This window comes from Pseudomonas sp. OV226, from assembly GCF_003148705.1.
Classification (GTDB): Bacteria; Pseudomonadota; Gammaproteobacteria; order Pseudomonadales; family Pseudomonadaceae; genus Aquipseudomonas.
This window is the reverse complement of record NZ_QGGS01000005.1, coordinates 279,680-337,350: the sequence shown is the minus strand read 5'-3', so window position 1 is coordinate 337,350 and position 57,671 is coordinate 279,680. Positions and strand designations below refer to the sequence as shown.

At 59.8% G+C, this 57,671-nt stretch carries 40 protein-coding genes and 1 other RNA gene (1 of these 41 cut by a window edge); 24 read left to right on the top strand and 17 right to left on the bottom strand.

Annotated features, from left to right (window positions below; all coding sequences use genetic code 11):
• From prpC to prpD, 4 genes are all read left to right on the top strand, one after another.
• Positions 1-513, top strand: the 3' portion of a protein-coding gene (prpC, locus tag C7534_RS12775; protein ID WP_109785977.1) for a bifunctional 2-methylcitrate synthase/citrate synthase. Its footprint begins 615 nt before the window's first position; the window shows 513 of its 1,128 coding nt (coding positions 616-1,128); its start codon lies beyond the left edge, outside the window; its stop codon occupies positions 511-513.
• Positions 514-697: 184 nt separating this feature from the next.
• Positions 698-3,292, top strand: coding sequence for a Fe/S-dependent 2-methylisocitrate dehydratase AcnD (acnD, locus tag C7534_RS12770; protein WP_046027062.1), 2,595 nt, complete (start codon positions 698-700; stop codon positions 3,290-3,292).
• Between the two features lie 66 nt (positions 3,293-3,358).
• Positions 3,359-4,549, top strand: coding sequence for a 2-methylaconitate cis-trans isomerase PrpF (prpF, locus tag C7534_RS12765; RefSeq protein ID WP_046027061.1), 1,191 nt, complete (start codon positions 3,359-3,361; stop codon positions 4,547-4,549).
• A 202-nt stretch (positions 4,550-4,751) separates the two neighbouring features.
• Positions 4,752-6,236, top strand: coding sequence for a 2-methylcitrate dehydratase (prpD, locus tag C7534_RS12755; RefSeq protein WP_109785976.1), 1,485 nt, complete (start codon positions 4,752-4,754; stop codon positions 6,234-6,236).
• Here prpD and C7534_RS12750 read toward each other — a convergent pair.
• A complete protein-coding gene (locus C7534_RS12750; RefSeq protein WP_175649010.1) occupies positions 6,229-7,113 on the bottom strand; it encodes a DMT family transporter in 885 nt (294 codons plus the stop codon). The genes prpD and C7534_RS12750 overlap by 8 nt on opposite strands.
• A gap of 137 nt (positions 7,114-7,250) precedes the next feature.
• Between C7534_RS12750 and C7534_RS12745 the strand changes: the two genes are divergently transcribed.
• Complete coding sequence (locus C7534_RS12745; RefSeq protein ID WP_109785975.1) at positions 7,251-8,660, top strand: aminotransferase-like domain-containing protein; 1,410 nt, start codon at positions 7,251-7,253, stop codon at positions 8,658-8,660.
• Positions 8,661-8,770: 110 nt separating this feature from the next.
• On the opposite strand, the gene ppsR is transcribed toward C7534_RS12745, so the two are convergent.
• Positions 8,771-9,589 carry a posphoenolpyruvate synthetase regulatory kinase/phosphorylase PpsR gene (gene ppsR, locus C7534_RS12740; RefSeq protein ID WP_046027057.1) on the bottom strand — a complete coding sequence of 273 codons (819 nt, stop codon included), beginning with the start codon at positions 9,587-9,589 and terminating at the stop codon, positions 8,771-8,773.
• A 174-nt stretch (positions 9,590-9,763) separates the two neighbouring features.
• On the opposite strand from ppsR, the gene ppsA reads away from it, so the two are divergent.
• From ppsA to C7534_RS12700, 8 genes are all read left to right on the top strand, one after another.
• A complete protein-coding gene (ppsA, locus tag C7534_RS12735; RefSeq protein WP_109785974.1) occupies positions 9,764-12,139 on the top strand; it encodes a phosphoenolpyruvate synthase in 2,376 nt (791 codons plus the stop codon).
• 91 nt (positions 12,140-12,230) lie between these two features.
• Positions 12,231-13,220 carry an alpha/beta fold hydrolase gene (locus tag C7534_RS12730; RefSeq protein ID WP_109785973.1) on the top strand — a complete coding sequence of 330 codons (990 nt, stop codon included), beginning with the start codon at positions 12,231-12,233 and terminating at the stop codon, positions 13,218-13,220.
• Positions 13,221-13,369: 149 nt separating this feature from the next.
• A complete protein-coding gene (gene rraA / locus C7534_RS12725) occupies positions 13,370-13,861 on the top strand; it encodes a ribonuclease E activity regulator RraA (protein WP_027922555.1) in 492 nt (163 codons plus the stop codon).
• Between the two features lie 24 nt (positions 13,862-13,885).
• Entirely contained in the window at positions 13,886-14,881 is a 996-nt protein-coding gene (locus C7534_RS12720; RefSeq protein WP_046027053.1) for a zinc transporter ZntB, read from the top strand.
• A gap of 63 nt (positions 14,882-14,944) precedes the next feature.
• A complete protein-coding gene (locus C7534_RS12715; protein WP_046027052.1) occupies positions 14,945-15,193 on the top strand; it encodes a hypothetical protein in 249 nt (82 codons plus the stop codon).
• A 2-nt stretch (positions 15,194-15,195) separates the two neighbouring features.
• Positions 15,196-16,020 carry a mechanosensitive ion channel family protein gene (locus C7534_RS12710; RefSeq protein ID WP_008048604.1) on the top strand — a complete coding sequence of 275 codons (825 nt, stop codon included), beginning with the start codon at positions 15,196-15,198 and terminating at the stop codon, positions 16,018-16,020.
• An 86-nt stretch (positions 16,021-16,106) separates the two neighbouring features.
• Positions 16,107-16,697, top strand: coding sequence for an RNA polymerase sigma factor SigX (gene sigX / locus C7534_RS12705; RefSeq protein ID WP_010456518.1), 591 nt, complete (start codon positions 16,107-16,109; stop codon positions 16,695-16,697).
• Between the two features lie 107 nt (positions 16,698-16,804).
• The gene (locus tag C7534_RS12700; protein ID WP_109785972.1) at positions 16,805-17,848 is read left to right on the top strand and encodes an OmpA family protein; all 1,044 of its coding nucleotides are present in this window, start codon (positions 16,805-16,807) and stop codon (positions 17,846-17,848) included.
• A gap of 76 nt (positions 17,849-17,924) precedes the next feature.
• Here C7534_RS12700 and cobA read toward each other — a convergent pair whose 3' ends face one another.
• The 8 genes from cobA to C7534_RS12660 all read right to left on the bottom strand — a co-directional run bounded on the left by cobA (position 17,925) and on the right by C7534_RS12660 (position 29,698).
• Positions 17,925-18,689, bottom strand: coding sequence for a uroporphyrinogen-III C-methyltransferase (gene cobA, locus C7534_RS12695; RefSeq protein ID WP_109785971.1), 765 nt, complete (start codon positions 18,687-18,689; stop codon positions 17,925-17,927).
• A gap of 10 nt (positions 18,690-18,699) precedes the next feature.
• On the bottom strand, positions 18,700-21,417 hold the full coding sequence (locus C7534_RS12690) for a nitrate reductase (protein ID WP_109785970.1): 2,718 nt from the start codon (positions 21,415-21,417) through the stop codon (positions 18,700-18,702).
• A complete protein-coding gene (nirD, locus tag C7534_RS12685) occupies positions 21,417-21,734 on the bottom strand; it encodes a nitrite reductase small subunit NirD (RefSeq protein ID WP_046027048.1) in 318 nt (105 codons plus the stop codon). Before nirD ends, C7534_RS12690 begins: the two co-directional genes overlap by 1 nt.
• Positions 21,731-24,184, bottom strand: coding sequence for a nitrite reductase large subunit NirB (gene nirB / locus C7534_RS12680; RefSeq protein ID WP_109785969.1), 2,454 nt, complete (start codon positions 24,182-24,184; stop codon positions 21,731-21,733). The genes nirD and nirB overlap by 4 nt, the downstream gene beginning before the upstream one ends.
• Positions 24,185-24,636: 452 nt before the next feature.
• Positions 24,637-26,307 carry a bifunctional protein-serine/threonine kinase/phosphatase gene (locus C7534_RS12675; protein ID WP_109785968.1) on the bottom strand — a complete coding sequence of 557 codons (1,671 nt, stop codon included), beginning with the start codon at positions 26,305-26,307 and terminating at the stop codon, positions 24,637-24,639.
• Positions 26,308-26,314: 7 nt separating this feature from the next.
• Entirely contained in the window at positions 26,315-27,526 is a 1,212-nt protein-coding gene (locus C7534_RS12670) for a nitrate/nitrite transporter (protein WP_046027045.1), read from the bottom strand.
• A gap of 369 nt (positions 27,527-27,895) precedes the next feature.
• On the bottom strand, positions 27,896-28,471 hold the full coding sequence (locus C7534_RS12665) for an ANTAR domain-containing response regulator (RefSeq protein WP_046027044.1): 576 nt from the start codon (positions 28,469-28,471) through the stop codon (positions 27,896-27,898).
• A gap of 15 nt (positions 28,472-28,486) precedes the next feature.
• Positions 28,487-29,698 carry a CmpA/NrtA family ABC transporter substrate-binding protein gene (locus C7534_RS12660; RefSeq protein WP_109785967.1) on the bottom strand — a complete coding sequence of 404 codons (1,212 nt, stop codon included), beginning with the start codon at positions 29,696-29,698 and terminating at the stop codon, positions 28,487-28,489.
• Positions 29,699-29,928: 230 nt separating this feature from the next.
• Between C7534_RS12660 and C7534_RS12655 the strand changes: the two genes are divergently transcribed.
• Complete coding sequence (locus C7534_RS12655; RefSeq protein ID WP_046027042.1) at positions 29,929-30,948, top strand: quinone-dependent dihydroorotate dehydrogenase; 1,020 nt, start codon at positions 29,929-29,931, stop codon at positions 30,946-30,948.
• Positions 30,949-31,240: 292 nt separating this feature from the next.
• Here the strand turns inward: C7534_RS12655 and rmf are convergent, their stop codons facing one another.
• On the bottom strand, positions 31,241-31,456 hold the full coding sequence (gene rmf / locus C7534_RS12650; protein WP_003223300.1) for a ribosome modulation factor: 216 nt from the start codon (positions 31,454-31,456) through the stop codon (positions 31,241-31,243).
• Between the two features lie 529 nt (positions 31,457-31,985).
• Between rmf and rlmKL the strand changes: the two genes are divergently transcribed.
• Positions 31,986-34,256 (top strand): bifunctional 23S rRNA (guanine(2069)-N(7))-methyltransferase RlmK/23S rRNA (guanine(2445)-N(2))-methyltransferase RlmL, encoded by a 2,271-nt coding sequence (rlmKL, locus tag C7534_RS12645; protein WP_046027041.1) that lies wholly within the window; start codon positions 31,986-31,988, stop codon positions 34,254-34,256.
• 142 nt (positions 34,257-34,398) lie between these two features.
• Complete coding sequence (locus C7534_RS12640) at positions 34,399-36,798, top strand: sensor domain-containing diguanylate cyclase (protein WP_109785966.1); 2,400 nt, start codon at positions 34,399-34,401, stop codon at positions 36,796-36,798.
• Positions 36,799-36,941: 143 nt separating this feature from the next.
• Here C7534_RS12640 and dacB read toward each other — a convergent pair whose 3' ends face one another.
• Entirely contained in the window at positions 36,942-38,402 is a 1,461-nt protein-coding gene (gene dacB, locus C7534_RS12630) for a D-alanyl-D-alanine carboxypeptidase/D-alanyl-D-alanine endopeptidase (protein ID WP_046027039.1), read from the bottom strand.
• A 235-nt stretch (positions 38,403-38,637) separates the two neighbouring features.
• Here dacB and C7534_RS12625 point away from each other — a divergent pair, with 235 nt between their 5' ends.
• Positions 38,638-38,982 carry a YggL family protein gene (locus C7534_RS12625; RefSeq protein WP_007971486.1) on the top strand — a complete coding sequence of 115 codons (345 nt, stop codon included), beginning with the start codon at positions 38,638-38,640 and terminating at the stop codon, positions 38,980-38,982.
• A gap of 154 nt (positions 38,983-39,136) precedes the next feature.
• Here the strand turns inward: C7534_RS12625 and C7534_RS12620 are convergent, their stop codons facing one another.
• Entirely contained in the window at positions 39,137-40,327 is a 1,191-nt protein-coding gene (locus tag C7534_RS12620; protein ID WP_046027038.1) for a benzoate/H(+) symporter BenE family transporter, read from the bottom strand.
• 391 nt (positions 40,328-40,718) lie between these two features.
• Here C7534_RS12620 and C7534_RS12615 point away from each other — a divergent pair, with 391 nt between their 5' ends.
• Positions 40,719-41,483 (top strand): GntR family transcriptional regulator, encoded by a 765-nt coding sequence (locus C7534_RS12615; RefSeq protein WP_046027037.1) that lies wholly within the window; start codon positions 40,719-40,721, stop codon positions 41,481-41,483.
• A 177-nt stretch (positions 41,484-41,660) separates the two neighbouring features.
• On the opposite strand, the gene guaD is transcribed toward C7534_RS12615, so the two are convergent.
• From guaD to xdhA, 4 genes are all read right to left on the bottom strand, one after another.
• A complete protein-coding gene (guaD, locus tag C7534_RS12610; protein WP_109785964.1) occupies positions 41,661-42,965 on the bottom strand; it encodes a guanine deaminase in 1,305 nt (434 codons plus the stop codon).
• Positions 42,966-42,989: 24 nt separating this feature from the next.
• Complete coding sequence (gene xdhC, locus C7534_RS12605; protein WP_046027035.1) at positions 42,990-43,835, bottom strand: xanthine dehydrogenase accessory protein XdhC; 846 nt, start codon at positions 43,833-43,835, stop codon at positions 42,990-42,992.
• A gap of 118 nt (positions 43,836-43,953) precedes the next feature.
• Positions 43,954-46,353 (bottom strand): xanthine dehydrogenase molybdopterin binding subunit, encoded by a 2,400-nt coding sequence (xdhB, locus tag C7534_RS12600; protein ID WP_046027034.1) that lies wholly within the window; start codon positions 46,351-46,353, stop codon positions 43,954-43,956.
• Entirely contained in the window at positions 46,346-47,800 is a 1,455-nt protein-coding gene (xdhA, locus tag C7534_RS12595) for a xanthine dehydrogenase small subunit (RefSeq protein WP_109785963.1), read from the bottom strand. The genes xdhB and xdhA overlap by 8 nt, the downstream gene beginning before the upstream one ends.
• Before the next feature lie 265 nt (positions 47,801-48,065).
• Here xdhA and C7534_RS12590 point away from each other — a divergent pair, with 265 nt between their 5' ends.
• The 6 genes from C7534_RS12590 to ffs all read left to right on the top strand — a co-directional run bounded on the left by C7534_RS12590 (position 48,066) and on the right by ffs (position 57,577).
• Positions 48,066-48,725, top strand: coding sequence for a GntR family transcriptional regulator (locus C7534_RS12590; RefSeq protein WP_046027032.1), 660 nt, complete (start codon positions 48,066-48,068; stop codon positions 48,723-48,725).
• 2 nt (positions 48,726-48,727) lie between these two features.
• A complete protein-coding gene (smc, locus tag C7534_RS12585; protein ID WP_109785962.1) occupies positions 48,728-52,216 on the top strand; it encodes a chromosome segregation protein SMC in 3,489 nt (1,162 codons plus the stop codon).
• A 258-nt stretch (positions 52,217-52,474) separates the two neighbouring features.
• Complete coding sequence (zipA, locus tag C7534_RS12580) at positions 52,475-53,329, top strand: cell division protein ZipA (RefSeq protein ID WP_077430580.1); 855 nt, start codon at positions 52,475-52,477, stop codon at positions 53,327-53,329.
• A gap of 166 nt (positions 53,330-53,495) precedes the next feature.
• Positions 53,496-55,853, top strand: coding sequence for an NAD-dependent DNA ligase LigA (gene ligA, locus C7534_RS12575; protein WP_109785961.1), 2,358 nt, complete (start codon positions 53,496-53,498; stop codon positions 55,851-55,853).
• Positions 55,854-56,007: 154 nt separating this feature from the next.
• On the top strand, positions 56,008-57,174 hold the full coding sequence (locus tag C7534_RS12570; RefSeq protein WP_109785960.1) for a zinc-binding metallopeptidase family protein: 1,167 nt from the start codon (positions 56,008-56,010) through the stop codon (positions 57,172-57,174).
• A gap of 306 nt (positions 57,175-57,480) precedes the next feature.
• An RNA gene (gene ffs / locus C7534_RS12565) (signal recognition particle sRNA small type) lies at positions 57,481-57,577 on the top strand.
• Positions 57,578-57,671: the final 94 nt, after the last annotated feature.

The following is a 57,671-nucleotide window of genomic DNA, read 5'->3' as shown; positions in this document are numbered from 1 at the left end:
CTGTTTTCCTGCATCACTGCTGCAATCGGTTCGCTGCGCGGTCCACTGCACGGCGGCGCCAACGAAGCGGCGATGGAAATGATCGAGCGCTTCAGCTCGCCGGAAGCGGCGATCGAAGGCACCCTCGGCATGCTCGAGCGCAAGGACAAGATCATGGGCTTCGGTCACGCGATCTATAAGGACAACGATCCGCGCAACGAGGTGATCAAGGGCTGGTCGAAAAAACTCGCGGACGAAGTGGGCGACAAGGTGTTGTTCCCGGTTTCCGAAGCCATCGACAAGACCATGTGGGAGCAAAAGAAACTGTTCCCGAACGCCGACTTCTACCATGCCTCGGCGTACCACTTCATGGGCATTCCGACCAAGTTGTTCACCCCGATTTTCGTCTGCTCGCGCCTGACAGGCTGGGCTGCACACGTGTACGAACAGCGCGCCAACAACCGCATCATCCGCCCAAGCGCCGAGTACACCGGCGTTGAGCAGCGCAAGTTCGTGCCAATCGAACAACGCTGAATGGTGGAGGCCGGCTAACCGCAAACCTGTAGGAGCCGAGCTTGCTCGCGATGACGGACTGACATTCAACATTGATGTCGTCTGATACACCGCCATCGCGAGCAAGCTCGGCTCCTACAGGGGATCGGTTTCAATGCAATGCCAGGCCCCACCCTTTGTAACTACCGTGACCCGAGTCCTGACGATGAACACACAATTCCGTAAAACGCTTCCCGGCAGCCATCTGGATTATTTCGACGTCCGCGCGGCGGTCGAGGCCATCCAGCCCGGCGCCTACGACACCCTGCCGTACACCTCCCGCGTGCTGGCGGAAAACCTGGTGCGTCGCTGCGACCCGGCCACGCTCACCGATTCCCTGAAGCAATTCATCGAACGCAAGCGCGACCTCGATTTCCCGTGGTTCCCGGCCCGTGTGGTGTGCCACGACATTCTCGGCCAGACCGCACTGGTCGACCTCGCCGGCCTGCGTGACGCCATCGCCCTGCAAGGCGGCGATCCTGCGCAAGTAAACCCGGTGGTGCCGACTCAATTGATCGTCGACCACTCCCTGGCCGTCGAGCGCGGTGGCTTCGATCCGGAGGCGTTCGAGAAGAACCGCGCCATCGAAGACCGTCGCAACGAAGACCGTTTCCACTTCATCAACTGGACCAAAAAGGCGTTCAAGAACGTCGACGTGATCCCGCCAGGCAACGGCATCATGCACCAGATCAACCTGGAGAAAATGTCTCCGGTGATCCAGGTACGTGACGGCGTGGCGTTCCCCGACACGTGCGTCGGCACCGACAGCCACACCCCGCACGTCGATGCGCTGGGTGTGATCGCCATCGGTGTGGGTGGCCTGGAAGCCGAGAGCGTCATGCTCGGTCGTGCTTCCTGGATGCGTCTGCCGGAAAGCGTCGGCGTTGAATTGACCGGCAAGCTGCAACCGGGCATCACCGCCACCGACATGGTGCTGGCGTTGACCGAGTTCCTGCGCAAGCAAAAAGTCGTTGGCGCATGGCTGGAGTTCTTCGGTGAAGGCGCCGCCGCGCTGACCCTCGGCGACCGCGCAACCATTTCCAACATGGCCCCGGAATACGGCGCCACGGCTGCGATGTTCTACATCGACCAGCAAACCATCGACTACCTCAAACTCACCGGCCGTGAAGACGATCAGGTGCAGTTGGTCGAGCATTACGCCAAGACCACTGGCTTGTGGGCCGACAGCCTGAAAGGCGCGCAATACGAGCGCGGCTTGACCTTCGATCTGTCCACGGTCGTGCGCAACATGGCTGGCCCGAGCAACCCGCACGCCCGTGTGGCGGTTTCGGATCTTGCCGCCAAAGGCATCTCCGGCCAATGGGACGATGTACCGGGTCAAATGCCCGATGGCGCCGTCATCATCGCCGCCATCACCAGCTGCACCAACACCAGTAACCCGCGCAACGTGATCGCTGCCGGCCTGCTGGCGCGCAACGCCAACAAGCTCGGTCTGACCCGCAAGCCATGGGTCAAGTCGTCCCTGGCCCCGGGTTCGAAAACCGTCGCCCTGTATCTGGATGAAGCCGGCCTGACCGATGAGTTGGACAAGCTCGGTTTCGGTGTCGTCGCCTTCGCTTGCACCACCTGCAACGGCATGTCCGGCGCACTCGATCCGGTGATCCAGCAAGAAATCATCGACCGCGATCTGTACGCCACGGCGGTGCTCTCCGGTAACCGTAACTTCGACGGCCGGATTCACCCGTACGCCAAGCAAGCGTTCCTTGCTTCGCCGCCATTGGTGGTCGCTTACGCCATTGCCGGGACCATCCGTTTCGACATCGAAAAAGATGTGCTGGCCGTGGTCGATGGCAAGGAAATCCGCCTGAAGGACATCTGGCCGAGCGACGAAGAAATCGACGCCGTGGTCAAGGCATCGGTGAAGCCGGAGCAGTTCCGCCAGGTCTATATTCCGATGTTCGCCATCCACGAAGACACCGGCCCGAAAGTCGCGCCGCTGTACGACTGGCGCGAAATGAGCACCTACATCCGCCGTCCGCCGTACTGGGAAGGCGCGCTGGCCGGCGCTCGTCCGCTCAAGGGCATGCGCCCGCTGGCGGTACTGCCGGACAACATCACCACCGATCACCTGTCGCCGTCCAACGCGATCATGCTGGACAGCGCCGCCGGCGAATACCTGGCGAAAATGGGCCTGCCGGAAGAGGACTTCAACTCCTACGCGACTCACCGTGGTGACCACCTGACCGCGCAGCGCGCGACATTCGCCAACCCGAAACTGTTCAACGAAATGGTTCTGGAAAACGGCAAGGTCAAGCAGGGTTCGCTGGCTCGCGTCGAGCCGGAAGGCCAAGTGATGCGCATGTGGGAAGCGATTGAAACCTACATGGAACGCAAGCAGCCGCTGATCATCATTGCCGGCGCTGACTACGGTCAGGGTTCGTCCCGCGACTGGGCAGCCAAGGGCGTGCGTCTGGCGGGTGTGGAAGCGATTGCCGCTGAAGGCTTCGAGCGCATTCACCGCACCAACCTGGTGGGCATGGGCGTGTTGCCGCTGGAGTTCAAGGCCGGCACCAACCGTCACACCCTGGCCATCGACGGCAGTGAAACCTACGACGTGATCGGCGAGCGCACACCGCGTGCCGAGCTGACGTTGGTGATCCATCGCAAGAACGGCGAGCGCGTCGATGTGCCGGTGACCTGCCGCCTCGACACCGCCGAAGAAGTGTCGATCTACGAAGCGGGCGGCGTGTTGCAACGCTTTGCCCAGGACTTCCTCGAAGAGTCGGCAGTCGCCGTTTAACACACGCTGTACAGACACGGGACTTCAAGTCCCGTGTCTGTTTTCAAGGTAAGGAGTAACGAGCACATGGCTCACGCAGCTCAGATCAAAATCCCTGCCACCTACATGCGTGGCGGCACCAGCAAAGGCGTGTTTTTCAGCCTGCAAGATCTGCCCGAAGCGGCACAGGTTCCAGGCCCGGCCCGCGATGCTTTACTGCTGCGCGTGATCGGCAGCCCCGACCCGTACGACAAGCAAATCGACGGCATGGGCGGTGCGACGTCCAGCACCAGCAAAACCGTGATCCTGTCGAAAAGCCTCAAGGCCGATCACGACGTTGATTACCTGTTCGGTCAGGTGTCCATCGACAAGCCTTTCGTCGACTGGAGCGGCAACTGCGGCAACCTGACGGCAGCGGTCGGTTCGTTCGCCATCAGTAACGGCTTGGTCGAAGCCAGCCGCATTCCGCACAACGGCGTGGCCGTGGTTCGCGTGTGGCAGGCCAACATTGGCAAGACCATCATTGCCCATGTGCCGATCACCAACGGTGAAGTGCAGGAAACCGGTGATTTCGAACTCGATGGTGTGACCTTTCCAGCCGCCGAAGTGCAGGTCGAATTCATGGACCCAGCAGCGGAAGAAGAGGGCGGCGGCGGTTCGATGTTCCCTACCGGCAACCTGGTGGATGACCTCGAAGTACCCGGCGTCGGCACCTTCAAGGCGACCATGATCAATGCCGGCATCCCGACGATTTTCGTCAATGCCCAGGACATCGGGTACACCGGCACCGAGTTGCAAGGCGCGATCAACAGCGATCCGAAAGCGCTGCTGATGTTCGAAACCATCCGCGCTTATGGCGCATTGCGCATGGGCCTGATTTCGAACATCGACGAAGCGGCCAAGCGTCAACACACCCCGAAAGTGGCTTTCGTGGCCAAACCGGCGGACTACGTTTCGTCCAGCGGCAAGGCGATTGCGGCGGGCGATGTCGACCTGTTGGTGCGTGCGCTGTCGATGGGCAAATTGCACCACGCGATGATGGGCACCGCAGCGGTGGCCATCGGCACGGCGGCCGCGATTTCCGGCACGTTGGTGAACCTCGCCGCCGGCGGTGTCGAACGCAACGCGGTGCGCTTCGGGCATCCGTCGGGCACGCTGCGTGTCGGTGCCGAAGCCAGTCTGGTCAACGGTGAATGGGTCGTGAAAAAAGCCATCATGAGCCGCAGTGCGCGGGTGTTGATGGAAGGTTACGTCCGTGTACCGGGTGATTCGTTCTGAGATAAACGCTAAACCCTGTGGGAGCGGGCTTGCCCGCGATGAGGCCCGCACATCCGAAATTGATGTCGGCTGATACACCGCTATCGCGGGCAAGCCCGCTCCCACAGGTTATTGCATTTCAATAACAAGAATGGTTACACCAACCGAGACTTATCCCTGAACCGAGGTCCCATCAACGAACCACTTCAAGAGTGAATCGAACATGAGTGCCAACGTCGACCAGAACATCCGCCCCGAGTACGACCGTGTCCTACAGGACATTGCCGACTATGTCCTTACCTTCAAAATCGAATCCCAAGAAGCCCTCGACACCGCCCGCAACTGCCTGATGGACACACTCGGCTGCGGCCTTCTGGCCCTGCGGTTTCCCGAATGCACCAAACACCTGGGGCCTATCGTCGAAGGCACCGTCGTGCCGTTCGGTGCTCGTGTGCCGGGCACCCCTTATCGACTTGATCCGGTCAAAGCGGCGTGGGATATCGGCTGCACCGTGCGCTGGCTCGATTACAACGACACCTGGCTCGCCGCCGAATGGGGGCATCCGTCAGACAACCTTGGCGCGATTCTCGCGGTGGCCGATCACCTCTCGCAAAAACGTCTGGCCAATGGCGAGGCGCCGCTGACCGTTCGCGCTGTGCTGGAAGCGATGATCATGGCCCACGAAATTCAAGGTGTGATCGCCCTGGAAAACTCCTTCAATCGCGTAGGCCTCGATCACGTCGTGCTGGTGAAAGTGGCCTCGACTGCCGTCACCGCCAAACTCATGGGCGCCAATCGCGAGCAATTGTTGTCGGCGTTGTCCCATGCGTTCGCGGACGGTCAGGCGCTGCGCACCTATCGGCACGCGCCAAATGCCGGCTCGCGTAAATCCTGGGCGGCCGGCGATGCGACCAGTCGTGGCGTACGGCTGGCAGACATCGCGATGCGTGGCGAGATGGGAATTCCCGGTGTGCTGACGGCCAAGCAGTGGGGCTTTTACGACGTCTTGTTCAGCCACACCAACAACGATCTGGCGCTCAAGCCTGAAGACAAACGAGCCTTCAGTTTCTCGCGGCCGTACGGCAGTTATGTGATGGAAAACGTGCTGTTCAAAATCAGCTTCCCGGCGGAGTTTCATGCGCAAACCGCCTGTGAAGCCGCCGTGACGTTGCACCCGCTGGTTCGCAATCGTCTGCACGAGATAGACCGCATCGTCATCACCACCCACGAGTCGGCGATCCGCATCATTTCCAAAGTCGGCCCGCTGGCCAACGCCGCCGACCGCGATCACTGCCTCCAGTACATGACCGCCGTACCGTTGGCGTTCGGCACTCTGGTGGCCGAGCACTACGAAGACGACTTCCACGCTGCGCATCCGATCATCGATGTGCTGCGCGAGAAAATGGTCATCGTCGAAGACCCGCGCTTCACCCGTGAATACCTGGAAGCCGACAAACGCTCCATTGCCAATGCGGTGCAAGTGTTCTTCAAGGACGGCTCCAGCACCGAGAACGTGGTGGTGGAGTATCCAATCGGTCATCGCCGTCGTCGCGCCGACGGTATCCCGCTGTTGGAAGACAAGTTCAAAGCGAATCTGGCGACGCGTTTTACCGCTCAGCGCAGTGCGCAGATTGTTACGCTGTGCAAGGATCAGACTGCCCTCGAAGCCATGCCGGTCAACCGCTTCATGGATTTGTTGGTCATCTGAGCCACTTTTCCACAGGCAGTTTGGTGATCGCAAACCCTGTCAGCAAAATCGCCGAGTAGATCATCAGTTCCCGGGACAAGGTTTGCCCCTCGTACCAGGCGCCGATGATCACGGCGAACACCGGAAAGATGATAAACACGAACGACAAAATGATCGGGCTCAGCCGTTTGAGCAGCAGGAAATAAACGATAAAACCGCCCACCGAGGCCACCAGCCCGAGATAGAGCAGGGCACTCCATGAACGCAGGCTGATCGCCGTAAACACCGGCGCTTCGACCGTCAGTCCGGCGACGAACAACATCAATCCGGCAATGCCGATGGGCAAGGTGTTGTAGGTGATCACGCTGATCGCCGTGCCGTGTTTTTTGGTCACCACATAACACAACGCATGCATCACTGCGGCGCAGAGAATGGCCAACACTCCGAACAATTCGGCATGGTCCAGATGCAGGCCCTGGCTGCGAATAATCATGAACAAACTGCCGAAGCCAATGGCGATGCCGAGTACCTGTGAAGGGTAGATTTTTTCCCGCAGGAACAACGCCGAAAACACCAGGATGAACACAGGCATGCAACTGAACAGCAGGGCGGTCAGCCCGGACGAAACGTGCATCTCGCCGTAGTTGAGCAAGTAGTACGGCAGGCTGAAGTACGACAGCGTGACGAACACAAAAAACCAGCGGCTTTTTTTCGGAAATCGCAGCGGTTCACGACGCAACAGCGCGAAGGTCAGGAACAGTGGAAAGGCCATCAGGAAGCGCAACCCGGCCGCGGTCAATGGCGGCACCGTTTCAACGGCAATCTTGATCCCCAGCCAGGTCGTGCCCCAACTCAGGCACACGATCAGGAACAACACACTGGTAACGAGCGCGGCCAGCCAGGGTTTTTCAGGGGTTGAAGACGTGCTGATGGCGACGGACATGATCGAGCTCCCGGAGTCGGCGCAATTGACCTGCATCTGTAAACGGTCTATCCATGATTGCACCTGTTTTCAGCACGCTATTCGGGGCATCAATGACTGTCAAAACAAGTATTGCCATGGTGTCAATTCTGCGCGACGGGCTCGCCAATGGTGTGGGCGTGAAGTACAAGCGCCTTGCCGATGCCGTGCACAAAAGCATTGTCGACGGATTGATCGAACCCGGCTGCAAATTGCCGCCCCATCGACTGCTGGCCGATAGCGTCGGTGTGACCATCGGCACCGTCAGTCGCGCTTACGGCGAACTCGAACGAATCGGTGTGGTAGTCGCTCGCGTCGGTGACGGGACGTATGTGCGTCAGCAAGGGATGGAGCGTGTGCGAGACGCAGGCTTTCGCAATGTCAGCGACGAACCGCAGCCGTTTTTTGACATGAGCCGCAATCAACCGATTCCGGGGCAGGAGGCGCTGTTTCTGAGCCAGAGTCTGCACGCCGTGTCGCTCGATTCTGCAGCGATGCAGCGCGTCAGCGGCTACACCGCCGATGTCGGTTTGCAGCACTACCGCGAGGCGGGTGCACGTTGGCTTCAGCACGGTGCGTTTGCGCCGCACGCGGATCAGATTGTCTGCGTGAATGGCGGCCAGCACGGTCTGTTGTGTGCCCTGATGGCGCTGCTCAAATCCGGTGATACGTTGGTGACGGAACACCTGACTTATCCGGGGTTGATCAGTGTTGCACGGATGCTGGGGATCAAACTCATCGGCATCGCGATGGACGATGAAGGGCTGATGCCGCAAGCGCTGGAGGACATTTGCCGTCAGCACCGGGTTTCTGCGCTGTACTGCACGCCGACGATCCAGAATCCTACGGCTGCGGTGATGTCCGTCGCACGACGCGAGGCGATTGCACAGGTCTGTCGTCAGCACAATCTGCTGATCTTCGAAGACGAAGCCCACGCGGTATTGGCTCAACAGCGACCGTTGCCGCTGAGCTATTTCGCCCCGGAGCGCTCGGTGCTGATCGGCAGTTTGAGCAAGGCTGTTTCAGCGGGGTTACGGGTTGGCTATCTGCACGCGCCGCAGCCGTTGATCGGGCGCTTGAGCGCCGCGGTGCGCGGGACCTGCTGGATGGCCAGTCCGTTGACGTTGGAAGTGGCGAGCCTGTGGATAGAAAACGGCATGGCCGAGCAGTTGTTGGCGCAGCAAATTGCCGAGATCAGCCGTCGTAAATCATTGGTGGCGGGGTTGCTGGAAGGGGCGGTGTACAAGACTCATTCCCACAGTCCGCATTACTGGATCGAAGTGCCTGAGCCGTGGCGGGCGTCGCAGATTGCGGCGGAGCTCAAGGAGAAAAATTATCGGGTGGCGACAGCGGAGGCGTTTGCGGTTGGGCATGCCGCCGTTGCGCAGTGTGTTCGGGCGAGTGTGTGTAACTCGGCGGGAGATGATCGATTGTTGTTGCGAGGGTTTGAAACGTTGGTGGGGGCGTTGGTCGAGACCGAGTAATCGTTCATCGCGGGCAAGCCATGCTCCCACAGGGGCCTCAGTCGTTCACAAATATTGTGTCCACTGAGGATCCCTGTGGGAGCGATTGCGATCAATCAAGCGCCGCAGAACTACTTGAACCGCCGCTCCACACCTTTCTCCACGAGAATTTTCGCCGAGATTTCTTCGACGGAAAAATGCGTGGAGTTGATGTGCGCAATGTTCTCGCGGCGGAACAGGTTTTCCACTTCTCGCACCTCGAACTCGCACTGGGCATAGCTCGAATAGCGGCTGTTGGGCTTGCGCTCGTTGCGGATCGCGGTGAGGCGGTCCGGGTCGATGGTCAGGCCGAACAGCTTGTGTTGATGGGCGCGCAGGGCGTTCGGCAGTGTCAGGCGCTCCATGTCGTCTTCGGTCAGCGGGTAGTTGGCCGCGCGAATACCGAATTGCATGGCCATGTACAGGCATGTCGGGGTTTTGCCGCAACGCGACACGCCGACCAGGATCAAATCGGCCTTGTCGTAATAGTGCGTGCGGGCACCATCGTCGTTGTCGAGGGCGAAGTTCACGGCCTCGATACGCTCCATGTAGTTGGTGTTGGCGCCAATGGAATGGGATTTTCCGACGGTGTAGGAAGAATGCTCGGTCAATTCCTGTTCAAGCGGTGCCAGGAACGTCGAGAAAATGTCGATCATGAAACCATTTGAGGTCGCGAGAATCTCACGAATGTCCTGGTTGACGATGGTGTCGAAAATAATCGGCCGGAAGCCGTCATTTTCGGCGGCTTTGTTGATTTGTTGTACCATGGCCCGCGCTTTATCCACGCTATCGATATACGGTCGCGTGAATTTGCTGAAGGTAATGTTTTCGAACTGCGCCAGGAGGCTTTGACCCAGGGTTTCGGCTGTGATGCCTGTCCCGTCGGAAATAAAGAAAGCAGATCGTTTCATTTGCACCTTGGGCCTTAAGCTAAAGACGAATCTTGGATATGATAGGCGCGGTTTGTTGGCCGCCAGTGGCCCGCATTCTCACTTATTTTCCAGGTCCAGGCCATACAGCTGGCAAACGCTCCTCCGAGCAGCCGGCTCCTGAGCTTTTCCAACACAGTTAGTGGAGAGATCACCTTGGTAGAGTACGTAGTTTCCCTCGATAAGCTCGGCAAACACGATGTTGAGCATGTGGGGGGCAAGAACGCATCCCTGGGCGAGATGATCAGTAACCTGGCAGGTGCCGGTGTTTCGGTGCCCGGTGGATTCGCCACGACAGCTCAGGCTTATCGTGATTTTCTGGAACTGAGCGGCTTGAACGATCAGATCCACGCCGCCCTCGATGCCCTGGATGTCGACGATGTCAACGCCCTGGCCCGCACTGGCGCCCAGATCCGTCAATGGATCATGGAAGCCGAATTCCCCGAGAAGCTCAACGCCGAGATCCGCACCGCGTTCGCCACGCTGTCGGTCGGCAACCCTGACATGGCCGTGGCCGTGCGCTCTTCCGCTACCGCCGAAGACTTGCCGGACGCTTCCTTCGCCGGTCAGCAAGAAACCTTCCTGAACATCCGTGGTGTGGAAAACGTTATCCGCGCCGCCAAAGAGGTGTTCGCTTCCCTGTTCAACGACCGTGCGATTTCCTATCGCGTGCACCAGGGCTTCGACCACAAGCTGGTGGCCCTGTCGGCCGGCGTTCAGCGCATGGTCCGCTCCGAAACCGGCACTGCCGGTGTGATGTTCACCCTCGATACCGAATCGGGTTTCCGTGACGTGGTGTTCATCACCGGCGCCTACGGCCTGGGTGAAACCGTCGTACAAGGCGCCGTGAACCCGGATGAGTTCTACGTCCACAAAGGCACGCTGGCCGCTGGTCGCCCAGCCATCCTGCGCCGCAACCTGGGCAGCAAAGCCATCAAGATGATCTACGGCGAAGTCGCCACGGCCGGTAAATCGGTCAAGACCATCGACGTCGACAAGGCTGATCGCGCACGTTTCTGCCTGAGCGACGCCGAAGTCAGCGAGCTGGCCAAGCAAGCGATGATCATCGAGAAGCACTACCAGTGCCCGATGGACATCGAATGGGCCAAAGACGGCGACGACGGCAAGCTCTACATCGTTCAGGCTCGCCCTGAAACCGTGAAGAGTCGTACCCAGGCTAACGTCATGGAGCGTTACCTGCTGAAAGAAACCGGCACCGTGCTGGTTGAAGGTCGTGCCATTGGCCAGCGCATTGGCGCCGGCAAGGTTCGCATCATCAAGGACGTGTCCGAGATGGACAAAGTCCAGCCGGGCGACGTGCTGGTTTCCGACATGACCGACCCGGACTGGGAGCCGGTCATGAAGCGCGCCAGCGCCATCGTCACCAACCGTGGCGGTCGTACCTGCCACGCGGCGATCATCGCTCGCGAGCTGGGCATCCCGGCCGTGGTCGGTTGCGGCAACGCCACCCAGCTGTTGAAAGACGGCCAGGGCGTGACCGTTTCCTGCGCTGAAGGCGACACCGGTTACATCTTCGAAGGCGAACTGGGCTTCGACATCAAGAAGAACTCCGTCGACGCGATGCCGGACCTGCCGTTCAAAATCATGATGAACGTCGGCAACCCCGACCGCGCCTTCGACTTCGCGCAGCTGCCGAACGCCGGTGTGGGCCTGGCCCGTCTGGAGTTCATCATCAACCGCATGATCGGTGTTCACCCGAAAGCGTTGTTGAACTACGACGGCCTGCCGCAGGACATCAAGGACAGCGTCGACAAGCGCATCGCCGGTTACAACGACCCGGTCGACTTCTACGTCGACAAACTGGTGGAAGGCATCAGCACCCTGGCTGCAGCGTTCACGCCGAAAAAGGTCATCGTGCGTCTGTCGGACTTCAAGTCCAACGAATACGCGAACCTGATCGGCGGCAAGCTCTACGAGCCGGAAGAAGAAAACCCGATGCTGGGCTTCCGTGGCGCCTCGCGTTACATCAGCGAATCGTTCCGTGACTGCTTCGAACTCGAGTGCCGCGCGCTCAAACGCGTGCGCAACGAGATGGGTCTGACCAACGTCGAAATCATGGTGCCGTTCGTCCGTACCCTGGGCGAAGCCAGCCAAGTGATCGATCTGCTGGCCGAAAACGGTCTGGCTCGCGGCGAAAACGGTCTGCGCATCATCATGATGTGCGAACTGCCGTCCAACGCGATCCTGGCTGAAGAATTCCTCGAATTCTTCGACGGCTTCTCGATCGGTTCCAACGACCTGACTCAGCTGACGCTGGGCCTGGACCGTGACTCCGGGATCATCGCGCACCTGTTCGATGAGCGTAATCCGGCGGTCAAGAAGCTACTGGCCAACGCCATCGCCGCGTGCAACAAGGCCGGCAAGTACATCGGCATTTGCGGTCAGGGTCCTTCGGACCACCCGGACCTGGCCAAGTGGCTGATGGAGCAGGGCATTGAAAGCGTTTCGTTGAACCCCGATTCCGTACTGGAAACCTGGTTCTTCCTGGCTGAGGGTCAGGCGCAGGCTTGATGTGAATGAAGCCCCGGTCAAGTGGCCGGGGCTTTAAGATTTGAGTAGGGCGGGCTCCTCTGGATGCCGCCCTTTTTTGTGCAAGAGCATTATGCAAAGCAGCAGCAACCTATTTCCTGTCGCCCTGATCAGCGCCGAACGGCGCGGCGATCTGAGCGAAGACGTTTACCGTTTGAAGCCGGGCAACAGCCCTGATGGCACCGTTGAATTGGCCGTCACGCGACTGGGCATGGCCGATGAAGCGGCGGTGCGTGGCGTGCCGGTGATTCTGTTGCACGGCAGCTTTTCCAATCGACGCTTCTGGTTTTCCCCGAAAGGCTTGGGGTTGGGCGCTTATCTGACGCGTCTGGGGTTTGATGTATGGATTCCGGAAATGCGCGGCCATGGCCTGTCCCAGCGCAATCAGAACTACCGCAAGAACCGCGTCGCCGACTACGCTCGTTACGACCTGCCGGCCATCGGTGCTTTTGTGCGCGAGCAAAGTGGCCAGGTCCCGCATTGGATCGGTCACTCGCTGGGCGGGATTACCCTGGCGGCGGCATTGAGCGGTGAGTACATCGGTGAGCCTGTGGTGGCGTCTGCGGCGTTTTTCGGCACGCAAGTCAGCCGCACTTACTGGCCGTTGAAGATTCCCCCGGTGGAGTGGGGCGGACGCTTCATTCTCAAGCGCTTTGCGCAGCTGTCGGGCTCACGGCTCAAGCGTGGCCCGGAAGACGAGCCGATTGGCCTGGCCCTGGAAAGCATGCGTTGGTACGGTTTGTTCGGGCGCTTTGGCGATGTCGACAAGGACTGGTGGGCCGGATTGGCCAACGTTCAGGTGCCGGTGTTAGCGGTGAGCGCGGTTGGCGATCATCAGGACCCGACGTGGGCATGCCACAAACTGTTCGAGCAGATTGGTAGCGAACACAAGCAGTTCATGAACCTTGGGCGTGAGCATGGCTTTGGCGACAATTTCGGTCACGTGGAAATGCTCGTCAGCAAAGCGGCTCAGGCAGAGGTCTGGCCGTTGGTGGCCCGTTGGTTGGGCGATCAACTGACGCCATTGTTGGGCGACAAGCCGGATCTGGCCGCGGCCATTTGAGCCCGATGCTCTAACAAGGGCATTTCGCTCTGGTCGGCTTGAGGCTAAGATATGACGCATTGTGCTGTTCTGGTCATTTTCAGTGACTGAATTAACGTTTCATTCAGCGCGGCCAACTCGACTGTCTTCTTTTTTACAGGAGTTTCTCGATGAATCATTACCTCACGCCTGACCTGTGCGACGCCTATCCGGAGCTGGTGCAGGTGCTGGAACCGATGTTCAGCAATTTCGGTGGCCGTGATTCGTTCGGCGGCGAAATCGTGACCATCAAGTGCTTCGAAGACAACTCGCTGGTCAAGGAACAAGCCGAGCTCAAGGGCAATGGCAAGGTGTTGGTAGTCGACGGTGGCGGTTCCCTGCGTCGTGCGCTGCTGGGCGACATGATCGCCGAGAAAGCCGCGAAAAACGGTTGGGAAGGGCTGGTGATCTACGGTTGCATTCGTGATGTCGACGTCATTGCACAGACCGATCTGGGCGTGCAGGCCCTGGCCAGTCACCCGATGAAAACCGACAAGCGCGGTATTGGCGATCTCAATGTTGCGGTGACCTTTGCGGGCGTGACGTTCCATCCAGGCCATTACATCTATGCGGACAACAATGGCGTGATTATCTCGCCAAGCCCGCTGAAAATGCCTGAATAAAGCGTTGCCAACAAAGGAGTGAGGATGTTCGAGGAAGAAAACGCGCAATGGGGCCTGGTGCATGCCCTGGTGCTGGACGGTAAAGGCGGTGCGCGTTCGATAGCCCGGACTGAACTCGATGACTTGCAGCTTCAGGCTTATGAAAGTCTGTGGCTGCACTGGGATCGCAGTCACCCGCAAACTCAGACCTGGCTGCGTAAATCCAGTGGTTTGAGTGAATTCAGCTGTGACCTTCTGCTCGAAGAAAACACCCGGCCGCGCCTGTTGCCGTTGCCGGATGCCGAACTGTTGCTGTTTCTGCGCGGGGTCAACCTGAACCCCGGCGCTGAACCGGAAGACATGGTCTCGGTGCGGATTTTTGCATCGGCCCAGCGTGTTATTTCCTTGCGATTGCGCCCATTGCGCGCAACCGATGAATTGCTGGTGCAGCTCGCCGAAGGCAAAGGGCCAAAAACGGCCTCCGAACTCGTTCTCTATATGGCGCAGTACCTCACCAACAAAGTGCAGGATCTGGTCAGTTGCCTCTCGGAAGTGGTCGATGACGAAGAGGAAAAACTGGATGCCGACGAACGGTATACTCCCGAGCACGGAGCCATTTTGCAGATCCGTCGCAGGGCCGCAGCGCTGAAACGCTTCCTGGCGCCGCAGCGAGATATATTCGGTCAGCTGACACGGATCAAATTGCCCTGGTTCGTCGACGACGATGCGGATTACTGGAACGAATTGAACAACAGCCTGACCCGGTATCTGGAAGAGCTGGAATTGACCCGCGAGCGGGTGGGCCTGGTTCTCGAGGCTGAAGACAGACGCTTGAGCGTGCGGATGAATCGCACGATGTACCGCTTCGGGATCATCACCGGGATCTTTTTGCCGATGAGTTTTTTGACCGGTCTTCTGGGGATCAATGTGGGTGGGATTCCGTTCTCGGCCAGTCCGTATGGCTTCCTGATTGCGTGCCTGATGATGGTTTCGGTGGCGGTCGGGCAGTGGTGGTTATTTCGACGTTTGCGCTGGGTCTGAGCATGCGGCATGTGACCCGAGCAAATTTGACCGCGTCTTTCACAGACATCACGAGAGGTGCGTATGCACGATCCGTTTGAACAGTCTTTGCGCGACATGCTCAATGCATCACCGTCCACCCGGGACGACGATGCGTGCCTTGGGCGTGTACTGAAAACCGCCAACCGCCAGGTCGGCGCCGGTGATCTGTTCAGCCTGCTGGGCCGCTGGTTGCCCGCGCTGATGATCGCCCTCAATAACGGCTCGGCCCACATCTCGCCGGTATCCCGTCACCGTAAACCTACCGTTCGCACTGCTGATAAGGCTGATTGAATATGGAACTTGATCTCTGGACTCAGAGCCTCGTCACTGCAATGACTGCGTTATGGACCAAGGTTGCGAACTTCATTCCGAACCTGTTCGGCGCACTGGTCGTGCTGCTGTTGGGATTTGTCGTGGCGAAACTTTTGGACACTTTGCTGTCCAAGCTGCTGGCCAAACTGGGTCTTGATCGCCTGATGGGCGGTACCGGTCTGACTAAATTACTGTCCCGGGCCGGTCTTCAAGTACCGATCTCTACCTTGATCGGCAAGATTGTCTATTGGTTCGTTCTGCTTATTTTTCTGGTTTCTGCAGCGGAATCCCTTGGACTTGAACGAGTTTCAGCTACGCTGGATATGCTTGCGCTCTATTTGCCGAAGGTGTTCGGTGCGGCGCTGGTCCTGTTGGTGGGTGTCTTGCTGGCACAACTGGCCAATGGATTGGTGCGCGGCGCAGCAGAAGGCGTAGGTCTAGACTATGCTTCCGGGTTGGGACGTATTGCTCAGGGCCTGGTGATCATCATCAGTATCTCGGTAGCGATCAGCCAGTTGGAGGTCAAGACTGACCTGCTCAACCATGTGATCGTTATCGTATTGATTACCGTTGGTCTGGCGGTAGCGTTGGCCATGGGTTTGGGAAGCCGGGAAATTGCCGGTCAGATTCTTGCGGGAATCTATGTGCGTGAGTTGTATCAGGTTGGGCAACAAGTGCGTGTTGGCGAGGTCGAAGGCCAGATCGAAGAGATCGGCACGGTTAAAACCACATTGCTGACCGATGAGGGTGAGCTAGTCTCTCTCTCAAATCGGATTCTCCTGGAGCAGCATGTGAGTAGCCGCTAACCCGGCAAACCCTGCTAATGTACGCCGCCGCAAAATGCCCTGAGGGGCTGCGGCGGACATTGACCTGACTGTCGGCCCGACTTGTTTTGAATAAAGCTCAATCGCTCTCCACGCGCTACGACCCCCGCGAGCTCTCTGATGAGGAGTTGGTCGCGCGCTCGCACACCGAGCTGTTTCACGTAACGCGCGCCTATGAAGAACTGATGCGGCGTTACCAGCGAACATTATTTAACGTCTGTGCCCGATACCTTGGGAACGATCGCGACGCAGATGATGTCTGTCAGGAGGTCATGTTGAAGGTGCTGTATGGCCTGAAGAACTTTGAGGGTAAATCGAAGTTCAAGACATGGCTATATAGCATCACGTACAACGAATGCATCACACAGTATCGGAAGGAACGGCGAAAGCGTCGCTTGATGGACGCTTTGAGTCTGGACCCCCTCGAGGAAGCGTCTGAAGAGAAGACGCCGAAACCTGAGGATAAGGGTGGACTTGATCGCTGGCTGGTGTATGTAAATCCGATTGACCGTGAAATTCTGGTGCTACGATTTGTCGCAGAGCTGGAATTTCAAGAGATCGCGGATATCATGCATATGGGATTGAGTGCGACAAAAATGCGGTATAAACGTGCTCTAGATAAATTGCGTGAGAAATTTGCAGGCATTGCTGAAACTTAGTTCAGCGCAAATATCTCTTACGTGTAGGCAAGTTCTGATAGACTTGCCGCCGAGTTGTCCCCCGGTTTGAGGGACTGCTTTACAATCACCAGATGGGGATTTAACGGATGAAACTGAAAAACACCTTGGGCTTGGCCATTGGTACTCTTATTGCCGCTACTTCTTTCGGCGCTCTGGCACAAGGCCAAGGCGCAGTTGAAGGCGAGCTCAACTACGGGAAGAAGTACAACGACAGCGTTAAGAACGTTGAAGACGGCTACACTCCTGGCGCCTCCATCGGTTACTTCTTGACCGACGACGTATCGTTGAACTTCACCTACAACGCTGAAGACTACACCCGTTCGAACAACAACACTGGCAAGCAGAAAATCGAAGGCGACAGCTTCGGTCTGAACGCTCAGTACCACTTCAACAACGCCGGCGACGCTCTGCGTCCTTACGTTCAAGGTGGTGTTAAGCACGGCAGCATGAGCAACGTTCAAGCTGACGGCCACAGCGGCCGTGACCAGTCGACTTTCCTGACTGCTGGCGCTGGCGTTAAGTACTACTTCGTAGAAAACGTTTACGCACGTGCTGGCGTAGAAGCTGACTACAAACTGGACAACGGCAAGTGGGATTACATTCCTTCCGTAGGTCTGGGTGTTAACTTCGGTGGCGGCAACAAGCCAGTCGCTGCAGCTCCAGCTCCAGAAGTCTGCTCCGACAGCGACAACGATGGCGTGTGCGACAACGTTGACAAGTGCCCAGACACCCCAGCCAACGTAACTGTTGACGCTGATGGCTGCCCGGCAGTTGCTGAAGTTGTTCGTGTTGAGCTGGACGTGAAATTCGACTTCGACAAGTCGGTAGTCAAGCCAAACAGCTACGGCGACATCAAGAACCTGGCTGATTTCATGAAGCAGTACCCATCGACCACCACTACTGTTGAAGGTCACACCGACAACGTCGGTCCTGACGCTTACAACCAGAAACTGTCTGAGCGTCGTGCAAACGCCGTTAAACAAGTTCTGACCAACCAGTACGGTGTTGAATCCTCCCGCGTTCAGTCTGTTGGCTACGGCGAATCCCGCCCAGTTGCTGACAACAAAACTGCAGAAGGTCGCGCTGTAAACCGTCGCGTAGAAGCGCAGGTTGAAGCTAAAGGCAAGTAATTAGCCTTAAGCTCTGAGAAAAGCCCGGCTTAGGCCGGGCTTTTCTTTGTCTGCGATTTGGTGAGGCAAGTCAGAACTACTCAGATTGATTTACTTGTCTTCGCAGTGACTCACACCCCCACAGGGATTGAGTTGCACTGGCCGCTACTGCGCCGATCACCAGAATGGCCGGGCTTTTCAACTCAAAGGCGCCGGCATCTACTTCCATGGCTGACAGGGTGCTGCGGCATTCCCGTTGATGCGGCAGCGATGCGTTTTCGATCATCGCCACCGGCGTATCTGCCGCCATCGCGCCGGCCAACAATTGCTCGCGTATCTCGCTGAGCTTCGCCACCCCCATGTAAACCACCAGCGTCGTGCCACCTTGGGCCAGTGCCTGCCAGTTCAGGCTGCTGCCATCCTGGGTGTGGGCGGTGACCAACGTCACTCCTCGGGCAACGCCCCTCAAGGTCAACGGAATATCGCGTTGCGTCGCGCCTGCCAGCCCGGCGGTGATGCCATTGACCAATTCGGTATCGACCCCGCGTTCGCGCAACCACTGCGCCTCTTCGCCACCTCGACCGAAGATGCACGGATCACCACCCTTGAGCCGTACCACGCATTTGCCCTGTCGGGCATAACGCAGCATCAGGCGGTGAATGAACGCTTGAGGGGTTGAGCGGCAGCCGCCACGTTTACCCACCTGAATAATTCGCGCATTGGGGCAATGCTCCAGCACCGCTTCGTTGACCAGATCGTCGATCAGCACCACATCCGCTTCCCTCAGTGCCCGCACAGCCTTGAGCGTCAGTAATTCAGGGTCGCCGGGACCCGCACCCACCAGCCAGACTTTTGCGCTCATAGTGTTTTCCTCACGAGATGACGGCGACCGGCTGCGCAGTAGCAGCCAGCAAACGCTTGATTTCCGGGACGCACGAACCGCATTGCGTGCCGCAACCCAATTCCTGTTTCAAACCTTGCAAGTCCAGGCCACGGCGGATACCGGCGCAGACTGCGTTTTGGCTGACGTTTTTGCAGTTGCACAGGGTTTTGTTGCCGATCGAGGCGGCATCGATCTGCCCCGGCGGTGCGCTCAGGGGCGCGAGCAGCCAGCGCCGCAGTTGCTCATCGGCGCGACCTTCGAGCCACAGGCTTTGCAACCAGTGTTGGGCGAGAGTTTCACCCGCCAGGCGAATAGCGGTGATGCGCCCGTTCTCGATCCGCACTCGCTTGCCGATGGAGCGCCGTGGATCGTCGTATGCCAAAACCGGTCCATCGAGGAGCCCGAGGCACTCATCAATGTCACGCAGCAGTTTCGGGGCTGGCGCGAAGGCGCTGGCAGCGCGTATCAGCAGCGCGGGGCGCTCACGGCCGGCAAGGCTGAGGCTGGCGTAGGAAAACGCCTCGCAGAGGGTGCGTAGGCTCTCAAAATGCTGTGGGATGTCTCCCTCGATCAGCGCAAACAGGTGCCATGGCAAATGCACGGGCTCAAGGCGCACACCGCTGTGCTTGAGTTCCGGTTGTTTCGACAGTGGATCGAAGGCCGCAAGGGTGAGGGTGTTTACACCTCCCTTGAGGAAGCGGTCACCAAAATGCATCGGCAAAAACGCCTGCCCCGGGCGCACGCTGTCATCGCTGGAGACTGGCACGATCACGGCGCCGCGACGGCTTTTCAGGCTGATCAAGTCACCTGGTTGCAGGCGATGCCTGCGCAACTCGTCCGGGTGCAGGCTCAACACCGCTTCGCTGACATGACCGAACAGCTGCGCCGCAGTGCCGGTACGGCTCATGCCGTGCCATTGATCGCGCAGGCGACCGGTGATCAGCGTCAGTGGGAAACGCGCATCCCGTTGTTCCTTGGCGGCGCGATACGGGTCGGCGACGAATTGCGCGCGGCCGCTGGCAGTCGGGAAGATACCGTCGAGATAGAGGCGGGCGGTACCTTGGCGGGCGCCGGTCGGAAATGGCCATTGCTGCGGGCCGAGCTGGTCGATCAGCGCATGGCTGACCCCGGACAAGTCCAGATCACGGCCGCGGGTCAGTAATTTGTATTCGTCGAACACCTGCGCCGGTGTTTCAAAGGCAAACAAACTTGGGGATTCGGGGCGTAAATGTTTTTCCAGCCGCTGCGCGAAATCCACCGTGATCGCCCAGTCCGGGCGCGCGGAACCAGGTGCGACGATTGCCCGGCGGACGTGGGAAATACGCCGTTCCGAATTGGTGACGGTGCCTTCCTTTTCACCCCAGCTCGCAGCGGGCAACAACAGGTCGGCAAACCCGGCGGTTTCAGTGGTACGAAACGCTTCTTGCAGCACCACGAACGGGCAGGTTTCAAGTGCCGCACGCACAGCCGTCTGATCAGGCAGTGATTGTGCGGGGTTGGTGCAAGCGATCCACAGTGCTTTTATTTTTCCGCGGCCGACCAGGTCAAACAGCTCGATGGCCGTCAGCCCAGGGTTCTCAGGCAGTTGATCGACGCCCCAGTAAGCCGCTACATCGGCACGATGCTCAGGGTTGGCGGCGTCGCGATGCCCTGGCAGCAGGTTCGACAGACTGCCGGTTTCCCGCCCGCCCATGGCGTTCGGCTGACCGGTCAATGAGAAAGGTCCTGCGCCGGGGCGGCCAATTTGCCCGGTCGCCAGGTGCAAATTGATCAGCGCGCTGTTTTTCGCGCTGCCGGCGGTGGACTGGTTTAGCCCCATGCACCACAACGACAGGAAACTCGGTGTCGTACCGACCCATTCGGCGCATTGCTGCAATTGCTCAACGCTGATTCCACACAGCTGCGAAACCATTTGCGGTGTGTAATCGCGCACCAGGTTTTTCAGCTCGGTCAAACCGTCGGTGTGGGCCTTGATGAAGTCTCGGTCGATCCAGTCTTCCCACAGCAGCAGGTGCAAAATCCCATGGAACAGGGCGACATCGGTCCCGGGAAGAATCGCCAAGTGCAGGTCAGCTAGATCGCACGTGTCGGTGCGACGCGGATCGATGACGATGACTTTCATCTGTGGTCGGCGGGATTTGGCTTCTTCCAGTCGACGAAAAAGTACCGGGTGGGCGTAGGCCATGTTACTGCCGACGATCATCACGCAGTCGCTCAACTCCACGTCTTCATAACTGCACGGTGGCGCATCGGCGCCCAGGCTGCGCTTGTAGCCGACCACCGCCGACGACATGCACAGTCGCGAATTGCTGTCGATGTTGTTGGTGCCCACCAACGCCCGCGCCAGTTTGTTGAAGGCGTAATAGTCCTCGGTCAGCAATTGCCCGGAAATGTAGAACGCCACGCTGTCCGGGCCGTGTTCGGCAATGGTCCGGGCGAAAACGCTGGCGGCATGATCGAGGGCGGTGTCCCAGTCGGTGCGGCTGCGTGCCAGGCCTTTGCCCAGGCGCAGTTCGGGATAGAGCGCTCGCGCAGTCAGGTCACCGGTCAAATGCAGGGTTGATCCCTTGCTGCACAATTTGCCGAAGTTGGCCGGGTGGGCCGGATCGCCACTGACGCCGAGGATGCGCTCGTCGTCATGTTCGATCAGCACACCGCAGCCGACGCCGCAATAGCAGCAGGTAGAAGCGGTGATTTGACGGTTCATCAGCTTGCTTCCCGCAGGGCCAGCAGCACCCGACCATTCTCGACCCGTGCCGAGTGATGGTGGGCGCAGCCGATGTCAGGGGCCAGGGCTTCGCCGGTTTCCAGGTCGATTTGCCAGTTGTGCAGCGGGCAGGCCACGCGTTTGCCGTACACCAAGCCTTGTGACAGCGGCCCGCCCTTGTGTGGGCAGCGGTCGTCGAGGGCGAAAACCTCATCGTCGCTTGTACGAAAAATCGCGATATCACCTTTCGGCCCGGCAATGATCCGCGAGCCCAGGGCATTGATGTCTTCCAGTGCGCAGATATCCAGCCAGTTCATGCCAGCACCTCCAGGTTCTTCAACGGAATGACGTCGAACTCTTTTTTCAGCTGCGGCTGCGCCAGGCGTTCCTTCCACGGGTCTTGCTCGAACGACAGCGAGAATTGCAGGCGATCATTGAGTGCCTTGCGCCGCACCGGGTCCTCCAGCACGGCTTTCTTGATGTGTTCCATGCCGACCCGTTGCAGGTAATGCACGGTGCGCTCCAGGTAGAAGGCTTCTTCGCGATAGAGCTGCAAGAACGCGCCGTTGTATTCACGAACTTCTTCAGCGGTTTTCAGCTTGACGAAGAACTCGGCGACTTCGGTTTTGATCCCGCCATTGCCGCCGATGTACATCTCCCAGCCGGAATCCACGCCGATGATTCCTACGTCCTTGATGCCCGCTTCCGAGCAGTTGCGTGGGCAACCGGAGACCGCCAGTTTCACTTTGTGCGGTGACCACATGTTGAACAGGTCATGCTCCAGTTCGATGCCCAATTGGGTGGAGTTCTGGGTGCCGAAGCGGCAGAACTCGCTGCCAACGCAGGTCTTCACGGTGCGGATGGATTTGCCGTAGGCGTGACCGGATGGCATGTCGAGGTCTTTCCAGACGCCCGGCAAGTCCTGTTTCTTGATCCCCAGCAAGTCGATGCGCTGGCCACCGGTGACCTTGACCATCGGTACGTTGTACTTGTCGGCGACGTCGGCGATGCGCCGCAGTTCCGAAGGGTTGGTCACGCCGCCCCACATCCGCGGGACAACCGAATAGGTGCCGTCTTTTTGAATGTTGGCGTGGGCGCGTTCGTTGATCAGGCGTGATTGCGGGTCGTCCTTTGCCTCACCCGGCCAGGTGGAAATCAGGTAGTAGTTGAGGGCCGGGCGGCACGTGGCGCAGCCATTCGGTGTGCGCCAGTTCAAATAGCTGATGGTTCCGGCGATTGTCAGCAAATGCTGATCGCGGATGGCTTGGCGGATTTGCCCGTGGTTGAGGTCGCTGCATCCGCAGATGGCTTTTTCGCCTTTCGGTTTGACGTCCGCCGCGCCACCCACGGTGTTGATCAGGATCTGCTCCACCAGCCCTGCGCAGGAGCCGCATGAACTTGCAGCCTTGGTGTGTTTTTTCACCTCGTCGACACTGAACAGTCCGTGCTCCTGAATCGCCTTGACGATGGTGCCTTTGCACACGCCGTTGCAACCGCACACTTCGGCGGTATCGGCCATGCTCATGGCTTTGTCCTGACCTTGATGCCCGACGTCACCTAGAGCGTTTTCACCGAACATCAGGTGATCGCGGATCTCGTCGATGGCGTGATTCTCACGAATCTGCCGGAAATACCAACCGCCATCGGCCGTGTCGCCGTACAGGCAGGCGCCGACCAGCACGTCATCCTTGATCACCAGTTTTTTGTAGATCCCGCCGATCGGATCGGAGAGGGTGATGGTTTCCGTGCCTTCGCCGCCCATGAAGTCGCCGGCAGAAAACAGATCGATGCCGGTGACTTTCAATTTGGTCGACGTCACTGAACCTTGATAGCGGGCGAAGCCCAATTGGGCGAGGTGGTTGGCGCAGACTTTGGCTTGCTCGAACAGGGGCGCGACGAGGCCGTAGGCGATGCCGCGATGGCTGGCGCATTCACCGATGGCGTAGACCCGCGGGTCGTAGGTTTGCATCGTGTCATTGACCAGAATCCCGCGGTTGCAGGGGATGCCGGATTTTTCCGCGAGTTCGGTGTTGGGGCGAATGCCAGCGGCCATCACCACCAGGTCGGCAGGGATGATGTCGCCGTTCTTGAATTCAACCGACCCGACCCGGCCATTGCCCCCGTCGTGCAGCGCCTGGGTTTGCTCGCGCAGGCGAAAGTGCAGGCCGCGCGCTTCGAGGGCGGTTTGCAGCAGTTGACCGCTGGTCTTGTCCAATTGTCGTTCCAGCAACCACTCGCCGATATGTACCACGGTCACATGCATGCCGCGCAGCATCAGGCCGTTGGCGGCTTCCAGGCCCAGCAGGCCTCCACCGATCACAACAGCGTGCTTGTGGGTCTTGGCGGTGTTGATCATGGCCTGGGTATCGGCGATGTCGCGGTAGCCGATCACACCCTGCAAGGTGTTGCCGGGGATCGGCAAGATGAATGGGGTCGAACCGGTGGCGATCAGCAGGCGATCGTATTCGGCTTCGGTGCCGTCTTCGGCGATGACGCGGCGTTTGACCCGGTCGATCTCCACGACTTTGCGGTTGAGCAACAGCTTGATGTTGTTTTCCAGGTACCAGTCGAGGTCGTTGAGCACGATCTCTTCGAACGTCTGCTCACCGGCCAGTACTGGCGACAGCAGGATGCGGTTGTAGTTGGTATGAGGTTCGGCGCCGAAGACCGTGATGTCGTACAGCTCGTTGCTCAGCTTGAGCAGTTCTTCCAGGGTGCGAACCCCGGCCATGCCGTTGCCGATCATCACCAGTTTTAGTTTTTTCATCAGGTTCTCCGGGGAGTTCAGACCCGCCTCATCAGGGCTTTCAGGTCTTGCTCGACAATTTTGCGCAAACAAAAAAAGGCGTCCCGCTAGTTGCCTAGCGAGGACGCCTTTGTCCTTGTCCCGTTCTCTCGGGCAGCGCAGCCTTCTACGTTGAAGGCCGGGCTTTATGTGTGGTGAAGAAGGTAATGCAGTGGTTGTGCCAAGTGCTCCAGGTCAACGGGTTTGTTGGGTTTAGTCGTGGTTTCGGACTTTGGCAGGAGCGTTTTTGCACCGATTCAATGCACGTCGCCCGCAATTGGCGCGGCTTCTGTAGCAGCTGGCGAAGCCTGCGTCCGGCTGCGAAGCAGTCGCAATTTCAGACGACACGGTGTGCCAGGTTCACCCTATGTGCAGGGCCTACGACTGCTTCGCAGCCGGACGCAGGCTTCGCCAGCGGCTACAAGGGATCTGTGTCAGCCATGAACCATTAGAAACAGCAACGCCAGATTAACCACCAACGACACCAGCGCCATCGTGCGCCAGACTTTCAACGGCTCGCGCTCCAGCAACGGCTTGGGGCGCACGCTCAAACTGCGCCGCTCGCCTTGCTCCAGTACCAGCAACCATTCTTCCGCCGTTTCAAAGCGCACAAGCGGATCCGCTGCGACAGCCCGTTGCAAACACTGCGCGATCCAGTCGGGCACATCCGGCCGGTAGCGACTGGCGCTCACCGGTACACCAAACCGGGGCCGCTGAAACGCTTCGATTTCGCCGTAGGGATAGTGCCCGGTCAGCAGCCAGTACAACGTCACGCCGACGGCATACAGGTCTTGTTGCGGCGTCGGGATGCCCCCGCGAAAGGCTTCCGGTGCGATATAGCTGGGTGTTCCGGGCAGGGCCGAGGGTTGATCCTCGGACAAGCCCGGGCAGTAGGCGAGGCCGAAGTCCAGCAGGCGTAGCTCACCGTCGTCCCCCAGCAGCAGGTTGTCCGGTTTGATGTCGCGGTGCAGGATTTGTCGGCGATGCAGCAGCCCCACGGCGCGGAGCAGGCGTTCGGCCAGGTCTTGCCATTGAGCCAGTGGCAGTGGTCCGACACCTGCGTGCAGTTCTGCCAGCGTCGATCCGGAATATTCACGCATCACGTAGTACAAATGCTGACGCTGACTGGCGGCATGGACTTCAGGGAAATGCCGTCCGGCCACGCGTTTGAGAAACCATTCCTCCGACAGCAGTGCCTGCCCGGCCAAGTGATCGTCGCGCAGCGCACCGGGCAAGGTTTTCAGTAGCCAGGGTTGCTGTTGCCCATCGCGCACTCGGTAGAGCAGTGACTGCTGGCTCTGGCCGGCGATCCCCTCGACCTGCCAGCCTTCGAAGGACTGACCGGGTTTCAGTGCAGGAGGCAGCGGCCATTGCTGCAAATGAATCAGTGCGTCGCCGATGCTCGTTTCACCGAGGGCGTCAACGCGCACCAGCAGGGCGCTGGCGTTGTCCTGGCTGCCGGCCAGGTGCGCCGCGCTGACCAAGGTCTGTGCGGCACTGTCCAGATCGGGCTGATCGCGCAAAATAGCGGCAATGGCCGTATCGCCCAGCACGGCCCAGATGCCATCGCTCAGCAGGACAAAACTTTCATTGAGGCGCAATTCGCCATCGAGAAAATCCAGCACCAGATGTTGGTCGAGGCCCAGCGCCCGTTTGAGCACATGTTGCATGCCCGGTTGGTCCCAGACGTGATCCTCGCTGACGCGCTGCAACTGATCCGCGTGCCAGCGGTACACGCGGCAATCGCCGACATGGGCCAAGGTAAAACGCCTGCCGCGCATGACCAGGGCGCTGACGGTGGTCAGCAGCGGCTGCCCACCGCCATTGGCCTGCAACCAGCGATTTTGCGCCAGCAGCAGACGGTCCAATGCCTGGGCGACACCCCAGGTTTCCGGGGTGGCGTAATAATCCAGCGCCAGGGCCTGCAAGGTCGAGCGAGCGGCGAGGCCGCCGTCGGCGCATTGGCTGACGCCGTCGGCAATGGCGAACAAGTAACCCTTGCTCGCCGCCAATGCCGGGGCGGGCGTCACCAGGCGCAGGGCGTCCTGATTTTCCTCGCGCGGCCCCGTGGCGCTGGCTTCGGCAAAACTCAATTGCAGGCTCATTGAGGCGTCAGACCCGAGCCGCCGTCACGGCGGCCGAACCCCATGTGGTTCTCCAGCGACGTTTCACCCCGTGCAAGCCGAACCAGGCCAGAACACCGAGGCTGGCGAACAACCACAACGCCAGTTGGTAGCTGCCGGTGCTTTGCTTGATCGCGCCCATGCCGGCCGCCAACGCGAAGCCGCCGATGCCGCCGGCCATGCCGATCAAACCGGTCATTACACCAATCTCCCGACGAAAACGCTGCGGCACCAACTGGAAAACCGCGCCGTTACCTGCACCCAGACCGAGCATGGTGCAGACGAAAAGTGCCAGCGCCGCGTAGGAGCTCGGCAGATTGAAACCCACCGCCGCGATGCAGACGGCGGCCACGGTGTACATCGCGAGCAGCGTGCGAATACCGCCGAACCGGTCGGCCAGTGCGCCGCCCAAAGGACGCATCAGGCTGCCGCCGAACACGCAGGCCGCGGTGTAGTAACCGGCGGTCACCGGGCTCAGGCCGTACTGGTCGTTGAAGTAGCCGGGCAGGGCGCTGGCCAGGCCGATGAAACCACCGAAAGTCACGCTGTAGAAAAACATGAACCACCAGCTGTCGCGGTCACCCAAGGCCTTGAAGTAGTCGGCCATGGATTTGGCTTTCGGCCGCTCCGGTGCGTTTTTCGCCAGCCAGGCGAAGACGATAATGGTCAGGATCAGCGGGATCAGGGCGAAGCCGAACACGTTGCTCCAGCCGAATGCCGCCGCCAGTACCGGGGCGATCAATGCCGCCAGAACCGTGCCGGAGTTGCCCGCTCCGGCGATGCCCATGGCTTTGCCTTGATGCTGCGGCGGATACCATTGCGACGCCAGCGGCAGGGCGACGGCGAAGGACGCACCGGCCATGCCCAGGAACAGGCCCAGCACCAGCGCTTGCTCGTAGCTGTGAATGCCTAGTTTCCAGGCGCCGAACAGCGCACAGATGACAATGACCTGGCCGATCAGCCCGGCGGTTTTGGGCGACAGCCGATCTGCCAGCATGCCCATGATGAAGCGCAGCACGGCCCCGGCCAGAATCGGCGTGGCCACCACCAGCCCGCGCTGTTGCGTGGTCAGGTGCAGGTCGGCGGCGATCTGCACTGCCAGTGGGCCGAGCAGGTACCAGACCATGAAACTCAGGTCGAAATAGAGAAAGGCCGCGAACAGGGTCGGGGTATGGCCGGATTTCCAGAAGCTTGAATTCATCGCGCACCTCAGCTGTGAAGAGTCTCGAGAAGGAGTCATGAGCTAGCAGGTGGGGCGCCTTTGGGCCGCACCACCGGCCCCGGGCTGTGGGGCCAAAACGAAAAAACGCCGCTACCCGATTCGCCAGGGGCAAATGAGGTGAGCGACGTCTTTGTCGTAGGTGGGGCAACCGCCGTTGGTTACCTGTGGTGATTACATAGCCAAATCTGTGCCAACAACCGAGACCTGGTGGAGATCGTTCCCACGCTCCGCGTGGTCACGCCGCCGTGGACGCTCTGCATCCGCTTCACGCTGTGACGCGGAGCGTCACGGGATGCATTCCCACGCGGAGCGTGGGAACGATCATCTGTGCCAGGTTCGGGAGATCGGTTACTGGAGCAACTCACTCATGGCAATGATCTGCTCCGCCACTTGAATCAGTTTCTGCTGGCGGCTCATGGCCTGGCGGCGCATCAGCGTGTAGGCCTCTTCCTCGTTGCAATGCTTCATCTTCATCAATAACCCCTTGGCCAGCTCGATGCGCTTGCGCTCGGCCAGTTGCTGGTCGCGGGCATGCAATTGGGCGCGCAGTGCCTGGTCGCTTTCAAACCGCGCCATGGCCACGTCGAGAATCGGCTGCAAGCGTTGTGCGTGAATGCCTTCGACGATGTAGGCACTGACCCCGGACTGGATCGCCTGACGCATCACGCCGGGGTCATGTTCATCGGTAAACATGACGATCGGCCGTGGCTGATCGCGGGTGACCAGCACCACTTGTTCCATCACATCGCGGCTCGGTGACTCGGTATCGATCAGAATCACGTCCGGGCGCACCGTTTCGACGCGCTCGGGCAGGTCGATGGTCAAACCCGATTCGTCGATCACCTCGAATCCGGCTTCAGTCAGCGCGGCTTTCAGGCGGCCGACTTTTTTCGCCGTGTCGTTGATCAGCAGGATACGCAACATGTTCGCAGTCTCCTGTCAGCGGTGGGCGAATCGGTAAGAGCTGTCGCTCATCGCGTGCAGCTTGAAACTGCGGGCATAGCCGACCGGATCGGAACCGTCCCAGACGTTGCCGTCGATCAACTGGCTGCTGCGCATGTCTTGATCCGAAGCGGCGACACCGACGGCGTTGGCGGCTTCGCGGTACAGGTCCAACTGCTGAACCTGACGGGCCACGTCGAGGTAATCCGGATCGTCGCGCAATAAACCCCAGCGCCGAAACTGGGTCATGAACCACATGCCGTCGGACAGGTACGGAACGTTGACCTCGCCACCGGCGTGGAAACGCAGTGCGTGCGGGTCCTGCCAGCGATTGCCCAGGCCGTCGGCGTAATCGCCCAGCAGACGTGGCTCAATGCAGTCCAGAGGGGCGTCGAGGTAATCGGGTGCACTAAGTAGTTGTGCAGTGCTGCGGCGATTTTCCGTGCTTTGCTCGATGAAGCGGCTGGCTTCCAGGATCGCCATCACCAAGGCCCGCGCGGTGTTGGGGTAGTGCTCGACAAACGCACGGGTACAGCCGAGGACTTTTTCCGGGTGGTCGGGCCAGATGGTCTGGGAGGTCGCCATTGTGAACCCCAGGTTTTGCTGCACCGCGCTGGCGGCCCATGGCTCACCCACGCAAAAACCGTCGATACGCCCCGCTTGCAGGTGCGCGACCATTTGCGGTGGCGGTACCACCACGCTGTCGACATCCTGCAACGGATGGATACCCTGGCTCGCCAGCCAGTAATACAGCCACATGGCGTGGGTGCCGGTGGGAAATGTCTGGGCGAACGTGAGTTTTGGGCGAGTTTGGTGCACGTGTCGGTCGAGTGCTTCAGGACCGGTCACGCCCAGCGCCTGCAAACCGTGGGAGAGATTGATGCTCTGGCCGTTCTGGTTCAGCCCCATCAGCACGGCCATGTCAGTCGAGGCTACGCCGCCGATGCCCAGGTGCACCGCATAAATCAGGCCGTACAGGCTGTGCGCGGCGTCGAGTTCGCCGCTGACCAGCTTGTCGCGCAGGTTGGCCCAGGACGACTGACGCTTGAGGTTCAGGGTCAGGCCGTAGGGCTGGGCGAACCCCTGGGTGGCGGCGACCACGACCGAGGCGCAGTCGCTCAGGGCCATGAAGCCGAGATTGATGTCGGTCTTTTCCGGGGCATCGCTGCCATTGACCCAGGCCAGGGGGGTGGCTGGAACTTCAATCATCGTTAAGCACCTTCCATAAAAAAAACGCCGTACCGGGCGGCTTGCCAGAGCAAGGGCCAGTGACGACGCCTTTGTCTTTCGACCCATCCCGTCGTTGGCATGAGTGCTGATAGCGGTGATGGTGCAAGGCATATGCCATCGCGGGCTGATTTTGTCGCGTGCCTCGCCTGCGACGCCGATGCGCGGCTATAATTGCCGCCACTTTTCGTAGCCCAGAGTCAAACCCGCCCATGTACACCCTGGCCCGTCAGCTGTTGTTCAAACTTTCCCCGGAAACCTCCCACGATCTGTCCCTGGACCTGATCGGCGCGGGTGGGCGTTTGGGCCTCAACGGCTTGCTGTGCAAAGCTCCGGCGAACATGCCGGTGTCGGTCATGGGCCTGGATTTTCCGAACCCGGTCGGTTTGGCCGCCGGTCTGGACAAAAACGGCGCGGCCATCGACGGTTTCGCCCAGTTGGGCTTTGGATTTGTCGAAATCGGCACCATCACCCCGCGTCCGCAACCCGGTAACCCGAAGCCACGGATTTTCCGCCTGCCCGAAGCCGAGGCGATCATCAACCGCATGGGCTTCAACAACCTGGGCGTCGATCACCTGCTGGCCCGCGTCGCCGCCGCCAAATACAAGGGCGTGCTGGGTATCAACATCGGCAAGAACTTCGACACTCCGGTTGAACGTGCGGTCGACGATTACCTGATTTGCCTGGACAAGGTCTATGCCCATGCCAGCTATGTGACGGTCAACGTCAGCTCGCCCAACACACCGGGCCTGCGCAGCCTGCAGTTCGGTGATTCGCTCAAGCAGTTGCTCGCTGATCTGGCCACGCGCCGCGCAGAGCTGGCCTTGCGTCATGGCAAACACGTTCCGCTGGCGATCAAGATCGCGCCGGACATGAGCGACGAAGAAACGGCGCAGGTCGCACAAGCGCTGATTGAAACCGGCATGGACGCAGTGATCGCCACCAACACCACCCTCAGCCGCGTCGGCGTCGAAGGCATGGAGCACGGTGACGAGGCGGGCGGTCTGTCCGGTGCACCGGTTCGCGACAAGAGCACTCACACCGTGAAAGTACTGGCGGCGGAACTGGCGGGTCGCTTGCCGATCATTGCCGTGGGCGGTATCACCGAAGGCAAGCACGCGGCAGAGAAAATCGCGGCAGGTGCGAGCCTGGTACAGATTTACTCCGGCTTCATTTACAAAGGCCCGGCGCTGATTCGTGAGTCTGTAGACGCCATCGCAGCCCTGCGCTGATTGTGTAGCAGCTGCCGAGCCTGCGAGGCTGCGTCCGGCTGCGCAGCAGTCGTCAAACCTGCATGCACGGTGCCTCTGCAAATCGCGGTGTCTGATTTCACGACTGCTTCGCAGCCGGACGCAGCCTCGCAGGCTCGGCAGCTGCTACAGGGATGGTGTTTGGCTAGAACGCAGGCATAAAAAAGGGCTCCTCGAAGGAGCCCCTGGGCCGGAGCCCGCCGTCCGGATGGGACGTGCGTGGTTAATTCAGTCAGTCATCAGATTGTCGTGTCGGAGTGTTTGGCCCTGTAAATTAGCCGACGGCGTGAAGTTCGTTGAGTCTGTGGATTCCCGCAGTGCCGGTCATACCGTCCCAGTTGTCGCCGCGTCCTTCTCGCCAGCCGTTAATCCAGGCTTGGCGTACCGACGGTAGAGTAAATGGGCAAAGCTCACGGGATTTGCCACCAACGCCATATTGATATCCGCGCAAAAATGCTCTTTCCAACGGATCACGCTTAAGTCTTCTCATAGGGTGTTGCCCTCACTTGTTGACTGTATTTATCGCGTCGACCTCTATTGAGGTCTGGCAGAAAAACTCTGCCGTTGGGGGCTCGCTGCCGGCGTGACGAGCCAAGGTGTTGACGTCGTTGCGGCGTCAACCTGTGTTGAGTTCTAACCAATGCGTCACATCGAGGGAATGATCGTTTTGTCATAAGAACGTAACCATAAAGATGCTAAGGCCATAAGCATCACGATGAATGCCCGGTGTTGATTGGCAAAAGCCCTGTATGATCGGCCCCCCGCAGGATGACGGGAGTAATCCCTTAGTGAGAATGACTTCTGTTGGTGGAAGCATTATTCGACGAAGGGTCGCTTTATGACATTTTGTTGCATCAACTATTTTATCTGTCCTTGCATCTAAGCTCTTTTAACCCGAGCAGCAGGGGTGGGACGGCACACCTTCGTGCCACGCGGGCGCTCTTCGAGAAAAGCGCCTGATTGAAAACCGGATCGGCAATGCGTTGCCGGTTCACTTCGCCAAAGGCTCTGAAATTCCCATGTCCGACCAATTCGAAATCTTCCTCACCTGCCCAAAAGGCCTTGAAGGCCTGCTCATCGAGGAAGCCGTCGGGCTTGGCCTTGAAGAGGCACGCGAGCACACCTCGGCCGTGCGCGGCATGGCCACCATGGAAACCGCTTACCGCCTGTGCCTGTGGTCGCGTCTGGCGAACCGGGTGCTGCTGGTGCTCAAGCGTTTCCCGATGAAGGACGCCGAAGACCTGTACCACGGCGTACTGGACATCGAGTGGCAAGACCACATGCTCAACGCCGGTACCTTGGCCGTCGAGTTCAGCGGCCACGGTTCGGGCATCGACAACACCCACTTCGGTGCCTTGAAGGTCAAGGACGCCATCGTCGACAAACTGCGCACCCCGCAAGGTGACCGTCCGTCGATCGACAAACTCAACCCGGACCTGCGCATTCACCTGCGCCTGGACCGTGGCGAAGCGATTCTTTCTCTCGATTTGTCCGGCCACAGCCTGCACCAGCGCGGTTATCGCTTGCAGCAAGGCGCGGCACCGCTGAAGGAAAACCTGGCGGCCGCGATCCTGATCCGTTCCGGCTGGCCACGCATTGCGGCCGAAGGCGGCGCGCTGGCTGACCCGATGTGCGGTGTCGGTACGTTCCTGGTCGAAGCCGCGATGATCGCCGCCGACATGGCGCCGAACCTGCGTCGCGAGCAGTGGGGCTTTACCCATTGGCTGGGCCACGTTCCGGCGCTGTGGAAAAAGCTTCACGAAGAGGCCACCGAACGTTGCGCGGCCGGCCTGGCCAAGCCACCGCTGTGGATTCGCGGTTACGAAGCCGACCCGCGCCTGATTCAACCGGGCCGCAACAACGTCGAGCGTGCCGGCCTGAGCGAGTGGATCAAGATCTACCAGGGCGAAGTCGGTACGTTCGAGCCGCGTCCGGACCAGAACCAGAAAGGCCTGGTGATCTGCAACCCTCCCTACGGCGAGCGTCTGGGTGACGAGGCGAGCTTGCTCTACCTCTATCAAAACCTCGGCGAGCGTCTGCGTCAGGCCTGCTTGAACTGGGAAGCCGCGGTGTTCACCGGCGCCCCGGATCTGGGCAAGCGCATGGGCATTCGCAGTCACAAGCAGTATTCGTTCTGGAACGGCGCATTGCCGTGCAAGCTGCTGCTGATCAAAGTCACGCCAGACCAGTTCGTCACCGGCGAGCGTCGCACCCCTGAGCAGCGTCAGGTCGAGCGCGAGCAGGCGGCTTACGATCAGGCACCGAGCGAGCCAGAAGAGCGCAAGTACAACAAAAACGGCAACCCGATCAAACCGACACCAGCACCTGCGCCGGTGATCGAGCAGCCGCGTTTGAGCGAAGGCGGGCAGATGTTTGCCAATCGCCTGCAAAAAAACCTGAAAGCCATGGGCAAGTGGGTCAAGCGCGAAGGCATCGACTGCTATCGCGTGTATGACGCCGACATGCCGGAATACTCGATGGCCATCGACCTGTATCAGGATTGGGTCCACGTTCAGGAATACGCGGCGCCGAAATCCATCGATCCGGAAAAAGCCTCGGCACGCATGTTCGATGCCTTGGCCGCTATTCCGCAGGCCTTGAACATCGACAAGAGCCGCGTGGTGGTCAAGCGTCGCGAGCGTCAGAGCGGCACCAAGCAATACGAGCGTCAAGCCGCACAGGGCAAGTTCGTCGAGGTCAACGAAGGTGGCGTGAAGCTGCTGGTCAACCTGACTGACTACCTCGACACCGGGCTGTTCCTTGACCACCGCCCGATGCGCATGCGCATTCAGAAAGAGTCGGCCGGCAAGCGCTTCCTCAACCTGTATTGCTACACCGCGACGGCCAGCGTTCACGCCGCCAAGGGTGGTGCACGCAGCACCACCAGCGTCGACCTGTCGAAAACCTATCTGGACTGGGCGCGTCGCAACCTGTCGCTGAACGGTTTCTCTGACAAGAACCGTCTGGAGCAGGGCGATGTGATGGTCTGGCTCGACGCCTGCCGTGACGAGTACGACCTGATCTTCATCGACCCGCCGACGTTCTCCAACTCCAAGCGCATGGAAGGGATCTTCGACGTGCAGCGCGATCAGGTGCAACTGATCGACCTGGCGATGGCACGCCTGGCACCCGGTGGCGTGTTGTATTTCTCCAACAACTTCCGCAAGTTCGCCCTTGAGGAAAACCTCACGCAGCGTTACGCGGTCGAAGAAATCACCGCCCAGACCATCGATCCGGATTTCGCCCGCAACGGCAAGATCCACCGCGCATGGAAAATCACCGCACGTTGATAGCTGTGTGGATTGGATCCACAGAGCCTTGATTTTTAAAGGCTCTGTGGCTTCTTTCAGTGCTGGTCAAATTAGTGGCTAATAGCTATAACTCTCTCATGGCCAATGGGCTTTCCCGCACCTGGCGTTGTGAGTTGCGTTTATGTCGTTACACGCCGTGCGCCCCAAGATCCTGGGTTTTATCAGCGAAGATGTGTCGGCCTGGCTGGTCGCGCTGCTGGTATTGCTTATGGGGTGTGTTCTGACGGGGTTGTTGGCCTGGTCGACGGTCAACGTGTTTCGCCATCAACTCAAGCAACGCTTCCAACTGCTGGCCAGTGAACGCTATAGCCGCATTGAAGAACGATTTCAGGACCAGGAGCAGCGCCTCGACAGCCTGCGCCGGTTCTTCGCCAATTCCGACTCGGTCTCCCGCGAGGAGTTCGACGGTTTCACCAAACCCCTGTTGCACCGCGCTCAAGCCTATTCATTCGCGGCCCGCGTGACGCGTGCCGAGCGCGCAGAGTTCGAGCGCAAGGTGCGTGACGAGGGCTTTAGCGATTTCACCGTTCGTGAACTCGCCAGCGATGGTCAATTGCAATTGGCCGCTGAACGCGATGAATACGTGGTGGTGCTTTACAGCCAGACGCTAAGCCGACTGGGCTCGCCGCTGGGTTACGACTTATGGGCTCAGCCGATGCGTCGGGCGACCCTTGAGCGAGCGGATAAACGCGGCAGCCTGGCGGTGTCGCAGCCCATGCATCTGGTCAGTATCGAGCCGGCCTATGCGCGTGGCGTGCTGCTGGTGGCCCCGGTGATTGTGTCTAACACGCCAAGCGGCGCAGGGGTAAAACCCTACGGTTATGTCATGGCGGTGATCAGCATGCGTCAGTTGCTGGCGGATGGCTTGCCCGATGCCAATTACGACTATCTCTCGGTCCGCATTCTCGACTTGTCGATCGTCAACCAGCACGAAGTGCTTTACGAGTCCTTCAACGGACCGGCGGCCAGTGATTTGTCCGCGAGCCGACTATTGCGAATGGCCGATCACGACTATCAGGTCGACATCAAGCCCAGCGAAGCCTTTATACAAGCCAACCATTCCTCGGTGACGACCCTGATAGTGCTGGGCGGCTTGCTCAGTCTGCTGGTCAGCGCATTGCTGTACGTGTTGGTCAGCCAGCGTCAGCGAGCGCTGAAAATGGTTGAGCAACAGACCGAGGAGTTGCGCGCCCGCGAGCAGGAGTTACGTGGCACTCACGGCCAGTTGCGTGGCGTGTTGAATGCGGCGACCCAGGTGGCGATCATCGCCACCGATCTGCGCGGGGTCATCACCACGTTCAATGCCGGTGCCGAGCAGATGTTGGGTTACGCCGGCGTTGAGGTCGTGGGGCGCATGACTCTGGAAAACCTGCATTTCCCCCGAGAGCTGGTGGCACGGGCGGCGGAGTTGAGCGCGCGGTATGGAAAACCGATTCCAACCTGTCAGGCGATGTTGGTCAAAGACGGCGATGAAATTGGTAACGCTGCGCGGGAGTGGACGCTGGTGCGCCGCGATGGCAGCCATTTGGCGGTCAACATGCTGGCGACCCCGGTACTCGACGAGCAAGGTCTGTGGGTCGGTCACCTGGCGATCTGCATCGACATTACCGAACGCAAACGCGTCCATGAGGCCTTGGCGGCGCGGGACCTGTTGTTGAAGAAACTCAGTGCCCATGTCCCCGGCGGCATCTATCAATTCAAGATGGAATTCGACGGTCGCTTCAGCGTGATCTATGCCAGCGACGGTATCCGCGAGATCTACGAACTCGAGCCGGACGTGCTGCTGTTCAACGCTGAATCGATCTTCACGCGCATTCATCCACAAGACACGACCCGGGTCCGGGCCTCGATCCGGGCGTCGGCGGACACCCTCAGCCCGTGGCGCGAGGAATACCGCGTGCAGTTGCCCATGCGCGGCCTGCGCTGGGTTCGCGGTGAGGCGACCCCTGAAGAGCAGCCCGGTGGCGGCGTGCTCTGGCATGGCTACGTTTCCGACATCTCCGATTTGAAACGGGTAGAACAAGAATTGCGTGCGCTGTCGATCACCGATTCGCTGACCGGGATTCATAACCGCCGCTACTTCCAGGAGCGCCTGACCACCGAAATGGCCCGCGTCGAACGCGGAGGGGGCGAGTTGTCGGTGATCATGCTCGACATCGACCACTTCAAACGCATCAATGATCAACATGGCCATGCCGTGGGGGATCGGGTGTTGCAGGTGGTGTGCGAGCGCATCGGTCATCGACTGCGGCGCACAGACGTGTTCTGTCGCCTCGGTGGCGAGGAGTTCATGGTGTTGTGCCCGGACACCGACAGCGAGCAGGCGCAAGTGCTGGCCTTGCAGTTGTGGCAAGGGTTGCGCAGTTCACCGATCGAGGGTGTGGGGTTCGTTACCGCGAGTTTCGGGATTGCCAGTTGGCAGGTCGGAGAGGGCGCGGATGCGCTGTTGTTGCGGGCGGATTCGGGGGTTTACGCGGCGAAGCAGGCCGGTCGGGATCGGGTCGAGACGCAGACAAGCTAAGACCGGAAACAGTCCATGTGGGAGCAAGCCCGCTCCAACATTTGATCGTTCCCACGCTCTGCGTGGGAATGCCTCAATGGACGCTCTGCGTCCGCTCCTGAATGCGTTCCCACGCAGAGCGCGGGAACGATCGGATCGGGGGGTTACAACACCGAAGCCGTTTCCGGCAGTTTCGGCTGGCGATACAAGTCCAGCAGGACCTGATCCAGTACCGACGATGCGCCAAACGGTGCTTTGTCGTTGAGGATCGCCACCACGGCCCACGTGTTGCCATTGACGTCGCGGCTGAAGCCGGAGATGGCGCGCACAGTGTTCAGGGTGCCCGTCTTGACGTGGGCTTCACCGCGCATCGCAGTAGTCTTCAGGCGTTTGCGCATGGTGCCGTCGGTGCCGGCAATCGGCATCGAGCTAATGAACTCGGCGGAGTAAGGGCTGTGCCAGGCGGCTTGTAGCATCGACGCCATTTCACGAGCGCTGACGCGTTCGGCGCGGGACAGGCCGGAACCGTTCTCCATCACCAGGTGCGGCGCGGTGATGCCTTTCTTCGCCAGCCACTGACGAACCACACGCTGCGCGGCTTTGGCGTCGTCGCCGTCGGCGTCCGTGCGGTACTTCTGGCCCAGGCTCAGGAACAGTTGCTGAGCCATGGTGTTGTTACTGTATTTGTTGATGTCGCGGATGATTTCCGCCAGGTCCGGCGAAAACGCGCGGGCCAGCAATTTGGCATTGCTTGGGGTCGGCGCCAATACATCCTTGCCCTGAATGCTGCCGCCCAGCTCTTTCCAGATTGCCCGCACGGCGCCGGCGGTGTAGGTCGCATGGTCAAGCAGCGACAGGTAGGTCTGGGAGCTGCAACCATCGCCCAACTGGCCACCGACGGTCACGGTCACGCTGCCATCGGCCTGGGTTACCGGGTTGTAACGCACGCCACCGGTGCATTGCTTGGAGTTGAGGGCCTTGACCTGGTTTTCGATGCGGATGCTGGCAATCGGCGGTTCTACGGACACCAGCACACGGCCATTGTCGTTGCGCGCCACGAAGCGCAGCGCCTTGAGGTTGACCATCAGCGAGTCGGGCTTGACCAGGAACGGCTTGTTCTCGTCATTGCCATCGTCGTTGAACTCGGGCAATTGCGGTTGCGTGAAGAAACTGCGGTCCAGCACCAAGTCGCCAGTGATTTGCGTCACGCCGTTGGCGCGCAGGTCACGCATCAGCAGCCAGAGTTTTTCCATGTTCAGCTTTGGATCGCCGCCACCCTTGAGGTAGAGGTTGCCGTTGAGGATGCCACCGCTGAGGGTGCCGTCGGTGTAGAACTCGGTTTTCCACTGGTGGTTGGGGCCGAGCATTTCCAGCGCCGCATAGGTGGTGACCAGCTTCATGGTCGAGGCTGGGTTGACCGAAACATCCGCGTTGAAAACGGTGGGAGTGCCTGGGCCGGTGAGCGGAATCATCACCAGCGACAAGGCGCTGTCCTGCAATTTGCTGGCCTTGAGGGCTTTTTCGACGTTGGGCGAGAGCGCAGTGTTGATTGGAGCGGCGGAAACGGAGAGGGCCAGGGGAAGAATGAAACCGGCCAGCAGCAATGGACGCAAAGATTTGATCATGTGCAGTAAAACCCTACAGGCGAGGGGGGAAAAGACGAGGGCATGGCGATAAAAATCCCTCAGTGGTCATGAACGTGTCGGCATTATGCCCCAAGGCTTGATGGCTTGTGCCTTGCGATACCCCTCTAAACCGCTATTTTTTTACCGACGGTCAGCATTGGCGGCCAGAGAGTCGGGCAATAAGCGGCTTAAACTGCTAAAGTGCCGCCCGTTATTACTTTTGAGGATTGTTCCAATGGCGACTAACCGTTCCCAGCGTCTGCGCAAAAAACTGTGCGTCGATGAATTTCAAGAGCTGGGTTTCGAACTGAACCTGGATTTCAAAGAAGATTTGGCTGATGAAGCCATTGATGCTTTCCTCGACGCGTTCCTCAAAGAAGCCATGGAAGCCAACGGTCTGGGCTATGTTGGCGGCGACGACTACGGTCTGGTTTGCCTGCAGAAGCGTGGCTCGGTCAGCGCTGAACAACGCGCTGCCGTTGAAGCCTGGCTCAAAGGCCGCACCGAGCTGACCAGCGTTGAAGTCAGCCCGCTGCTGGACGTCTGGTACCCGGAAAAGCCGATCAATCCGGTAGCTTGATGTCATAGCTTTTTGTCTTAAAAAAGCGGCGACCCAAGGGTCGCCGTTTTTTTATGTGCAGATTAAATGCACGCAGCCTCGTTTCACTCGACAGCTGCTACATGGATTTTGTGGTCCTGTAGCAGCTGTCGAGTGAAACGAGGCTGCGAAGCGTTTAACTTTTACGCCAATTCAGAATCACCAGCGTCACCACCCCCGCCACAATCCCCCAGAACGCCGAACCGATGGAAAACAGTGTCAGCCCTGACGCCGTGACCATAAAGGTAATCAACGCCGCTTCCCGCTCCTTCACTTCGGTCATGGCAATGCTCAAGCCATTGATGATCGAGCCAAACAGCGCCAGTGCCGCGATCGACAGCACCAACTCTTTCGGCAATGCGGCAAACAGCGCCGCCAGCGTCGCGCCGAACACCCCGGCAATCCCGTAGAAAATCCCGCACCACACTGCTGCCGTGTAGCGTTTGTTGCGATCTTCGTGGGCGTGCGGCCCGGTGCAGATCGCCGCGCTGATGGCCGCGAGGTTGATGCCGTGGGAGCCGAACGGAGCCAGTAGCAACGAGGCGATGCCGGTGGTGGTGATCAGCGGTGAGGCCGGCACAGTGTAGCCATCGGCACGCAGGACGGCGATGCCCGGCATGTTCTGCGAGGTCATGGCCACCACGAACAGGGGAATTCCGATACTGATGGTTGCAGCCAGGGAGAAATGCGGGGTGGTCCAGACCGGCGTGGCCACCTCCAGATGGAAACCAGTGAAATCCAGCAGCCCCATGGCCCCTGACAATGCGGTGCCGATCAACAGCGCGGCCAGTACGGCATAACGCGGCGACAGGCGTTTGACCAGCAAGTACGTGAAGAACATGCCCAGCACCAGCCCGGTGCGGTGCTGGGCGGCGACGAAGATTTCGCTGCCGATCTTGAACAGAATCCCCGCCAGCAGCGCCGCGGCCAGGGATGCCGGAATCTTTTTCACCAATCGTTCAAAGCTGCCGGTCAGGCCGCAAATCGTCACCAGCACCGCGCAGGTGATGTAGGCACCGATGGCTTCGCCATAACTCACACCGCCCAGGCTGGTAATCAGCAACGCCGCGCCGGGGGTCGACCAGGCAATGGTGATGGGGGTGCGATAACGCAGGGACAAACCGATCGAGCACACCGCCATGCCAATCGAGATCGCCCAGATCCACGACGAAATCTGCCCACTGGTCAGGCCCGCCGCTTGTCCGGCCTGGAACATCAGGACCAGGGAGCTGGTGTAGCCGGTCATCATCGCAATGAAACCGGCGACGATGGCCGATGGCGAGGTGTCGGCCAAGGGACGGAGCTGCGTGTGCGTGGCGTCGTTCATGACGGCGTTGTTCCTTGTTCTAGTGGAGATGCCCAGGCCCTTTGTAGCAGCTGGCGAAGCCTGCGTTCGGCTGCGAAGCAGTCGTGAGATCAGCCGGCACGGCGTATAAGGGAGCCCGCGTATTCAGGTTTTACGACTGCTACGCAGCCGAACGCAGGCTTCGCCAGCTGCTACAGGGATCGGGTTAACGCGCGGATTCTGCGTTCAAGCCTAAACTCAAACGTAGCGGATCGTTGCAATACAGCGGAAGCGACAAACAGCCGTACAGTCGTGTTGCCACCATCCATTGTGTACAATCGCGGTGTTTTTTACGCGATACTTGCCAGCGACCCACTGTGCCGTATTACAGTCACCGTCAATTCGCCGCAGTTCTCCCCCGACTCGAGTGCCCATGAACGAACAGTTGCAGCCCCTCAAGAAACAACCGCGAGCAGGCAAAGCCGGCCGCAGCGGTACCCAGGACGATATTGTCTACGCGCATATCTTCGAGGCCATCCTCGAACAGCGCCTGGCGCCCGGCACCAAGTTGAGCGAAGAAGCGCTGGGGGAAATTTTCGGGGTCAGTCGCACCATCATTCGTCGCGCACTCTCGCGCCTGGCCCATGAAGGCGTGGTGCTGCTGCGTCCGAACCGTGGCGCGGTCGTCGCCAGCCCGAGCGTCGAAGAGGCCCGTCAGGTGTTCTTCGCCCGACGTCTGGTGGAGCGGGCCATCACCGAACTGGCGGTGGAGCATGCCACCGCCGAGCAGCTCGCCGAGTTGCGGCAAATGGTCAACGATGAGCGCGACAGCTTCTCCCGTGGCGATCGCGGTGCGGGCATCCGTCTGTCGGGTGAATTCCACCTCAAACTCGCCGAAGCGGCGAAGAACGCGCCATTGATCAGCTTCCAGCGCAGCCTGGTATCGCAGACTTCATTGATCATCGCCCAATATGAAAGTGGCAACCGTTCCCACTGTTCCTACGATGAACACACCCAACTGATCGATGCCATCGAAGCGCGCAACGCTGAGCTGGCGGTGAATTTGATGATGCATCACATGGATCACATCGACAGCAAACTCAACCTCGACGAAGAAAGCGCGTCGGATGATTTGCACGCGGTGTTCTCGCATTTGTTGCAGACCAAAAAGCCAGGGCGGTCGGCCGCGAAACTCTGATAGACCCGGGACAAAAAAATCCCCCGTAGCCTGAAGACTGCGGGGGATTTTTTTGAGCGTCTGATCGTTCCAACGCTCTGCGTGGGAATGCAGCCCGTGACGCTCCGCGTCACTGGACGCGGAGCGTCCCTAGAGGCATTCCCACGCAGAGCGTTGGAACGATCAGCCCGGAATACCTTAGCGCTGATGCACCAGATTCCCCGCCGCATACGTCTGCAGAACAGTCCGGTCATCCCCCAGCGTCATCAACACAAACAACGTCTCGGCAATGTTGTTGGCCTGTTTCAAGCGATAGCCCAGCAGCGGCGTGGCGTTGTAATCCAGCACCAGGAAGTCGGCATCGGTGCCCGGCAGCAAGGTGCCGATCTTGTCTTCCAGGCGCAGCGCACGCGCACCGCCCAGGGTGGCCAGGTACAGCGATTTGAACGGGCTCAGGCGTGCGCCTTGCAACTGCATGACTTTGTACGCTTCGTTCAACGTCTGCAGGATCGAAAAGCTGGTGCCGCCGCCCACATCGGTGCCGATGCCGACATTGAGCTTGTGCTTCTCGGCCATCGGCAGATTGAACAAACCGCTGCCGAGGAAGAAGTTCGACGTTGGGCAGAAGGCGATTGCCGAGCCGGTTTCCGCGAGCCGCGCACACTCGTCGTCGCACAGATGCACGCCATGAGCGAACACCGAGCGTTCACCCAGCAATTGGTAGTGATCGTAAACGTCGAGGTAGCCCTTGCGCTCGGGGAACAGCTCCTTGACCCACTCGATTTCCTTCAGGTTTTCGCTGATGTGGGTCTGCATGTACACGTCAGGGAATTCGCTGAGCAGTTGGCCGGCGAGGGTCAGTTGTTCCGGGGTGCTGGTCGGCGCAAAGCGCGGGGTGACGGCGTAGTGCAGGCGACCCTTGCCGTGCCAGCGCTCGATCAATGCCTTGCTTTCGACGTAGCTGGATTCGGCGGTGTCGGTCAGGTAGTCCGGGGCGTTGCGGTCCATCATCACCTTGCCGGCGATCATGCGCAGGTCCAACTGTTCGGCGGCCTCGAAGAATGAGTTCACCGATTGTGGATGCACGCTACCGAACACCAGTGCGGTGGTGGTGCCGTTGCGCAGCAGTTCCTTGATGAAAATGTCCGCCACCTGGTCCGCATGGGCCTTGTCGGCGAACTGGCTTTCACACGGGAAGGTGTAAGTGTTGAGCCAGTCCAGCAGTTGTTCACCGTAGGCACCGACCATGCCGGTTTGCGGCAAGTGGATGTGGGTGTCGATGAAACCCGGGGTGATCAACGCATCCTGATAATGGGTGATTTCAATGTCGGCCGGCAGGGTCGGCAGCAAGTCGCTGGCGTGGCCGAGCGCGCTGATCTGGCCGTTGTCGACCACCAGCAAGCCGTCTTCGAAATACTCGTACGAGGCTTCAATGCCGACTTCAGCAGGGTCGGCAATGCTGTGCAGGATGGCGGCGCGGTAAGCTTTGCGAGTCAAAGGCATGGGGGCTCTCGGTTTTTAGGCTTATCAATTGGAGGCTTGGCTGCGGCGTGAAGCAGGCAGCAGTTTGGCAATCGATGATCCGGCGCTGGCGGTCTGCTGGCCGAAATTCGCGTTATAGGTGGCGATGATTTCGCCGGCGATGGAGATGGCAATTTCCACAGGCAGCTTGCCTTTGACTTCGCCGATACCCATCGGGCAGCGCATGCGTTGCACGACGCCGCTGTCGAAACCACGGTCGCGCAGGCGATGTTCGAATTTCACCCGTTTGGTCTTCGAACCGATCAGGCCGAAGTAGGCGAAGTCGTTGCGCTTGAGGATGGCGGCGGTGAGTTCGAGGTCGAGTTGGTGATTGTGGGTCATGACGATGCAGTAGCTGCCGGCGGGCAGGTCGTCGATTTCATCCACAGGTTCTTCGGAAACGATTTTGCGCACGCCGTGGGGGATCTGTTCCGGGAACTCGTCTTCGCGCGAATCGATCCAGCGTACCCGGCAAGGCAGGCTGGCGAGCAGTGGCACCAATGCGCGGCCAACGTGGCCGGCACCGAATACGGCGATCTGTGCCTGGACCTGGCCCATCGGTTCGAACAGCAACACCGTCGCGCCACCGCAGCACTGGCCGAGGCTGGCGCCCAGGCTGAAACGCTCCAGATGTGTGTCTTGCTTACCGCTGGCGAGCATGTCGCGGGCGATGTGCATGGCTTTGTATTCCAAGTGCCCGCCACCGATGGTGTCGAAGCTCTGGGTTGCGCTGATGACCATCTTCGAACCGGCATTGCGCGGCGTCGAGCCGAGCTCTTCGATGATGGTTACCAACACGCAGGGTTCACCCTGGGATTGCAGGTCGGCGAGGGCGTCGATCCAGTTGTACATATTCACCTCGACATCTTTTGTTGTCTGTTCGGGCCTCATCGCTGGCAAGCCATGCTCCTACAGGTTTCGTGCAATCCCTGTGGGAGCCGAGCTTGCTCGCGATGGCCGCACTGCGGTCTTAAAGCGAAGCCAACTCGGTCTCGGCCTCAACAGCCTTCACTGCCGTCAACTGGCGCATTTGCTCACAGCCCCACAACACCCGCTCCGGCGTCGCCGGTGCGTCGATTTTCGGTTGATGCTTGTAGTCACCCAGGCTCGCCACGGCGTCCTTGATCGCGCACCACGACGCAATGCCCAGCATGAACGGCGGCTCGCCCACGGCCTTGGAATGGAACACCGTGTCTTCCGGGTTCTTGCGGTTCTCCACCAGCTTCACCCGCAGGTCCAGCGGCATGTCCGCCACGGCCGGGATCTTGTAGCTGGCCGGGCCGTTGGTCATCAGTTTGCCTTTGGCATTCCAGACCAGCTCTTCCATGGTCAGCCACCCCATGCCCTGAATGAATCCGCCTTCGACCTGGCCGATGTCGATGGCCGGGTTCAGCGAGGCGCCGACGTCGTGGAGGATGTCGGTGCGCAGCATTTTGTACTCGCCGGTCAGGGTGTCGACGATCACCTCGCAGCACGCGGCGCCAAAGGCGAAGTAGTAGAACGGACGACCGCGGGCCTGACTGCGGTCGTAGTAGATTTTCGGGGTCTTGTAGAAGCCGGTACTCGACAGTGACACCTGCGCGAAATAAGCCTGCTGGATCAGCGCTTCAAACGTCAGGATGTGATCGCGAACCCGCACGTGACCGTTGTGGAATTCCACGTCTTCTTCGCTGACTTTGTACTGGCGCGCGGCAAATTCGACCAAGCGCTGCTTGATGGTTTCGGCGGCGTTCTGTGCAGCCTTGCCGTTCAGGTCGGCACCGCTGGAAGCGGCCGTCGGCGAGGTGTTTGGCACTTTGTCGGTGTTGGTCGCGGTGATCTGCACGCGGTCCATTTCCACCTGGAACACTTCGGCCACGACTTGCGCGACCTTGGTGTTCAAACCCTGGCCCATTTCGGTGCCGCCGTGGTTCAAGTGGATGCTGCCGTCGGTGTAGACGTGGATCAGCGCACCCGCCTGGTTGAGGAAGCTGGCGGTGAACGAAATGCCGAATTTGACCGGGGTCAGCGCCAGGCCTTTTTTCAGGATCGGGCTGTTGGCGTTGTAGCGACGAATCGCTTCGCGGCGTTCGGCGTACTGGCTGCTTTCTTCCAGTTCGGCGGTCATTTCTTCGAGCATGTTGTGCTCGACGGTCTGGTAGTAATGGGTGACGTTGCGCTCGGTCTTGCCGTAATAGTTGGCCTTGCGCACGGCCAGCGGATCGAGGGCCAGGTGACGGGCAATCGCGTCCATCACTTCTTCGATGGCGACCATCCCTTGCGGGCCGCCAAAGCCGCGATAGGCCGTGTTCGACGCGGTGTTGGTCTTGCAGCGGTGACCGTTGATGGTCGCATCGCCCAGGTAGTACGAGTTGTCGGAGTGGAACATCGCACGGTCGACAATCGACGCCGACAGGTCCGGCGAGCAGCCGCAGTTGCCAGCCAGTTCGAGGTTGATGCCATGCAGGCGACCGGTGCTGTCGAAGCCCACGTCGTACTCAACGTAGAACGGGTGACGCTTGCCGGTCATCAGCATGTCTTCGACACGTGGCAGGCGCATCTTGGTCGGTTGGCCGGTGAGGTGCGCGATCACGGCACACAGGCACGCAGGGCTCGCTGCCTGGGTTTCCTTGCCGCCGAAACCACCGCCCATGCGGCGCATGTCGACGACGATCTTGTTCATCGACACGTCCAGCACTTCGGCCACCAGTTTTTGCACTTCGGTGGGGTTCTGGGTCGAGCAGTAAACGATCATGCCGCCGTCTTCGGTGGGCATCACCGACGAGATCTGGGTTTCGAGGTAGAAGTGTTCCTGGCCGCCGATGTGCAGCGTGCCCTGGATGCGATGTTCAGCGGTGGCCAATGCAGTGACTGAGTCGCCGCGTTGATGGGTGTGGCTGTCGAGCACGAAGTGGCGTTTGCGCAGGGCTTCGACCACGTCCAGTACCGGCTCCAGATCTTCGTATTCGATGATTGCGGCCATCGCGGCTTTGCGCGCTGTTTCCAGGTCTTTCGCCGCGACGGCGATCACCGGTTGACCGACGAATTCCACGGTATCGATGGCCAGCAACGGGTCGCCCGGCAGCAACGGGCCGATGTCTTTCAGGCCTGGCACGTCTTCATGAGTGATGGCGATGCGCACGCCTTCGAAGGCGTAGCAGGGCGCGGTGTCGATGCTGATGATTTTCGCGTGGGCGCGGTCTGACAGGCGCGCATAGACGTGCAACTGGTTCGGAAATTCCAGGCGGTCATCGATGTACTGCGCTTCACCGGACACATGCTTGGCGGCACTGTCGTGCTTGACGCTGCGGCCGACACCGGTGGTCAGGTCCTTGGCGAACAGTTCAGCCAGTTCGGCTTGGGTCTTCTCTACAGCGTGATGATTAGACATAAGCGGTCACCCGAGTCTCGATGTGCGGTGTTTGCAGTTCGATGAAGTATTTGCGCAGCAGGTTCTGCGCGCTGAGCAGGCGGTATTCCTTGCTCGCGCGGAAGTCCGACAGCGGGGTGAAATCTTCGGCCAGTGCGGCGCAGGCGCGCTCGACGGTGGCGCTGTTGAACGGTGCACCAGCCAACATGGCTTCGCAGGTGCTGGCACGTTTCGGGATGGCCGCCATGCCGCCGAAAGCCACGCGGGCATCGGCGATCACGCCGTTTTCCACACGGATGTTGAACGCGGCACAGACCGCGGAAATATCATCGTCCAGACGCTTGGACACCTTGTAGGCGCGGAACAGTTGTTCGGCGCTGGCACGCGGCACGATGATCTTCTCGATGAACTCGCTTTCCTGGCGCGCCGTCACCCGGTAATCGATGAAGTAATCCTCCAGCGCCAGGGTGCGACGGGTTTCACCTTTGCACAGCACGATCTGCGCACCGAGGGCGATCAGCAGGGGAGGTGAGTCGCCGATGGGCGAGGCGTTGCCGATGTTGCCGCCGAGGGTGCCCTGGTTGCGGATCTGCAGGGACGCAAAGCGTTGCAGCAGTTCACCGAAATCCGGGTATTCGGCGTTCAGCGCTTCGTAGCAATCGGAGAGGGCGGTGGCGGCGCCGATTTCCAGGCGATCGTCGAAGCGCTCGATGCGCTTCATCTCGGCGACGTTGCCGACATAGATCATCACCGGCAAGGTACGGTGGAACTGCGTGACTTCCAGCGCCAGGTCCGTGCCGCCGGCCAGCAGGCGGGCTTGTGGATAAGCGTCATAGAGGTCGGCCAGGTCGGCGACAGTCAACGGCACCAGGCAGCGCTTGTCGCCACTGTTGAGTTCGCCGATGGCGGTGGGGGCGATGGCTTTCAGGCGCGCGATGGTCTCGGCTTCACGGGCGTCGAACTGATCCGGTTTTTTGCCACAGCAGGACTGTTGGGCCGCTTCCAGGATCGGTCGATAGCCGGTGCAGCGGCACAGGTTGCCGGCCAGCGCTTCGTGGGCCTTGTGCGAGTCCGGTTGATCACTGTTCTTTTGCAGGGCGAACAGCGACATGACAAAGCCGGGGGTGCAGAAGCCGCATTGCGAACCGTGGCACTCGACCATGGCTTGTTGCACGCTGTGCAGTTGGCCTTTGTGCTTGAGGTCTTCAACGCTGATCAATTGTTTGCCGTGCAGTGACGAGACGAACGTCAGGCACGAATTGAGGCTGCGATAACGAATGTGTTCGCGGCCATCGTCATCCGTTTGCAACTCGCCGACCACCACGGTGCAGGCGCCACAGTCACCGCTGGCGCAGCCTTCTTTGGTGCCGGGTTTGCCCACATGGTCGCGCAGATAATTGAGCACGGTCAGGTTTGGGTCCAGGGCGTGCTCACTACGGAGTTCCTGGTTAAGTAAAAACTGGATCACGGAAGGCCTCGCAGACTCATTATTGTTGTTAACCCACTTGAACCGAATTTAGCAGGTCTGACTTTTCGGTCAATGTTTTTCTGACTTAAAGGTCAGGAAAAAGCATTTTGTCGGTTAACACCTCATTTATTCATTATTGACCCTCGCGCACTTGCCTGCTTTTTGCTTGAATCGTGCCAAAACCGCCGAGTGGGCCCTGCGCCATGACCTATCAAGTGCGCTACACTGCGCCGCTTGTGCAGATCGATGAGTTTGAAGGACAACCATGACGTTCAAGGCGCCGGACAGCCTCGCCGAGCAAATTGCTCACCACCTCGCCGAACGCATCATTCGCGGCGAAATGAAGCCCGGGGAGCGCATTCAGGAACAGAAGGTCACGCTGGCTCTCAATGTCAGCCGCGGTTCGGTCCGCGAAGCCTTGCTGATCCTTGAGCGCCGTCACTTGATCGCGATCCTGCCGCGACGTGGCGCCCATGTGACCGAGCTCACCCCGCACAAGGTGCAGAGCCTGTGCACGCTGATGGGCGAGATGTACATCCTGCTCGCCAATGCCGTGGCCAGTGGCTGGAAAGTCCAGGCCGACCTGGCGCCGTTCGTGCAAATACAGCAGCGTTTGGCTGCCAGTTACGAACGCCAGGACATCCACACCTTCGTCGACGACAGTTTCAGCGTGATGCGCGCCACGTATCCATTTGCCAACAATCCGTATCTGCAGGAAACCGTCGAGAATCTGCAGCCAGCCATGAGCCGTGCTTACTTCCTTGCCCTGGATCAGCGCAAGGCGTCGATGAGCGAGTATCTGGAACTGTTCGAGCGCTTGCTCGCAGCCGTGATTGCCCGCGATTTTGCGCAGATCCGTGAAGTGCTGACCGCTTACGGCCAGCGCAGTTGCGATCTGGTGATCTCTGCCCTGACGGACGCCTAAGCGTGCGGCTCAAGTGCATCAAGCTGGCGGGGTTCAAATCCTTCGTCGATCCAACCACGGTGAACTTCCCCAGTAACATGGCGGCAGTCGTCGGGCCGAACGGTTGCGGCAAGTCCAACATCATCGACGCCGTACGCTGGGTGATGGGCGAGAGTTCGGCGAAGAACTTGCGCGGCGAGTCGATGACCGACGTCATCTTCAACGGTTCGACCAGCCGCAAACCGGTGAGCCAGGCGAGTATCGAACTGGTGTTCGATAACTCCGACGGCACCCTGCTCGGCGAATACGCCGCCTATGCGGAAATTTCCATTCGCCGCAAAGTGACGCGCGACAGCCAGACCACCTATTACCTCAACGGCACCAAATGCCGGCGTCGCGACATCACCGACATCTTCCTCGGCACCGGCCTGGGCCCGCGCAGCTATTCGATTATCGAGCAGGGGATGATCTCCAAGCTGATCGAATCCAAGCCCGAAGACCTGCGCAACTTTATTGAAGAAGCGGCAGGCATCTCCAAGTACAAGGAGCGCCGGCGCGAAACTGAAAACCGCATCCGTCGCACTCACGAAAACCTCGCACGCCTGACTGACCTGCGCGAAGAGCTGGAGCGACAGCTCGAACGCCTGCACCGCCAGGCCGAGGCCGCGAAGAAGTATCAGGAATACAAAGGCGAAGAGCGTCAGCTCAAGGCCCAGTTGTCAGCCTTGCGCTGGCAGGCGCTGAACGAGCAGGTCGGTCAGCGTGAAGCGGTGATCGGCAACCAGGAAGTTACCTTCGAAGCATTGGTCGCCGAGCAACGCAATGCCGATGCGAGCATCGAACGCTTTCGCGACGGGCACCATGACCTGTCTGAACGCTTCAATCTGGTGCAGGGACGTTTCTATTCGGTCGGCGGCGATATCGCCCGGGTCGAGCAGAGCATCCAGCACGGCCAACAGCGTCTGCGTCAGCTGCAAGACGATTTGAAGGAGGCCGAGCGCGCGCGTCTGGAAACCGAATCTCACCTGGGCCACGACCGCACGCTGCTGCTGACCCTGGGCGAAGAGCTCGACCTGCTCGCCCCGGAACAGGAAGTCACCAGCGCCGCCGCCGAAGAGGCCGCCGCCGCGCTGGAAGAATCTGAAACCACCATGCACGGCTGGCAGGAGCAGTGGGACACGTTCAACCTCACTGCCGCCGAGCCGCGTCGCCAATCCGAAGTGCAGCAGTCACGCATCCAGCAGCTGGAAACCAGCCTGGAGCGTTTGGCCGACCGCCAGAAGCGGCTGGGCGAAGAGCGTGCGTTGCTCTCGGCGGACCCGGAAGATGCGGCGATCATGGAGCTCAGCGAGCAGCTGGCGGCCAGTGAAGCCACGCTTGAAGATTTGCAGGCCAGTGAAGAGGCTCAGGTCGAACGCCTTGAGCAACTGCGTCAAGAGTTGCAATTGGCCCTGCACAATCAGCAACAGGCTCAAGGCGATTTGCAGCGCCTCAACGGTCGACTGGCCTCCCTTGAAGCCTTGCAGCAGGCCGCGCTCGATCCGGGCACCGGCACCGCCGAATGGTTGCGCGAACAGCACCTGGCGGATCGCCCGCGCTTGGCCGAAGGCCTTAAGGTAGAAGCAGGTTGGGAGCTGGCGGTGGAAACCGTGCTGGGCGCCGACCTGCAAGCCGTGCTGGTGGACGACTTTGGCGACTTCGATCTGGCGGGTTTCGCCCAAGGCGATTTGCGCTTGCTCAGCCCGGCCACCGACGGCGTGCGCGTACCGGGCAGTTTGCTCGACAAGGTCGAGGCGCGAATTGATTTGTCGCCGTGGCTGGGGCAGGTCAAACCGGTCGATAGCCTCGAACAGGCACTGGCACTGCGCGGTCAATTGAGCGCCGGGCAGAGCCTGATCAGCCGTGATGGCTACTGGGTCGGCCGACACTTTTTACGCGTACGCCGGGCCAGCGAAGCGGAAAGCGGTGTGCTGGCGCGAGGGCAGGAAATCCAGCGCCTGACCGAGGAACGCGAAGAACGCGAAGCCACGGTCGAAACACTGGAAACCCAACTTCAAAATCTGCGGGCGCAACAGCGTCAGCAGGAAAACGGGCGCGAGCATTTGCGTCGTCTGCTGCAAGACGAAGCGCGTCAGCAAGGCGAATTGAAAGCGCAACTGTCTGCCGGCAAAGCCAAGGTCGAACAACTGACGTTGCGGCGCACACGTCTGGACGAAGAGCTGGCCGAGCTGAGTGAGCAGCGTGCGCTGGAGCACGAGAATATCGGTGAGGCGCGCCTGCAATTGCAGGAAGCCCTTGACGCCATGGCGCTGGACACCGAACAGCGCGAGTTGCTGCTGGCCCAGCGCGACAGCCTGCGCGAGCGACTGGATCGGGTGCGTCAGGAAGCCCGGCAGCACAAGGATCACGCGCATCAATTGGCCGTGCGCCTCGGTTCGCTCAAGGCGCAACACGACTCGACGCGTCAGGCGCTGGAGCGCCTGGAAATGCAATCCGAGCGCCTGACCGAAAAACGCGAACAACTCAACCTGAACCTGGAAGAGGGCGAGGCGCCCCTGGAAGAGTTGCGGTTGAAACTGGAAGAGTTGCTCGACAAGCGCATGACCGTCGACGAAGAACTCAAGACCGCGCAGATCGCCCTGGAAGACACCGACCGCGAACTGCGCGATGCCGAAAAGCGGCGTAATCAGGCCGAGCAGCAATCGCAATTGATTCGCGGGCAAATGGAAGGCCAGCGCATGGAATGGCAAGCCCTGACCGTGCGCCGCAAGGCCCTTGAAGAGCAGTTGCTGGAAGACGGCTACGACCTTCACGGTGTGCTCGCCACGCTGACGGCCGAGGCCAACGAGAAGGATGCCGAAGAAGAACTCGAACGCATTGCCGCGCGTATTTCGCGTCTCGGTGCGATCAACCTCGCGGCCATCGACGAATACCAGCAACAATCGGAGCGTAAACGTTATCTGGATGCGCAGAACGATGATCTGGTGGAGGCGCTGGACACGCTCGAGAACGTGATTCGCAAGATCGACAAGGAAACCCGTAACCGCTTCAAAGATACCTTTGATCAGATCAATGGCGGTTTACAGGCGCTTTTCCCAAAAGTTTTCGGTGGAGGTCGCGCGTATTTGGAACTGACGGGCGAAGATCTACTCGATACAGGGGTAACGATCATGGCGCAGCCGCCAGGGAAGAAGAACAGCACCATCCATTTGCTCTCCGGTGGCGAAAAAGCGCTGACGGCATTGGCTCTGGTTTTTGCGATCTTCAAGTTGAACCCGGCGCCGTTCTGCATGCTCGATGAAGTTGACGCACCACTGGATGACGCTAACGTTGGACGCTACGCACGGCTGGTAAAGGAAATGTCACAGACGGTGCAGTTCATCTACATCACCCACAACAAGATCGCCATGGAAATGGCTGAACAACTGATGGGTGTGACGATGCATGAACCGGGTTGCTCACGTCTGGTGGCGGTGGATGTCGAGGAGGCGATGGCGATGGTGGATGCCTGAGTTGGCGTCTGTAGGGCAGGTATTACAAGGCTGTAGGATGTTTTTACTTGCCCTGACTTGCTGGCCAATCGACATATTCGCTAAAGCCACTGTGACAGACGGTGTAAAGTTGCCTTTGGTCGTGCTAGTTTAATGTCAATTTTTCGTATACGTGGGCAAAACGCCTGTCAGAACATAGAGTTGGCGCCACGTTTTAAAGCGGTTTACAGGTTGTAAACCCCTTATTTTTCAGCATTTTTTATAGAGGCACGGGATTACATGGAAATCGGTCTGCGCGAGTGGCTGATCGTCATCGGCATTATTGTCATTGCCGGTATTCTTTTTGATGGCTGGCGCCGTATGCGCGGTGGCAAGGGAAAACTGAAATTCCGTCTTGACCGAAGTTTGTCCAATCTGCCGGACGAGGACACCAGCGCCGAGCTGTTGGGCCCGCCGCGCGTGCTGGACAACCACAAAGAACCACAACTGGACGAGCACGATCTGCCGTCGGTGAGCATGCCTGCCCGTGAGCCCCGCGAATCGGGTTCCAAGCGTGGCAAGCGCGGCCATGGCGAGCCGTCGCAAGGCGACATGAACCTCAGCCTGGATCTGGACGGCGGCCCGAGCTTCAGCAGCCGTGACGACGATTTCCCGGATGACACCAAGGCCTCGCCAGCGGTCAGCGAAAAAGATCAGCCGCAAGCGGAAGAAGTGTTGGTGATCAGCGTAATTTGCCGTGACGCTGCCGGTTTCAAAGGCCCGGCGCTGCTGCAGAACATTCTGGAAAGCGGTTTGCGTTTCGGTGAAATGGACATCTTCCACCGTCACGAAAGCATGGCCGGCAATGGCGAGGTGCTGTTCTCAATGGCCAATGCGGTCAAGCCGGGCGTCTTTGATCTGGATGACATCGATCATTTCAGCACCCCCGCGGTGAGCTTCTTCCTCGGTCTGCCAGGCCCGCGTCATCCCAAGCAGGCCTTCGATGTGATGGTGGCCGCGGCGCGCAAACTGTCCCAGGAACTGAACGGCGAACTGAAAGACGACCAGCGCAGTGTGCTGACCGCCCAGACGATTGAGCACTACCGTCAGCGCATCGTTGAATTCGAGCGTCGCGCCCTGACCCAGAAGCGTTGAAATTGACAACGTATGGGGGACTGCGCCGCGTCTCCCGTACCCTGTAGGAGCCGAGCTTGCTCGCGATGGCGATCTCAAAGACGCCATCGCCGGCAAGCCGTGTTCCTACAATGATTTAACAGATTGAGCAGCCTCGGCTGCTCTTTTGCTTTATGAGAGAACACCCATGATCGCCGCCAAAAACCGCATTCTAGAGCTGCGCGCTGAGCTGGATCAGCACAATTACCGTTACCACGTGCTGGACGAGCCCAGTATTCCGGACGCTGAATACGACCGCTTGTTCCACGAGCTCAAAGCCCTTGAAGCGGACCATCCCGAACTGATCACCAGCGATTCGCCGACCCAGCGCGTGGGCAGCGCCGCGTTGTCTGCGTTCACGCAAGTGCGTCACGAAGTACCGATGCTCAGCCTTGGCAACGCCTTCGAAGAAACCGACATGCGCGAGTTCGATCGCCGGGTGACAGAAGGCCTGGATCTACCGGTCGGCGATCTGTTTGGTGGCGGCGCGGCGGTGGAATACAGCTGCGAGCCGAAGCTCGATGGCCTGGCGGTCAGCTTGCTGTATCAGGACGGCGTGCTGGTACGCGGCGCGACGCGCGGTGACGGCACCACTGGCGAAGACATCAGCATCAACGTGCGCACCGTGCGCAACATTCCGCTCAAGCTGCACGGCACTGGCTGGCCAGCGACCCTGGAAGTGCGCGGCGAAGTGTTCATGTCCAAGGCCGGTTTCGAACGGCTCAATGCCACGCAGCTGGAAGTCGGCGGCAAGACCTTCGCTAACCCGCGTAACGCCGCCGCCGGTAGCTTGCGCCAGCTGGATTCCAAGATCACCGCCAACCGCCCGCTGGAGTTCTGCTGCTACGGCATCGGCCAGATTTCGGCGGACATCGCCGACACGCACATCGGCAATCTCAAGCAACTCCAGGTGTGGGGCATGCCGATCAGCCACGAGCTGAAACTGGCGCACGGCATCGACGAATGCCTGGATTACTACCGCGACATCGGCGAGCGCCGCAACGCCCTGGCGTATGAGATCGACGGCGTGGTGTTCAAGGTCAACAGCATCGCCTCGCAGCGTGAGCTGGGCTTCCGCGCTCGCGAGCCGCGCTGGGCGATCGCGCACAAATTCCCGGCCATGGAAGAACTCACCGAGTTGCTCGACGTGGAATTTCAGGTCGGTCGTACCGGCGCTGTCACGCCGGTGGCGCGCTTGAAACCGGTCAAGGTGGCCGGCGTCACCGTGGCCAATGCGACGCTGCACAACATGGACGAAGTCGCGCGTTTGGGCCTGATGATCGGCGACACGGTGATCATCCGTCGCGCCGGAGATGTGATTCCCCAAGTGGTGCAAGTGGTGCTCGAGCGCCGTCCGGAAAATGCCCGGCCGGTGCAGATTCCCGAACAGTGCCCGGTGTGCGGCTCACACGTCGAGCGCACGCAATTGGTCAAGCGCAGTAAAGGTCGCGAGACCGTCAGCGAAGGCGCGGTGTACCGTTGCGTCGGTCGTCTGGCCTGCGGGGCGCAGCTCAAGCAGGCGATCATTCACTTCGTTTCCCGTCGCGCGATGGACATCGAAGGCCTGGGTGACAAGAGCGTCGAGCAACTGGTCGACGAAGGCCTGGTCAGTTCGCCAGCCGATCTGTATGCCCTGAAGTTCGACGACATCGTCGACCTGGAAGGTTTTGCCGAACTGTCGAGCAACAAACTGCTGAGCGCCATCGAGGACAGCAAGAAGCCGAGCCTGGCGCGCTTTATCTATGCACTCGGGATTCCTGATGTCGGTGAGGAGACGGCCAAGGTGCTGGCGCGCTCTCTCGGTTCGCTGGAGCGGGTTCAGCAGGCGTTGCCGCAAGTGCTCACGTACTTGCCGGATGTCGGCCTGGAAGTGGCGTATGAGATCCACAGTTTCTTTGAAGATGCGCACAACCAGCAGGTGATCGCGGAACTGCTCAAGCACGGCCTGCAGATTCAGGATCAGGGCGAGCTCGGTGCTGAGTTTGCCGCGAGTACCACGCTGGGCGGCTTCCTCGACAAGTTGCACATTCCGTCGGTGGGGCCGGGCGGGGCACAGAAGCTGGCGGACAAGTTTGGGTCGCTGGAAACGGTGATGAGCGCTGACTGGCTGGACATGCGTCAGGCGCTGCCAGAGAAGCAGGCCAATTCAGTTCGCGAGTTTTTTGCCGTTGAAGACAATCGCCAGCTTGCGCAGGCGGCCGAGCAGCAGTTGCGCGATTTCGGCATGCACTGGCTGAGCGAGAAGAAAGTCGTCGAAGGCTTGCCACTGGCTGGGCAGACCTGGGTGCTGACCGGTTCGCTGGAGTTGATGAGTCGCGACATCGCCAAGGACAAACTTGAAAGCCTCGGTGCCAAGGTGGCGGGCTCGGTGTCGGCCAAGACCCACTGCGTGGTGGCCGGGCCGGGCGCCGGTTCGAAGCTGGCCAAGGCCAATGAGTTGGGTTTGAAAGTGCTGGATGAAGAAGCGTTTGTCGAATTCCTGAAACAATACGGTATTTCTGTTTAGTCGATCGTTCCCACGCTCCGCGTGGTAGCGCATCCCGTGACGCTTTGCGTCACAGCGGACGCGGAGCGTCCGGGGCGACATTCCCACGCAGAACGTGGGAACGATCTTCGCGCGACAATGATCTAGTCTTGGCAAGCCCCAGGGAGAGATCGCCATGTACCGCTTCTTTGAACAGCTCAGCTCGCGTATCGCCGCGCCTTTCATGGGTGAAAGCGCGCGCAACAGCAAGGTCTGGCAGTGTCGATGCGGGCAGTCGCTGTTCTTTCGCAACAGCCAGTGCCTGGCTTGTTCGGCGGCGCTCGGTTATCAGCCCGAGCAGGGGCGTCTGTCGTCGCTGCAACCGGGTTTACAGGCGGATACCTGGCTGGTCGACGCCGACCCGCAAGCCGGTGTGTTTCGCCGCTGCGCCAATCTCGACTCCGCGGCCGCATGTAATTGGCTGCTCCCGGCCAACGACCACGATGCGCTATGCATTGCTTGCAGCCTGAATCACACCATCCCGGACCTGTCGATTACCGAAAACCACGAACGCTGGCGCAAGGTGGAAACGGCCAAGAGGCGCCTGGTCGCGCAGTTGCTCGACTTGGGTTTGCAGGTAACTGCCAAAACGGTCGACGAGCAAAGCGGTCTGGCGTTTGATTTCGTCGGTATCGACCTCGAAGGCAAGCTGCCGACCACGGGTCACGCCAATGGCCTGATCACCCTCGACATCAAAGAAGCCGATGACGCCCACCGTGAGCAGGTCCGTGTGCAAATGCACGAGCCGTATCGCACGTTGCTCGGGCATTTTCGCCACGAAGTCGGGCATTATTACTGGGATCGGCTGATCGCCAAAAGCCATTGGCTGGAACCCTTTCGCGGGCTGTTCGGGGACGAGCGCGCCAGTTACGCAGCGGCGCTGGAGCGGCATTACCAGCAAGGTGCGCCGCAGGACTGGCAGCAACAGTGTGTCAGTGCTTACGCGACCATGCACCCTTGGGAAGACTGGGCGGAAACCTGGGCGCATTACCTGCACATGATGGATGCGGTGGACACCGCTCTGGGATTCGGCATGAGTGCGCGGGAAATGGATCTTGATTACCAGCCATTTCCCCTAAGCACACTCTACGATCCACAGCATCCCGGCGGTGGGGCGTTCCTGTCGTTCGTCAATGCATGGATCGAACTGGCCGGCATGCTCAATGAGCTTTCGCGCAGCATGGGGCAGCCGGATTTCTATCCGTTCGTGTTGCCACCGGCGGTGATCGCCAAGCTGCATTTTATTCACTTGGTGATCCAGCAAGAGGGCGGCAGGGCGGATGAGGTGATGCAGGAGCTATGACGATCGCTCAATTGGACGTCCGCTTGTAGCAGCTGTCGAACCCGCGAGGCTGCGTCCGGCTGCGAAGCAGTCGCCTGTTGGGTGATCGTGGTTTATCTGAAAAACCGCGCCCTCTGATTTTACGTCTGCTTCGCAGCCGGACGCAGCCTCGCGGGCTCGGCAGCTGCTACAGACAGCGGTGTTTCAGAGGCATTGCATGTCCTTGAAGCGGCTCATATTTTTTAATCCGCACCAACGGTTGTAACTTCGTCTCAGATAGGTACAATGGCGCGGCTCGCCGTCAGGTGAGCGTCGTTATGGTGACCCCATCGGTCCCCCCGCAACGATTACCCGTGAACCTGGTCAGAGCCGGAAGGCAGCAGCCACAGCGGGAACATTGTGTGCCGGGGTGTGGCTGGTGGGGTTACCACCTTAACGCCACGCGAGCCCTCTCTCGCGTTATCGGTTTGAAAATACTTATTTGTCTTCTCTGCCATGGATCACGTCCAGGGCGGTGT

What these genes read in the sequence shown, in the direction of transcription:
- acnD (WP_046027062.1), top strand. Translation starts at nt 698, where the DNA reads ATGAACACACAATTCCGTAAAACGCTTCCCGGCAGCCATCTGGATTAT.
- prpF (WP_046027061.1), top strand. Translation starts at nt 3,359, where the DNA reads ATGGCTCACGCAGCTCAGATCAAAATCCCTGCCACCTACATGCGTGGC.
- prpD (WP_109785976.1), top strand. Translation starts at nt 4,752, where the DNA reads ATGAGTGCCAACGTCGACCAGAACATCCGCCCCGAGTACGACCGTGTC.
- C7534_RS12745 (WP_109785975.1), top strand. Translation starts at nt 7,251, where the DNA reads ATGACTGTCAAAACAAGTATTGCCATGGTGTCAATTCTGCGCGACGGG.
- ppsR (WP_046027057.1), bottom strand. Translation starts at nt 9,589, where the DNA reads ATGAAACGATCTGCTTTCTTTATTTCCGACGGGACAGGCATCACAGCC.
- C7534_RS12730 (WP_109785973.1), top strand. Translation starts at nt 12,231, where the DNA reads ATGCAAAGCAGCAGCAACCTATTTCCTGTCGCCCTGATCAGCGCCGAA.
- rraA (WP_027922555.1), top strand. Translation starts at nt 13,370, where the DNA reads ATGAATCATTACCTCACGCCTGACCTGTGCGACGCCTATCCGGAGCTG.
- C7534_RS12720 (WP_046027053.1), top strand. Translation starts at nt 13,886, where the DNA reads ATGTTCGAGGAAGAAAACGCGCAATGGGGCCTGGTGCATGCCCTGGTG.
- C7534_RS12715 (WP_046027052.1), top strand. Translation starts at nt 14,945, where the DNA reads ATGCACGATCCGTTTGAACAGTCTTTGCGCGACATGCTCAATGCATCA.
- C7534_RS12710 (WP_008048604.1), top strand. Translation starts at nt 15,196, where the DNA reads ATGGAACTTGATCTCTGGACTCAGAGCCTCGTCACTGCAATGACTGCG.
- C7534_RS12700 (WP_109785972.1), top strand. Translation starts at nt 16,805, where the DNA reads ATGAAACTGAAAAACACCTTGGGCTTGGCCATTGGTACTCTTATTGCC.
- cobA (WP_109785971.1), bottom strand. Translation starts at nt 18,689, where the DNA reads ATGAGCGCAAAAGTCTGGCTGGTGGGTGCGGGTCCCGGCGACCCTGAA.
- C7534_RS12690 (WP_109785970.1), bottom strand. Translation starts at nt 21,417, where the DNA reads ATGAACCGTCAAATCACCGCTTCTACCTGCTGCTATTGCGGCGTCGGC.
- nirD (WP_046027048.1), bottom strand. Translation starts at nt 21,734, where the DNA reads ATGAACTGGCTGGATATCTGCGCACTGGAAGACATCAATGCCCTGGGC.
- nirB (WP_109785969.1), bottom strand. Translation starts at nt 24,184, where the DNA reads ATGAAAAAACTAAAACTGGTGATGATCGGCAACGGCATGGCCGGGGTT.
- C7534_RS12675 (WP_109785968.1), bottom strand. Translation starts at nt 26,307, where the DNA reads ATGAGCCTGCAATTGAGTTTTGCCGAAGCCAGCGCCACGGGGCCGCGC.
- C7534_RS12670 (WP_046027045.1), bottom strand. Translation starts at nt 27,526, where the DNA reads ATGAATTCAAGCTTCTGGAAATCCGGCCATACCCCGACCCTGTTCGCG.
- C7534_RS12665 (WP_046027044.1), bottom strand. Translation starts at nt 28,471, where the DNA reads ATGTTGCGTATCCTGCTGATCAACGACACGGCGAAAAAAGTCGGCCGC.
- C7534_RS12660 (WP_109785967.1), bottom strand. Translation starts at nt 29,698, where the DNA reads ATGATTGAAGTTCCAGCCACCCCCCTGGCCTGGGTCAATGGCAGCGAT.
- C7534_RS12655 (WP_046027042.1), top strand. Translation starts at nt 29,929, where the DNA reads ATGTACACCCTGGCCCGTCAGCTGTTGTTCAAACTTTCCCCGGAAACC.
- rmf (WP_003223300.1), bottom strand. Translation starts at nt 31,456, where the DNA reads ATGAGAAGACTTAAGCGTGATCCGTTGGAAAGAGCATTTTTGCGCGGA.
- rlmKL (WP_046027041.1), top strand. Translation starts at nt 31,986, where the DNA reads ATGTCCGACCAATTCGAAATCTTCCTCACCTGCCCAAAAGGCCTTGAA.
- C7534_RS12640 (WP_109785966.1), top strand. Translation starts at nt 34,399, where the DNA reads ATGTCGTTACACGCCGTGCGCCCCAAGATCCTGGGTTTTATCAGCGAA.
- dacB (WP_046027039.1), bottom strand. Translation starts at nt 38,402, where the DNA reads ATGATCAAATCTTTGCGTCCATTGCTGCTGGCCGGTTTCATTCTTCCC.
- C7534_RS12625 (WP_007971486.1), top strand. Translation starts at nt 38,638, where the DNA reads ATGGCGACTAACCGTTCCCAGCGTCTGCGCAAAAAACTGTGCGTCGAT.
- C7534_RS12620 (WP_046027038.1), bottom strand. Translation starts at nt 40,327, where the DNA reads ATGAACGACGCCACGCACACGCAGCTCCGTCCCTTGGCCGACACCTCG.
- C7534_RS12615 (WP_046027037.1), top strand. Translation starts at nt 40,719, where the DNA reads ATGAACGAACAGTTGCAGCCCCTCAAGAAACAACCGCGAGCAGGCAAA.
- guaD (WP_109785964.1), bottom strand. Translation starts at nt 42,965, where the DNA reads ATGCCTTTGACTCGCAAAGCTTACCGCGCCGCCATCCTGCACAGCATT.
- xdhC (WP_046027035.1), bottom strand. Translation starts at nt 43,835, where the DNA reads ATGTACAACTGGATCGACGCCCTCGCCGACCTGCAATCCCAGGGTGAA.
- xdhB (WP_046027034.1), bottom strand. Translation starts at nt 46,353, where the DNA reads ATGTCTAATCATCACGCTGTAGAGAAGACCCAAGCCGAACTGGCTGAA.
- C7534_RS12590 (WP_046027032.1), top strand. Translation starts at nt 48,066, where the DNA reads ATGACGTTCAAGGCGCCGGACAGCCTCGCCGAGCAAATTGCTCACCAC.
- zipA (WP_077430580.1), top strand. Translation starts at nt 52,475, where the DNA reads ATGGAAATCGGTCTGCGCGAGTGGCTGATCGTCATCGGCATTATTGTC.
- ligA (WP_109785961.1), top strand. Translation starts at nt 53,496, where the DNA reads ATGATCGCCGCCAAAAACCGCATTCTAGAGCTGCGCGCTGAGCTGGAT.
- C7534_RS12570 (WP_109785960.1), top strand. Translation starts at nt 56,008, where the DNA reads ATGTACCGCTTCTTTGAACAGCTCAGCTCGCGTATCGCCGCGCCTTTC.